Annotated in this window: 78 protein-coding genes and 1 pseudogene (1 of these 79 cut by a window edge); 31 read left to right on the forward strand and 48 right to left on the reverse strand. The window is 51.5% G+C overall.

Features of this window, described 5'->3' with window-relative positions:
• Positions 1-284: pseudogene (locus KXR87_RS12890) on the reverse strand (flagellin FliC); the annotation flags it as partial.
• 241 nt (positions 285-525) lie between these two features.
• Between KXR87_RS12890 and fliD the strand changes: the two are divergent.
• The 4 genes from fliD (at position 526) to amyA (ending at position 4,312) form a co-directional block, all read left to right on the forward strand.
• Positions 526-1,938 (forward strand): flagellar filament capping protein FliD, encoded by a 1,413-nt coding sequence (fliD, locus tag KXR87_RS12895; RefSeq protein WP_437432642.1) that lies wholly within the window; start codon positions 526-528, stop codon positions 1,936-1,938.
• A 20-nt stretch (positions 1,939-1,958) separates the two neighbouring features.
• Positions 1,959-2,369 carry a flagellar export chaperone FliS gene (gene fliS, locus KXR87_RS12900; protein WP_437432643.1) on the forward strand — a complete coding sequence of 137 codons (411 nt, stop codon included), beginning with the start codon at positions 1,959-1,961 and terminating at the stop codon, positions 2,367-2,369.
• Positions 2,369-2,728, forward strand: coding sequence for a flagella biosynthesis regulatory protein FliT (fliT, locus tag KXR87_RS12905; RefSeq protein ID WP_437432644.1), 360 nt, complete (start codon positions 2,369-2,371; stop codon positions 2,726-2,728). Before fliS ends, fliT begins: the two co-directional genes overlap by 1 nt.
• A 99-nt stretch (positions 2,729-2,827) precedes the next feature.
• Entirely contained in the window at positions 2,828-4,312 is a 1,485-nt protein-coding gene (gene amyA, locus KXR87_RS12910; RefSeq protein WP_437432645.1) for an alpha-amylase, read from the forward strand.
• A gap of 51 nt (positions 4,313-4,363) precedes the next feature.
• On the opposite strand, the gene yedD is transcribed toward amyA, so the two are convergent.
• Positions 4,364-4,777 carry a lipoprotein YedD gene (yedD, locus tag KXR87_RS12915; RefSeq protein ID WP_437432759.1) on the reverse strand — a complete coding sequence of 138 codons (414 nt, stop codon included), beginning with the start codon at positions 4,775-4,777 and terminating at the stop codon, positions 4,364-4,366.
• Positions 4,778-4,979: 202 nt separating this feature from the next.
• Between yedD and yedE the strand changes: the two genes are divergently transcribed.
• Both yedE and yedF read left to right on the forward strand, forming a co-directional pair.
• Complete coding sequence (yedE, locus tag KXR87_RS12920) at positions 4,980-6,185, forward strand: selenium metabolism membrane protein YedE/FdhT (RefSeq protein WP_437432646.1); 1,206 nt, start codon at positions 4,980-4,982, stop codon at positions 6,183-6,185.
• Positions 6,182-6,412, forward strand: a complete 231-nt coding sequence (gene yedF, locus KXR87_RS12925) for a sulfurtransferase-like selenium metabolism protein YedF (RefSeq protein ID WP_437432647.1) — start codon at positions 6,182-6,184, stop codon at positions 6,410-6,412. The genes yedE and yedF overlap by 4 nt, the downstream gene beginning before the upstream one ends.
• A gap of 199 nt (positions 6,413-6,611) precedes the next feature.
• Here yedF and KXR87_RS12930 read toward each other — a convergent pair whose 3' ends face one another.
• The 3 genes from KXR87_RS12930 to KXR87_RS12940 all read right to left on the reverse strand — a co-directional run bounded on the left by KXR87_RS12930 (position 6,612) and on the right by KXR87_RS12940 (position 10,735).
• Positions 6,612-6,998, reverse strand: coding sequence for a HumD family translesion DNA polymerase (locus tag KXR87_RS12930; protein ID WP_437432648.1), 387 nt, complete (start codon positions 6,996-6,998; stop codon positions 6,612-6,614).
• 123 nt (positions 6,999-7,121) lie between these two features.
• Complete coding sequence (locus tag KXR87_RS12935) at positions 7,122-8,177, reverse strand: hypothetical protein (protein ID WP_437432649.1); 1,056 nt, start codon at positions 8,175-8,177, stop codon at positions 7,122-7,124.
• Between the two features lie 191 nt (positions 8,178-8,368).
• Positions 8,369-10,735 (reverse strand): phage tailspike protein, encoded by a 2,367-nt coding sequence (locus KXR87_RS12940; RefSeq protein ID WP_437432650.1) that lies wholly within the window; start codon positions 10,733-10,735, stop codon positions 8,369-8,371.
• A gap of 148 nt (positions 10,736-10,883) precedes the next feature.
• Between KXR87_RS12940 and KXR87_RS12945 the strand changes: the two genes are divergently transcribed.
• Complete coding sequence (locus KXR87_RS12945; protein WP_437432651.1) at positions 10,884-11,066, forward strand: hypothetical protein; 183 nt, start codon at positions 10,884-10,886, stop codon at positions 11,064-11,066.
• 17 nt (positions 11,067-11,083) lie between these two features.
• On the opposite strand, the gene KXR87_RS12950 is transcribed toward KXR87_RS12945, so the two are convergent.
• From KXR87_RS12950 to KXR87_RS13155, 42 genes are all read right to left on the reverse strand, one after another.
• Positions 11,084-12,910 (reverse strand): DNA transfer protein, encoded by a 1,827-nt coding sequence (locus KXR87_RS12950; RefSeq protein ID WP_437432760.1) that lies wholly within the window; start codon positions 12,908-12,910, stop codon positions 11,084-11,086.
• On the reverse strand, positions 12,910-14,262 hold the full coding sequence (locus KXR87_RS12955) for a phage DNA ejection protein (RefSeq protein WP_437432652.1): 1,353 nt from the start codon (positions 14,260-14,262) through the stop codon (positions 12,910-12,912). The genes KXR87_RS12950 and KXR87_RS12955 overlap by 1 nt, the downstream gene beginning before the upstream one ends.
• A 9-nt stretch (positions 14,263-14,271) precedes the next feature.
• On the reverse strand, positions 14,272-14,919 hold the full coding sequence (locus KXR87_RS12960) for a DNA transfer protein (protein ID WP_437432653.1): 648 nt from the start codon (positions 14,917-14,919) through the stop codon (positions 14,272-14,274).
• A complete protein-coding gene (locus KXR87_RS12965; protein WP_437432654.1) occupies positions 14,903-15,286 on the reverse strand; it encodes a hypothetical protein in 384 nt (127 codons plus the stop codon). Before KXR87_RS12965 ends, KXR87_RS12960 begins: the two co-directional genes overlap by 17 nt.
• Positions 15,287-15,295: 9 nt before the next feature.
• Positions 15,296-16,078, reverse strand: a complete 783-nt coding sequence (locus KXR87_RS12970; protein ID WP_437432761.1) for a phage tail protein — start codon at positions 16,076-16,078, stop codon at positions 15,296-15,298.
• Positions 16,078-17,496 (reverse strand): packaged DNA stabilization protein, encoded by a 1,419-nt coding sequence (locus KXR87_RS12975; protein ID WP_437432655.1) that lies wholly within the window; start codon positions 17,494-17,496, stop codon positions 16,078-16,080. The genes KXR87_RS12970 and KXR87_RS12975 overlap by 1 nt, the downstream gene beginning before the upstream one ends.
• 8 nt (positions 17,497-17,504) lie before the next feature.
• Positions 17,505-17,984 (reverse strand): packaged DNA stabilization gp4 family protein, encoded by a 480-nt coding sequence (locus KXR87_RS12980; RefSeq protein WP_437432656.1) that lies wholly within the window; start codon positions 17,982-17,984, stop codon positions 17,505-17,507.
• On the reverse strand, positions 17,962-18,132 hold the full coding sequence (locus KXR87_RS12985; protein WP_437432657.1) for a hypothetical protein: 171 nt from the start codon (positions 18,130-18,132) through the stop codon (positions 17,962-17,964). Before KXR87_RS12985 ends, KXR87_RS12980 begins: the two co-directional genes overlap by 23 nt.
• A gap of 49 nt (positions 18,133-18,181) precedes the next feature.
• Positions 18,182-19,459: a P22 phage major capsid protein family protein gene (locus KXR87_RS12990; RefSeq protein ID WP_437432658.1), complete on the reverse strand. Its 1,278-nt coding sequence runs from the start codon at positions 19,457-19,459 to the stop codon at positions 18,182-18,184.
• Positions 19,460-19,469: 10 nt separating this feature from the next.
• The gene (locus KXR87_RS12995; protein ID WP_437432659.1) at positions 19,470-20,351 is read right to left on the reverse strand and encodes a phage capsid protein; all 882 of its coding nucleotides are present in this window, start codon (positions 20,349-20,351) and stop codon (positions 19,470-19,472) included.
• Between the two features lie 13 nt (positions 20,352-20,364).
• Positions 20,365-22,524: a portal protein gene (locus KXR87_RS13000; protein ID WP_437432660.1), complete on the reverse strand. Its 2,160-nt coding sequence runs from the start codon at positions 22,522-22,524 to the stop codon at positions 20,365-20,367.
• A 2-nt stretch (positions 22,525-22,526) separates the two neighbouring features.
• On the reverse strand, positions 22,527-23,942 hold the full coding sequence (locus tag KXR87_RS13005; protein WP_437432661.1) for a PBSX family phage terminase large subunit: 1,416 nt from the start codon (positions 23,940-23,942) through the stop codon (positions 22,527-22,529).
• Positions 23,939-24,361 carry a ubiquitin carboxyl-hydrolase gene (locus tag KXR87_RS13010; RefSeq protein ID WP_437432662.1) on the reverse strand — a complete coding sequence of 141 codons (423 nt, stop codon included), beginning with the start codon at positions 24,359-24,361 and terminating at the stop codon, positions 23,939-23,941. The genes KXR87_RS13005 and KXR87_RS13010 overlap by 4 nt, the downstream gene beginning before the upstream one ends.
• 6 nt (positions 24,362-24,367) lie before the next feature.
• A complete protein-coding gene (locus KXR87_RS13015; RefSeq protein WP_437432663.1) occupies positions 24,368-24,700 on the reverse strand; it encodes a DUF1737 domain-containing protein in 333 nt (110 codons plus the stop codon).
• Positions 24,700-25,089 (reverse strand): hypothetical protein, encoded by a 390-nt coding sequence (locus KXR87_RS13020; protein WP_437432664.1) that lies wholly within the window; start codon positions 25,087-25,089, stop codon positions 24,700-24,702. Before KXR87_RS13020 ends, KXR87_RS13015 begins: the two co-directional genes overlap by 1 nt.
• A gap of 61 nt (positions 25,090-25,150) precedes the next feature.
• Positions 25,151-25,411, reverse strand: a complete 261-nt coding sequence (locus KXR87_RS13025) for a hypothetical protein (RefSeq protein ID WP_437432665.1) — start codon at positions 25,409-25,411, stop codon at positions 25,151-25,153.
• Positions 25,412-25,429: 18 nt separating this feature from the next.
• Positions 25,430-25,615: a hypothetical protein gene (locus tag KXR87_RS13030; RefSeq protein WP_437432666.1), complete on the reverse strand. Its 186-nt coding sequence runs from the start codon at positions 25,613-25,615 to the stop codon at positions 25,430-25,432.
• Positions 25,616-25,765: 150 nt separating this feature from the next.
• Positions 25,766-26,035, reverse strand: a complete 270-nt coding sequence (locus KXR87_RS13035; protein WP_437432667.1) for a hypothetical protein — start codon at positions 26,033-26,035, stop codon at positions 25,766-25,768.
• Complete coding sequence (locus KXR87_RS13040) at positions 26,032-26,283, reverse strand: hypothetical protein (protein WP_437432668.1); 252 nt, start codon at positions 26,281-26,283, stop codon at positions 26,032-26,034. The genes KXR87_RS13035 and KXR87_RS13040 overlap by 4 nt, the downstream gene beginning before the upstream one ends.
• Positions 26,283-26,750 (reverse strand): lysozyme, encoded by a 468-nt coding sequence (locus tag KXR87_RS13045; protein WP_437432669.1) that lies wholly within the window; start codon positions 26,748-26,750, stop codon positions 26,283-26,285. The genes KXR87_RS13040 and KXR87_RS13045 overlap by 1 nt, the downstream gene beginning before the upstream one ends.
• The gene (locus KXR87_RS13050; protein WP_437432670.1) at positions 26,747-26,992 is read right to left on the reverse strand and encodes a hypothetical protein; all 246 of its coding nucleotides are present in this window, start codon (positions 26,990-26,992) and stop codon (positions 26,747-26,749) included. Before KXR87_RS13050 ends, KXR87_RS13045 begins: the two co-directional genes overlap by 4 nt.
• On the reverse strand, positions 26,989-27,402 hold the full coding sequence (locus KXR87_RS13055) for a hypothetical protein (RefSeq protein WP_437432671.1): 414 nt from the start codon (positions 27,400-27,402) through the stop codon (positions 26,989-26,991). Before KXR87_RS13055 ends, KXR87_RS13050 begins: the two co-directional genes overlap by 4 nt.
• Positions 27,403-27,807: 405 nt before the next feature.
• The gene (locus tag KXR87_RS13060; protein WP_437432672.1) at positions 27,808-28,431 is read right to left on the reverse strand and encodes an antitermination protein Q; all 624 of its coding nucleotides are present in this window, start codon (positions 28,429-28,431) and stop codon (positions 27,808-27,810) included.
• Positions 28,428-28,589 (reverse strand): hypothetical protein, encoded by a 162-nt coding sequence (locus KXR87_RS13065; RefSeq protein ID WP_437432673.1) that lies wholly within the window; start codon positions 28,587-28,589, stop codon positions 28,428-28,430. Before KXR87_RS13065 ends, KXR87_RS13060 begins: the two co-directional genes overlap by 4 nt.
• A 126-nt stretch (positions 28,590-28,715) precedes the next feature.
• Positions 28,716-29,390: a metallophosphoesterase gene (locus KXR87_RS13070; RefSeq protein ID WP_437432674.1), complete on the reverse strand. Its 675-nt coding sequence runs from the start codon at positions 29,388-29,390 to the stop codon at positions 28,716-28,718.
• Positions 29,387-29,974, reverse strand: coding sequence for a recombination protein NinG (locus tag KXR87_RS13075; protein WP_437432675.1), 588 nt, complete (start codon positions 29,972-29,974; stop codon positions 29,387-29,389). Before KXR87_RS13075 ends, KXR87_RS13070 begins: the two co-directional genes overlap by 4 nt.
• Entirely contained in the window at positions 29,974-30,267 is a 294-nt protein-coding gene (locus KXR87_RS13080) for a hypothetical protein (RefSeq protein WP_437432676.1), read from the reverse strand. Before KXR87_RS13080 ends, KXR87_RS13075 begins: the two co-directional genes overlap by 1 nt.
• On the reverse strand, positions 30,260-30,430 hold the full coding sequence (locus KXR87_RS13085; protein WP_437432677.1) for a NinE family protein: 171 nt from the start codon (positions 30,428-30,430) through the stop codon (positions 30,260-30,262). The genes KXR87_RS13080 and KXR87_RS13085 overlap by 8 nt, the downstream gene beginning before the upstream one ends.
• Positions 30,427-30,798, reverse strand: a complete 372-nt coding sequence (locus KXR87_RS13090; RefSeq protein WP_437432678.1) for a phage protein NinX family protein — start codon at positions 30,796-30,798, stop codon at positions 30,427-30,429. The genes KXR87_RS13085 and KXR87_RS13090 overlap by 4 nt, the downstream gene beginning before the upstream one ends.
• A gap of 7 nt (positions 30,799-30,805) precedes the next feature.
• Entirely contained in the window at positions 30,806-31,255 is a 450-nt protein-coding gene (locus KXR87_RS13095; protein WP_437432679.1) for a DUF1367 family protein, read from the reverse strand.
• Positions 31,256-31,266: 11 nt separating this feature from the next.
• On the reverse strand, positions 31,267-31,461 hold the full coding sequence (locus tag KXR87_RS13100) for a hypothetical protein (RefSeq protein ID WP_437432680.1): 195 nt from the start codon (positions 31,459-31,461) through the stop codon (positions 31,267-31,269).
• Position 31,462: 1 nt separating this feature from the next.
• Positions 31,463-31,684: a hypothetical protein gene (locus tag KXR87_RS13105; protein WP_437432681.1), complete on the reverse strand. Its 222-nt coding sequence runs from the start codon at positions 31,682-31,684 to the stop codon at positions 31,463-31,465.
• A 30-nt stretch (positions 31,685-31,714) separates the two neighbouring features.
• Positions 31,715-31,894 carry a hypothetical protein gene (locus tag KXR87_RS13110; protein WP_437432682.1) on the reverse strand — a complete coding sequence of 60 codons (180 nt, stop codon included), beginning with the start codon at positions 31,892-31,894 and terminating at the stop codon, positions 31,715-31,717.
• Positions 31,894-32,190 (reverse strand): hypothetical protein, encoded by a 297-nt coding sequence (locus tag KXR87_RS13115; RefSeq protein ID WP_437432683.1) that lies wholly within the window; start codon positions 32,188-32,190, stop codon positions 31,894-31,896. Before KXR87_RS13115 ends, KXR87_RS13110 begins: the two co-directional genes overlap by 1 nt.
• Positions 32,190-32,402 carry a hypothetical protein gene (locus tag KXR87_RS13120; protein ID WP_437432684.1) on the reverse strand — a complete coding sequence of 71 codons (213 nt, stop codon included), beginning with the start codon at positions 32,400-32,402 and terminating at the stop codon, positions 32,190-32,192. The genes KXR87_RS13115 and KXR87_RS13120 overlap by 1 nt, the downstream gene beginning before the upstream one ends.
• On the reverse strand, positions 32,399-32,722 hold the full coding sequence (locus KXR87_RS13125; RefSeq protein WP_437432685.1) for a hypothetical protein: 324 nt from the start codon (positions 32,720-32,722) through the stop codon (positions 32,399-32,401). Before KXR87_RS13125 ends, KXR87_RS13120 begins: the two co-directional genes overlap by 4 nt.
• 20 nt (positions 32,723-32,742) lie before the next feature.
• A complete protein-coding gene (locus tag KXR87_RS13130) occupies positions 32,743-33,084 on the reverse strand; it encodes a hypothetical protein (protein WP_437432686.1) in 342 nt (113 codons plus the stop codon).
• A complete protein-coding gene (locus tag KXR87_RS13135; RefSeq protein WP_437432687.1) occupies positions 33,081-34,454 on the reverse strand; it encodes a replicative DNA helicase in 1,374 nt (457 codons plus the stop codon). The genes KXR87_RS13130 and KXR87_RS13135 overlap by 4 nt, the downstream gene beginning before the upstream one ends.
• Entirely contained in the window at positions 34,451-35,287 is an 837-nt protein-coding gene (locus KXR87_RS13140) for a replication protein (protein ID WP_437432688.1), read from the reverse strand. Before KXR87_RS13140 ends, KXR87_RS13135 begins: the two co-directional genes overlap by 4 nt.
• Positions 35,274-35,438 carry a hypothetical protein gene (locus tag KXR87_RS13145; protein WP_437432689.1) on the reverse strand — a complete coding sequence of 55 codons (165 nt, stop codon included), beginning with the start codon at positions 35,436-35,438 and terminating at the stop codon, positions 35,274-35,276. The genes KXR87_RS13140 and KXR87_RS13145 overlap by 14 nt, the downstream gene beginning before the upstream one ends.
• 22 nt (positions 35,439-35,460) lie before the next feature.
• Entirely contained in the window at positions 35,461-35,760 is a 300-nt protein-coding gene (locus KXR87_RS13150) for a CII family transcriptional regulator (protein ID WP_437432690.1), read from the reverse strand.
• A 122-nt stretch (positions 35,761-35,882) separates the two neighbouring features.
• Complete coding sequence (locus KXR87_RS13155; protein WP_437432691.1) at positions 35,883-36,155, reverse strand: transcriptional regulator; 273 nt, start codon at positions 36,153-36,155, stop codon at positions 35,883-35,885.
• 117 nt (positions 36,156-36,272) lie between these two features.
• Between KXR87_RS13155 and KXR87_RS13160 the strand changes: the two genes are divergently transcribed.
• The 20 genes from KXR87_RS13160 (at position 36,273) to KXR87_RS13255 (ending at position 46,686) form a co-directional block, all read left to right on the forward strand.
• The gene (locus KXR87_RS13160; RefSeq protein WP_437432692.1) at positions 36,273-36,992 is read left to right on the forward strand and encodes a LexA family transcriptional regulator; all 720 of its coding nucleotides are present in this window, start codon (positions 36,273-36,275) and stop codon (positions 36,990-36,992) included.
• 419 nt (positions 36,993-37,411) lie between these two features.
• Positions 37,412-37,738 carry an antitermination protein N gene (locus KXR87_RS13165; protein ID WP_437432693.1) on the forward strand — a complete coding sequence of 109 codons (327 nt, stop codon included), beginning with the start codon at positions 37,412-37,414 and terminating at the stop codon, positions 37,736-37,738.
• A 261-nt stretch (positions 37,739-37,999) separates the two neighbouring features.
• On the forward strand, positions 38,000-38,191 hold the full coding sequence (locus tag KXR87_RS13170; protein ID WP_437432694.1) for an antirestriction Ral family protein: 192 nt from the start codon (positions 38,000-38,002) through the stop codon (positions 38,189-38,191).
• A 38-nt stretch (positions 38,192-38,229) separates the two neighbouring features.
• Positions 38,230-38,424: a hypothetical protein gene (locus KXR87_RS13175; protein ID WP_437432695.1), complete on the forward strand. Its 195-nt coding sequence runs from the start codon at positions 38,230-38,232 to the stop codon at positions 38,422-38,424.
• 156 nt (positions 38,425-38,580) lie between these two features.
• Positions 38,581-38,778, forward strand: a complete 198-nt coding sequence (locus tag KXR87_RS13180) for a hypothetical protein (protein ID WP_437432696.1) — start codon at positions 38,581-38,583, stop codon at positions 38,776-38,778.
• Between the two features lie 147 nt (positions 38,779-38,925).
• Complete coding sequence (locus tag KXR87_RS13185) at positions 38,926-39,135, forward strand: cell division protein FtsZ (RefSeq protein ID WP_437432697.1); 210 nt, start codon at positions 38,926-38,928, stop codon at positions 39,133-39,135.
• Positions 39,136-39,207: 72 nt separating this feature from the next.
• The gene (locus tag KXR87_RS13190; RefSeq protein WP_437432698.1) at positions 39,208-39,504 is read left to right on the forward strand and encodes a host-nuclease inhibitor Gam family protein; all 297 of its coding nucleotides are present in this window, start codon (positions 39,208-39,210) and stop codon (positions 39,502-39,504) included.
• Entirely contained in the window at positions 39,504-40,403 is a 900-nt protein-coding gene (locus KXR87_RS13195; RefSeq protein WP_437432699.1) for a recombinase RecT, read from the forward strand. The genes KXR87_RS13190 and KXR87_RS13195 overlap by 1 nt, the downstream gene beginning before the upstream one ends.
• Entirely contained in the window at positions 40,396-40,878 is a 483-nt protein-coding gene (locus KXR87_RS13200; RefSeq protein WP_437432700.1) for a siphovirus Gp157 family protein, read from the forward strand. The genes KXR87_RS13195 and KXR87_RS13200 overlap by 8 nt, the downstream gene beginning before the upstream one ends.
• An 8-nt stretch (positions 40,879-40,886) precedes the next feature.
• The gene (locus tag KXR87_RS13205; RefSeq protein ID WP_437432701.1) at positions 40,887-41,315 is read left to right on the forward strand and encodes a regulator; all 429 of its coding nucleotides are present in this window, start codon (positions 40,887-40,889) and stop codon (positions 41,313-41,315) included.
• Complete coding sequence (locus KXR87_RS13210) at positions 41,312-41,536, forward strand: TraR/DksA family transcriptional regulator (RefSeq protein WP_437432702.1); 225 nt, start codon at positions 41,312-41,314, stop codon at positions 41,534-41,536. Before KXR87_RS13205 ends, KXR87_RS13210 begins: the two co-directional genes overlap by 4 nt.
• Positions 41,533-42,063: a hypothetical protein gene (locus tag KXR87_RS13215; protein ID WP_437432703.1), complete on the forward strand. Its 531-nt coding sequence runs from the start codon at positions 41,533-41,535 to the stop codon at positions 42,061-42,063. The genes KXR87_RS13210 and KXR87_RS13215 overlap by 4 nt, the downstream gene beginning before the upstream one ends.
• 180 nt (positions 42,064-42,243) lie before the next feature.
• Positions 42,244-42,705: a hypothetical protein gene (locus KXR87_RS13220; RefSeq protein ID WP_437432704.1), complete on the forward strand. Its 462-nt coding sequence runs from the start codon at positions 42,244-42,246 to the stop codon at positions 42,703-42,705.
• Positions 42,706-42,707: 2 nt separating this feature from the next.
• Positions 42,708-42,965 (forward strand): hypothetical protein, encoded by a 258-nt coding sequence (locus KXR87_RS13225; RefSeq protein ID WP_437432705.1) that lies wholly within the window; start codon positions 42,708-42,710, stop codon positions 42,963-42,965.
• Positions 42,962-43,708 carry a DUF551 domain-containing protein gene (locus KXR87_RS13230; RefSeq protein WP_437432706.1) on the forward strand — a complete coding sequence of 249 codons (747 nt, stop codon included), beginning with the start codon at positions 42,962-42,964 and terminating at the stop codon, positions 43,706-43,708. The genes KXR87_RS13225 and KXR87_RS13230 overlap by 4 nt, the downstream gene beginning before the upstream one ends.
• Position 43,709: 1 nt before the next feature.
• The gene (locus tag KXR87_RS13235; RefSeq protein WP_437432707.1) at positions 43,710-43,904 is read left to right on the forward strand and encodes a hypothetical protein; all 195 of its coding nucleotides are present in this window, start codon (positions 43,710-43,712) and stop codon (positions 43,902-43,904) included.
• A gap of 60 nt (positions 43,905-43,964) precedes the next feature.
• On the forward strand, positions 43,965-44,534 hold the full coding sequence (locus KXR87_RS13240) for a hypothetical protein (protein WP_437432708.1): 570 nt from the start codon (positions 43,965-43,967) through the stop codon (positions 44,532-44,534).
• Between the two features lie 52 nt (positions 44,535-44,586).
• Complete coding sequence (locus KXR87_RS13245) at positions 44,587-45,087, forward strand: HNH endonuclease (protein WP_437432709.1); 501 nt, start codon at positions 44,587-44,589, stop codon at positions 45,085-45,087.
• Positions 45,088-45,105: 18 nt separating this feature from the next.
• Complete coding sequence (locus tag KXR87_RS13250; RefSeq protein ID WP_437432710.1) at positions 45,106-45,348, forward strand: excisionase family protein; 243 nt, start codon at positions 45,106-45,108, stop codon at positions 45,346-45,348.
• Between the two features lie 48 nt (positions 45,349-45,396).
• Positions 45,397-46,686, forward strand: coding sequence for a tyrosine-type recombinase/integrase (locus KXR87_RS13255; RefSeq protein ID WP_437432711.1), 1,290 nt, complete (start codon positions 45,397-45,399; stop codon positions 46,684-46,686).
• 29 nt (positions 46,687-46,715) lie between these two features.
• Here KXR87_RS13255 and fliE read toward each other — a convergent pair whose 3' ends face one another.
• Positions 46,716-47,036 carry a flagellar hook-basal body complex protein FliE gene (gene fliE, locus KXR87_RS13260; protein ID WP_437432712.1) on the reverse strand — a complete coding sequence of 107 codons (321 nt, stop codon included), beginning with the start codon at positions 47,034-47,036 and terminating at the stop codon, positions 46,716-46,718.
• A 227-nt stretch (positions 47,037-47,263) separates the two neighbouring features.
• Here fliE and fliF point away from each other — a divergent pair, with 227 nt between their 5' ends.
• The 4 genes in view from fliF to fliI are tightly spaced (each overlapping or abutting the next) and all read left to right on the forward strand, a layout consistent with a single transcriptional unit that may run on beyond the window.
• Positions 47,264-48,952: a flagellar basal-body MS-ring/collar protein FliF gene (fliF, locus tag KXR87_RS13265; protein WP_437432713.1), complete on the forward strand. Its 1,689-nt coding sequence runs from the start codon at positions 47,264-47,266 to the stop codon at positions 48,950-48,952.
• Positions 48,942-49,949 carry a flagellar motor switch protein FliG gene (gene fliG, locus KXR87_RS13270; RefSeq protein ID WP_437432714.1) on the forward strand — a complete coding sequence of 336 codons (1,008 nt, stop codon included), beginning with the start codon at positions 48,942-48,944 and terminating at the stop codon, positions 49,947-49,949. Before fliF ends, fliG begins: the two co-directional genes overlap by 11 nt.
• The gene (gene fliH, locus KXR87_RS13275) at positions 49,942-50,649 is read left to right on the forward strand and encodes a flagellar assembly protein FliH (protein ID WP_437432715.1); all 708 of its coding nucleotides are present in this window, start codon (positions 49,942-49,944) and stop codon (positions 50,647-50,649) included. The genes fliG and fliH overlap by 8 nt, the downstream gene beginning before the upstream one ends.
• Positions 50,649-51,928: the 5' portion of a flagellar protein export ATPase FliI gene (gene fliI, locus KXR87_RS13280; protein WP_437432716.1), read on the forward strand. 91 nt of this gene lie beyond the right edge of the window; the window shows 1,280 of its 1,371 coding nt (coding positions 1-1,280); its start codon is at positions 50,649-50,651; its stop codon lies off the right edge, out of view. The genes fliH and fliI overlap by 1 nt, the downstream gene beginning before the upstream one ends.

Below are 51,928 nucleotides of genomic sequence, written 5' to 3' on the forward strand. Positions count from 1 at the left end.
GTCAGGTCACGAACACGCTGCAGGTTGTTGTTGATTTCGGACAGCGCGCCTTCAGCGGTCTGCGCCAGGGAGATACCATCGTTAGCGTTACGTGCAGCAACGGTCAGACCATTAATGTTAGACGTAAAGCGGTTAGCGATAGCCTGACCCGCTGCGTCGTCTTTTGCACTGTTGATACGAAGGCCGGAAGACAGGCGTTCAATCGAAGTACCCAGAGAAGACTGCGATTTTGACAGATTGTTCTGAGTCGTCAGCGACAGGGTGTTAGTATTAATAACAGCCATGATGGAATTCCTTTAAAAAGTTATCATATTCAGGCATCTGCCTACGGCTTTCTTACCGTTGTTACTCATTATCGACAATCTTAAGATAACCTTTAGAAAAAAATTCTTTTTTTTAAAAGCACAAACTGCCCCGTATTCTCGTGCTTTATTTGCCCATTGTTTTTTAAAAAAGGCTCTAATCTTTTCTCATTCGCTGCCGATAATCCATCCAGTGATTGTCTCAGATGAAAGGATGTTATTTATGGCAACAATTAGTTCGCTCGGCGCTGGCACCAGCATGAGTTCAAGCCTCAGCTCCTTATATGATAACCTGGAGACTTCTGAACAGACGAGACTGACGCCTATTACCAAGCAGCAGACCTCCTATAAAGCAAAGCTGACTGCCTGGGGTGTTGTTCAGACCTCTTTGAATAAGCTGCAGACGGCTTCTGACGCGCTGAAGAATACTTCCGCTATTGCGTCCGCGAAAGTGACCAGCACCAACACCGCCTTTACCGCCACGCTGGCGAACAGTGCAACGGCAGGAACCTATTCCGTAGAGGTTTCAGCGCTGGCTTCCGCGCAGTCTTTACTCAGCCCGAAAGTGACCAGTAAAGATACCGATCTGGGCGACAGCAATCTGTCATCGCACACGATTACCATCAAGCAGCCTGGGCAGAAAGATCCATTTACGGTGTCACTGGCCAGCGATAAAACCAGCCTTGCCGATATTCGTGATGCGATCAACGCCAAACAGGGCAGCGTGACCGCCAGTATCATCAAAGCCGATGATAACAGCTATTACCTTTCACTGACTTCCAAAGAGAGTGGCACCGCGAATGCGATGACCATTACTACGGATGACCCCTCTCTGGAACAGTACATCAGTTACGATGCCACGGGTGCCGGTCCGAGTAGCATGGCCCAACAGGTGCCTGCTGCCGATGCGAAACTGAAAGTTAACGGCATCGACATCACCCGTAGCAGTAATACCATTACGGATGCGCCAGAAGGCGTTACGCTGACGCTGACCAAGACCAACGTCGGTACCCCGGAAACCTTGACGGTCGCAAAAGACAATACCGCAATGACCAAGGCCATCCAGGACTTCGTGGATGCCTATAACTCGCTGCAAACGACGATCGGCAATCAGACCAAATATACGGCTGTTGAGCAGGGTACGACCAGCCAGAACAGCTCCAACGGTGACCTGCTCGGTGATGGCACGTTGCGTAATATTCAGACGCGCGTGCGCTCCATGCTGTCGACCAACCAGAGCGGCGGCTCGCTGACTGCGTTGTCTCAGTTGGGGATAACCCAGGACGTCAACGGCAAGCTGACCGTCGACAGTACGAAGCTTGAAAAAGCACTGAACGAAAAATCTGCTGACGTGATTACCTTCCTGTCAGGCGATGGTTCGAAAACCGGTTTTGCTACCCAGACCAGTGCGTTACTGAAAGACATCCTGGGCACGGATGGTTCCTTACAGAACGCCACAAACGGGATTAACAAGACCCTGAAAAAGCTGGGCGAAGATTACGACCGGGTCAACACGCAGATCACCGCGACGATGGCACGTTACAAAGCACAGTTTACGTCGTTAAGTTCGTTGATCTCTTCGCTTGACTCGACCGCAAGCTATTTGACACAACAGTTTAATGCACTGAGTTCTTAAGTTACTGATTGAGGTTTGACATGTATACGAAATCGGGGATCCAGGCCTATGCATCGGTCGGCATCGAAAGTGCCGTCCTCAGCGCCAGCCCACATCAACTTGTGGTTCTCCTTTTTGATGGCGCATTAAGCGCGATGAAAAAAGCAGCCATCTTGATTGAGCTGGGAGACATTCCCGGTAAAGGCAAGGCGCTGTCACATGCCATCAACATCATCAGCAATGGTTTGCGCGCGGGCCTTAACCACGAAGCCAGTGGTGAGCTCGCGGCGAACCTTGATAGTCTTTATGACTACATGACACGGCGTCTTTTACAGGCCAATTTGCACAATGACCTCACCGCCATTGAAGAAGTCGCAGCGTTGCTTACCAACATTGCGGACGCCTGGAAAGAGATTGGTCCACATAATCCAAATGCGCGGGACACATACTAATGGAAGCAAATTTCGGGTTGCTCCACCACTATCAACAACTGCTTATGACCAGTTGTTCAATGCTCAACCTGGCGAGAGAGGCTCGCTGGGATGACCTGATTCAACATGAACTGGCTTATGTAACAGCAGTAGAAAAGCTCACACAATTTCAGGGTGCAAGTGATGTTGCACCCCATGTGCAGGCACAAATTCGCCCTCTTCTGAAGCAGATCCTTGAGAATGAAGTGGAGCTGAAGACGCTATTGCACCAGCGCATGGAAGAATTACGGAATCTGGTTGGACAAACATCCCGACAACATAACCTGAATTCAGCATATGGACGTCTCTCTGGCAATATCTTGTTCCCGAGCGAGCTCTAATCTCGCTTCGATGATGCGGGTGAATTTTTAAAAGTTTCACCCGCGTCATTTCTCCCGTTTCAACCATACTTCGTGTGTCCTCAATCAGGAGCACGGAAGATGAAAAATCCCACTCTTTTACAAGCGTTTCACTGGTATTACCCCGACGGCGGAAAACTCTGGCCGGAAATCCTTGATCGTGCCCCAGGCCTGAACGACATCGGTATTAATATGGTGTGGCTACCTCCCGCCTCTAAAGGTGCCAGCGGCGGCTATTCGGTGGGCTATGACAGTTACGATCTCTTCGATCTGGGTGAGTTTGATCAGAAAGGCACCATCGCGACCAAATATGGGGATAAAGATCAGCTTCTGCAGGCGATTAAGGCGCTGCACGATAATGGGATTGCTGTCCTGATGGATGTGGTGGTGAACCATAAAATGGGCGCCGATGAAAAGGAGGCGATTCGGGTAAAGCGGGTCAATGAGCAGGACCGCACGCAGATTAGTGATGAGATCATCGCCTGTGAGGGGTGGACCCGATACACCTTCCCTGGCCGTAAGGGGCAATATTCACGGTTTATCTGGGATTTTAAATGCTTCAGCGGCATCGATCATATCGAAAATCCTGATGAAGACGGCGTGTTTAAAATCGTCAACGACTACAGTGTGGATGGCTGGAACGATCAGGTTGATGATGAAATGGGGAATTTTGATTATCTGATGGGCGAGAATATTGATTTTCGTAATCGCGCCGTCTCAGAGGAGATTAAATACTGGGCGCGATGGATGCTGGAGCAAACCCACTGCGATGGGTTTCGACTCGATGCCGTAAAGCATATACCCGCCTGGTTTTATAAAGAGTGGATTGACCACGTCCAGGAGGTGGCACCAAAACCGCTGTTTATCGTCGCGGAATACTGGTCGCATGAGGTGGAGAAATTGCAGCACTATATCGGACAGGTCGATGGGAATACGATGCTGTTTGATGCCCCCTTACACCTGAAATTTCATGAAGCCTCCCTGTTAGGGCGCGAGTATGACATGCGCCAGATTTTCACCGGTACGCTGGTCGAGGCCGATCCTTTTCATGCTGTCACTCTCGTTGCCAACCACGACACCCAACCGCTGCAGGCTCTTGAAGCGCCTGTGGAGGCCTGGTTCAAACCGTTGGCTTACGCACTCATTTTACTGCGTGAAAACGGTGTGCCGTCGGTGTTTTACCCGGACCTGTTCGGCGCAAGCTATGAGGACACGGGAGGCGATGGCAAGACTCACCACGTCGATATGCCAATTGTTGATAAGCTTTACGAACTCATCCAGGCGCGGCAACGCTTCGCCCACGGAGTCCAGACTTTGTGGTTTGATCATCCTAACTGCATCGCTTTTTGCCGCAGTGGTACCGAGGAGTCGCCAGGCTGCGTAGTGGTAATGTCCAACGGCGACGAGGGGCAGAAGACGCTCGTATTGGGTGATAACTACGGCAATAAAACCTGGCGGGATTTTTTGGGGAATCGGGACGAGACGGTGACCACAAATGCACAGGGGGAAGGCGTGTTTACTTGCCAGGGCGGCAGCGTAAGCGTGTGGGTGATTGACGAAGAGTAGCGATTTAACGCTGAGTGAACAGCTTCACTCAGCGTTTACCATCAAGCTGAATCAGGGTTTCAACCCTACCGCTTTTTTCTTTGTCAGTGCATCAGCACATTCAGGGGTAGGTTTTTCAACACGCTTTAATGTCATCCCGTCATAATCGAGGCGATCGCCCGACCGCGTGATGCGATAGCTATCAAGCTGTTGAGTAATATTATCAAGCACCCCACCGCGTACGGAAAGCCTCCCCGGGACAGCGATAACGCGTTGCCACTGCCGGCAATCCAGTGTATCCCCTTCCGGGGTAATAATCAGGCTGGCAATCGCATCCGGGCTGACCAGTTCGCTTTGCGGCCCGTCAGATTGCCAGTTTCCTGCCAACCCGGCGGGTGCCGGATGTTTAACCACTTCATCATAATGTTCAATCTGAGCGCATCCGCTCAACACCAGTAATGCGCCAATAACCCAACGTTTTTTCATCATTTTTCCTGTCTCCAGAACCACAAAGAGTGTGGCATCAAATACTGGCTGTCACCAGTCTTTCGTAAGCCCCTCTTCCACTCTTCGCAGTGATTCTTTGATGTATACCGGGGTTAAACGCAAAGGGTACGTGTATTATCCCACCCCTCACGCGGTCTATAGACTGCATAAATAGATCCTTCTGAGTTCAGAGGCTAACGTTATGACCTGGCAACATATTAAGCAGACCTTTTTGGTCAAATTCTGGTCCCCTTTTCCTGCGGTGATAGCCGCCGGTATCTTGTCAACCTACTACTTCGGCATCACCGGAACCTTCTGGGCAGTAACCGGCGAATTCACCCGGTGGGGTGGTCAGCTGCTGCAACTGGCCGGCGTCCACACCGAGGAGTGGGGATATTTCAAACTCATCCATCTTGAAGGCACCCCGCTCACCCGTATCGACGGCATGATGATCATCGGCATGTTCGGAGGGTGCTTTGCCGCCGCATTGTGGGCTAACAACGTGAAGCTGCGCTTTCCTCACAGCCGCAAGCGTGTTGCTCAGGCCATTGCCGGCGGTATTATCGCCGGATTTGGTGCGCGACTGGCGATGGGTTGTAACCTGGCGGCATTCTTTACGGGCATTCCACAGTTCTCACTTCACGCCTGGTTTTTTGCCATAGCCACCGCGATCGGCTCCTGGTTTGGTGCCCGTTTCACCTTACTGCCTTTCTTTCGCATTCCGGTGAAAATGCAGAAAGTCTCGGCGGCGTCACCGCTGACGCAGAATGCTGATCAGGCCCGCCGCCGCTTCCGGTTAGGGATGCTGATATTTGCGGGCATGCTGGGCTGGGCGCTGCTCACAGCGATGAACCAACCCAAACTGGGACTCGCTATGCTGTTTGGTGTGGGCTTTGGTCTGCTCATTGAGCGGGCGCAGATTTGCTTTACCTCTGCCTTTCGCGACATGTGGGTAACAGGACGCACGGTAATGGCAAAAGCCATTATCTTTGGCATGGCGGCAAGCGCCATCGGGATCTTCAGCTATATCCAGCTTGGCGTAGAGGCCAGGATCATGTGGGCTGGCCCGAACGCAGTACTGGGGGGATTACTCTTCGGCTTCGGAATTGTGCTGGCAGGTGGTTGTGAAACCGGCTGGATGTACCGTGCGGTAGAAGGTCAGGTCCATTTCTGGTGGGTCGGCCTTGGCAACGTCATAGGGTCGACCCTCCTGGCCTACTACTGGGACGGGCTCTCGCCGGTACTGGCTACCAACTGGGATAAAATCAATCTGCTCAAGACCTTTGGCCCTTCTGGCGGCCTGCTGATGACTTACGTGATGCTGGCCATCGCGCTGCTGCTGGTGATGGGCTGGGAGAGACATTTCTTTCGTCGTGCAACACCCGTTGCCGTTAAGGAGACAGCATGAGTATTGTACCTGATTATCGTCTGGATATGACTGGCGAACCCTGCCCCTACCCGGCTGTTGCGACTCTCGAAGCCATGCCGCAGCTAAAAAAAGGGGAGATACTGGAAGTGGTAAGCGACTGCCCGCAGTCCATTAATAACATTCCGGTTGATGCCAGCAACCACGGTTACAAAGTGCTGGATATTCAGCAGGATGGACCGACAATCCGCTATCTGATTCAACGTTAAATAAAAAAAAACGGCCCTGTTCAGGGCCGTCTTCAGGAACACTCACACCTGCATGTTCATCATATGAAAGTGCAATTTTCATAAACAGTAAAATTCGCCCAAGAGCGCACTAAACATCATGCGTTTACCGTTATGAGAATTGAGTGGTTCCTTAAATCGCCATAAATCGGCAGATAAAAATGTCCCACCCATGCCCCATTCACATCACTGGGCAGTCGTCGAACTCTCCGGACCTCGCATCGTTGATGATATAGGTGATCACACCGAATACGGGAGACTCCACACCGTATCCCTCAGAGTCCGGTAATTTCTCACGCTGTCCATTGTGCACATTTACCAGGTGCGGGACCGGATGCCTTCGGTATCGTTTAATTCTCAGCTCCCCATCGACACTGCAAATGAGCAGTGACCCGTCGCAGGGGGTGAGCGACGAGTCGATGACAAGCAAAGCGCCACTTATTATTCCTTCTCTGTAGCACGTCTCGCTGGCCCGCATGAAATAGGTTGCTGCTGGCTTTGTAATCAGCCGGTTGTCGAGAGAAATCCTTCCTTCTTCAAAATCTGCTGCCGGGCTGGGGAATCCCATAAATCACCCCTCGTTATTACTGTATATACATACAGTATCGACAAATCGGGGTGAATCACAAGGTTTATTTGCGGGGTGGTTTTTTGGAGCCTACGGATGCCGGCCCCATGTTGATATATGCTGTCAGTGTGGTGTATGTTTGCTTTCTAAATCTTTGATTAGCCCTTTTGCTCTCACATTATGATGGTCTATCAAGAGAATGGCATTTGCGTGCGCTTTAGCTGATTCGTAATCGCCAAGAGATTGCTTTATTTTGGATATTTCAAACAATGCCCTTACATGCTTTTCATCAATCTTGATGCATTCAGCGTAATGGTTGAGAGCTTTTTCTGTATTGCCTATTCCTTGAGATATTTGCGCAATATGGAAGTGGGCATGAGCAAGTAGGGGGTTTAGAGATATAGCTTTTTCTTGGTGTTGCAATGCCAGTGTTTTTTGCCCTGTCATTAGCAATGCTACGCCATATTTATGATGGCTAAGGGCGTGACTTGGTGCCATAGACACCGCGATCTTTAATTTCTCTATTGCCTCTTCTGGTTTTTTGTCAAGCATAAGAGTATGCCCATGAAAAAGAAATGCCCCATGTTCTTTTAATGTGCTGACGCCAGACTCACATTCGATTTCAAAGTGGCCGCTTTGCTCGTACCTCTTGATGATATTTGTAAGGTTATAGTTTTGACCAAGGTATGTGGAAACCGCATGTGGAGCGTTTCTAACTGAAACAAGTTGTACGTTGCTCATCCCACGGATTAGGGATGCCTGAAATATATCATTCACATCATCATCGCCATACACATGTGTCACCTGCAGCCCTGATGACGCAACAAGAGCCCGAATGTCTGCATACCAAAGATTTCTTGGCTTCCCCGCCAGGACTTTGCTTTTTGTCTCTCTACCATACAAGAGGAACTCCCCTCCAAATGATAGGCACCTGAAACGTATCTCTGGCATGCGAGGGGCGATTATGCTCCCATAGAGCATCGCCGCATAGGCGCCCATTGATGGGCCAATAAGTACGACCTCCTTCGGAGCTATTTCCTTTATCATTGACATAAGATGGCTGGATGAGGATAAAACGTCACCTCCCATACCCGGAATTCCATGAACATACCATCCATTGTTTTCATCGTTAATGAAGATTTTAACTCCGTCCATTCTGTTCATGATTTTCCAGAACATGAATGTGCCCTTGGGGATATATACAGACGAAAAGATGATATACAGACGTTCTGAGTTGTCAGAGGGCACTACGCAACAGTATGGATTTTCGTTGTTTATAATAGACACTTGCCACCTAAGAGATATTTTTGCCAGCAAATGTCGTTTATTTTGCATTAAATATTAATTGCATGGCAATCCTTTGCCTTATTTTATTTCCCTTCGATGACTGAAATCCTTTTTTCTAAATCTTCCATGCGCTGCCAGCACTGCTGCAGGGCTCTGACAATTGGAGGGATGAACTCGTCGTACCCCAGAGAATAGACATCTTCACCACCGTTTACTGCATGATGTTGCAGGCCTCCGAACTCAACTCCTAAAGAATCGCAAACTTTCTGCACTTCCTGAGCAATGAACCAGTGGTGGAAGCGCTTGCCCTTGTGCGTGCCGTCAGGTTCGCGAGAAGTAGAACCGGAGGTAAATTTTTCTTCCCGGTCTTCCATGACAGTCACAAGCTCGCCATCAATTTCCTTATCCACCGGAACCTGAACAATCCTGGTTTCCTCGACAGGGGTGATATAGTTGTCTCGTAAATCCCATTTGCCATCAACAGGACGCAATCCAAGAATGAAGTCAATCCCAAGCTCTGTATCACGTACTTCTGTCTTATCGCGGGCGTCTGAGCGGTTCTGGACAGTGCCGTAAACGTAGGTGGTAGTGGCTGAGTTGCCTAATTGCACCTGATTATCACCAGATACCCTTGCATCATTACCGACAGTAGTCGTGTTCGTCAGGTTTGTTGTGCTCGCCCCTGCCTGGGTTAATCGCCCAGAGTTATGGCCCAGCGCCGTATTTAGAGTGCCAATAGTGTTCGTAATCAGACTGCCGTTACCAACGCTCACGTTACTGTTACCTGCCGTGGTAGCGCTCTGAGAATTAACGCCTATTGATACGTTATTGTCTCCCGTTGCAGATTTCAGGGATGAGTGCCCTACCGCTACCGAGAATGAACCAAGCGTGGCTGCCGATGTTCCTGATTCAAAGCCGATAAAAACAGACCGCTCAACCATCGTTGATGCATATGCTGCTCCCGCGCCAATAACCACCGACTCCTTACCAGCAAGGTTATTGCTCATGCAGTTCATGCCAACCGCTACGTTGTCGTGCCCGGTGCCGGTTCCTGCGGTAGTTAGTGCACCAATAGAGTTACCCGCACGATATCCAATATGCGTGTTGTTAGAACCAATATTGGCATCACCAGCAAATGTACCAATGTGTACACTGTTACTCTGGGAAGCGCTCCCGCTATTCCCATGTGCTCGATAGCCTATAGAGACACAATACTGGTCGCTCATGGCCTCAGCGCCAGCTGATGCGCCAAATGAGCAGTTAAAGTTTCCGTCCTGTAGCTTGCCGCCAGCTGACGCACCAAAAAGTGAATTGTAATAACCTGTATCTATCCATTCACCGGCGATGGAGCCAACAATGGTATTTGCGTCACCGGAGGCACGATAACCGGCCTGGAATCCAATTGTTGTGTTGTTATTCCCTGTTTTGTTTGACATCTGAGCGCGAGAGCCGAAAGCGGTATTGTTAGCCCCTGCCGTAAGGTCTATTAGTGCTCTCGCCCCAAATGATGTGTTGTTGTAGCCAGATGGTGATGTCAACGGGTCAGGAAGTGTAGGCACCACTTTACATCCGCCGCCACTATTTCCAAACGCATTGTATGACCGAATCATCTCAGGTTGAGGGCCAAGATTCAGTGTGCCATTTGTTATGTTTATCTTCACCTGCACGGTATTAGCAGTGCCAGCTGCCTGAATTGTCCGTGCATCAACCCATGTATAAGTCTGGACTACTCCATCAAACGTCAGGCTTACTGCTGACTGGTTTGGATAATCATAAAGGAGTGTATATCTCTCCGGGACCGACATAGAACCAGACGACCCGCCACGGCGCCACCACTCAGCATTATCAAATAAAAGAGTTCCCGGGCCGTAGTATCTGGCAGTCTGGCTTAAAGCCATCGGAGTGGTAATTCTGTATGTCCCTTCTGGAACATAAATAATGCCATTCGTTCCGGATGCTAATTCCGCAGCATTAAATGCTGCAGTGTCATTGGTTGTTCCATCCCCTTTGGCGCCATGATACTTGACGTTTACTGGTAGCGATTTGAATAAAGTCGTTGAGCCATGCCCTATTGCGGCAGTGCCCCCTGGTCCAGCCAGCCTTTTCTCCAACTGGTCAGGGTCATACTTCGCCACGTCCTCAAAATAGAACTGCTGCGCACCGTATGCGTCTTGGATCAGCATCGAGTAGTTCTGCACCGTGACGAACTTGCGAATCTGGCCTCCCAGCACCGGGAATCCTCCGGCGTTGATTACGATAGGCTGAGGAACCTGTACGAGCGAACCATCCTCGTTCTCAACGTAAACCGGTATCTGATTAGCCGGGTTGGTCGGGTCGGTATCAGGGATGCCGATGAAGATTTTTCCGTTTGCGTTTGCTTTAAAAGAGCGGGCCAGCGTAAAGAGTTGCGCGGGCATTCCTACCACTAAATTTGCAGTTAAATCTGGCATTTATTTTTTACTCCGGCGCGAGTAGTTCCCACTGCATAGCAGTGGTGTGTTATAGAAGGGAAATTAAGTTGTTAGTAAGTACAAAGCCAAGGGTTATGCCGAGGCGTCGATGTTTGGTGTACAGTGATAAAAAACTAAGGAGATGATTATGAAAAGATTGATCGTCAGTGCTTCAAAGGCCGTTGCTTTTATTTCATGCGCGTATGCTCTTGGAGCAAGTAATGAATACCTTTTTCCTTCAGAAGGTCTGCAGGTAACGTTTGGGTTGACCGCAATCCTTATTGTTATTGCATGGTCTGAAATAAAGGATTTAATCCGTAGTAAAAAATAACCATCCCTGGAGGTAAATCATTCCGTTATCTGAGGTGCTATCAGCGGTCTCGCAGCAATTGCCGCCTGATTGAGAGCTCGCTCATAAGCAGGAGTACCAGCCTTGGTGTTAGCCAATCTGAGCATCGCATTCCTTACCTGCTTGCTTTCGTAAAACCTCGCTACCGCACCGTAACTTAATCCTGCTGCCGTACCTACCCCGCCCGTTCCAACGATGTCAGTGGCCACGCCTGCCGGGACTGCTACCTGAAAAAGCTCCTGACCGGTTGGCGTAACAGTACCGGCCCTTGCCGCACGTCGAGTCTGATCCAGATATGTCGTAAGCCCTTTCAGGTATTGCCGCTCATCACCTTTGAACAAAATACCCGTTTGAGATGACAGGCGATTAATTTCATTCAGGAACCTGTCAGGGCTTCCGCCAGACTTCTCATACGCCTTGCCAATTACTGATGCTCTGGCAGCGCTACGCCCCCTACCGTCAAGGGAGTTATAAAGTTGGCGAACCTCGCTTGGCTTGCTACTGAAAAGCAGGTTGTTCACCACCTCCGGCGTCAGATCACCTTTCTGAAGGACGTTCTTCAGCCTGGTGTTATTTACCAGCTGAGCCTCATTGGCATAAACGGCATTGGCTTGTCGATACCTGCTGGCAACCTGGGGGCCAAGGCTGTCTGTTACGGCCTTATTTACGTCATTAGTCAGGGCAGAATAAACCCGGTTAACAGCGGCCTGAGACTGGTTAGGCCATTCAATGCGATCACCTTTAACGTCCTGCCTGAATTGCGTCCTTAAATCTCTCAACAGCCCAAAATCAGCGCCTTTATTTAACTCATCCCTGTACGTCTGCAGCTTAGAGATGGTCTGCGTATCAGCAGCGCCTCCAAGCCTGGACAGGCGGCTTATTTCTGTATCAATGGCTGATATGGCCTGAGTTGGTGTAATGCTCCCTGCAGAAGACATTGCATCGTTAACCTGACTAAGGCGATCACCCGCCGCCTGCTTAACACGGCTGGTTTGCCGCCGAAGACTCTGCACAATCTCATCAGGAGCTGGCGCGTCGAATTGCTGGGAATATCGCTGAACAAGCTCATTCCTTACTTCCTGCTGCCCTCTTCGCAAACCTCCAGTGCCGGTAGCTGGAATTTTCTCTCCCAGCGCCTGCGCGGAACGTCCGGTGAATGTCCCTGGAGGAAGAACGTCAGATGTAAGTAGCGGTGCATCTGCCTGTTCTGCAAATCTGATGGCCTGTTGAGCATCTGGCGCAATATCACCCTTAATGGCGGTGATTCCGCGCCCAACCCCCTTTGCAACACCAGAAAGAATCCCCTGAGTACCGAGGTTGATCGCAGCGTTTTTTGCAACGTTCTCGGCAAAATCCCCCTGCTGATTTGCAGCCTCTGCTACAGAGCCGAGCGCCATATTTCCGGCAACACCTGCGCCTGGAATTAGATACCCGCCGATGGCCTCACCTGTCTGCGCATACGGGTCTGTTGGGCGATCTACTGGACGATAGACATCATCCAGCACCCGCGGGCCGCCAAGCCCCTGGCTGATTGCATTAATCAGGCTGGCTCCACCCTGGAGAACGTCAAACGGGATGTTAACCAGCCCTCGACCGGCCTGCTCTGCTATCTGTCCCGCACTTTGCCCTCCGGTGAGCCAGTCGCCTGCCTGCTGTACAAGTGATGTCTCTGGTTGCTGCGCTGGCGGGCTTGCTACCGGCACTGATTGAGCCTGCTCTTGTGGCGTTGCTTGACCAGCAAAGTACTCATCAATCGCATTACCAATGTCTTCGTTACTGGTCCCGTCAGGAAAATTGAAGGTTTTACCGTTAGCTGTAACTTCCATCATTTCACCGTGAATTGGATACCTGATTTCGATGTATGCACACCGGTTGTCTGCTGCGCCGGTTGAGGAGCGGCTGACTGACGGCCTGAGCCAACATTGACGTTGTATTGCTGGTTGTAGTTGTCAGTGTATGACTTGATATCGTTTACTGATTGCTGAACAGCCTCCGGGCTGGAGAAATCGACCTGAGGCATGCCCTGAAAGTACATTTTTGCCTCTGCAACGGTGTTGATCCCCGACGCGCCCATATCCCTTGCCGCTGCTATGCCCTGATTCTGCATTTTCCCCTGGATTCTCTGCGCGGCATTGTAGATTTGCCTCTGCTCTTTGCTGCCAATTCGGCTTCTGACATCAGCGCCGAGCGCTGGCTTACCAGTGCCACCCGTTACGCCAGTCAGGAAATCAAGGCTCTCTGGGTTGGCCTGGCTAATCATGTCGATGTCTTTCTTCATCGCATAGTTTTGAGCATTGGCGCCAGAGGATGCGGTAGCTGCTATCGCAGACGGCGGCACTCTGATAGTGTTTCCTGCGTTATCAGTGGCCTCATAGAAAGCGTTTTGACCTGCCCCATGAAGCTTCCCTTTGATGCTTACTGTTCTGCCGTCAGATAACTGCACCTGCCTGTTGTCGGCACCTTCAGTTTTAATACCAGCGACCTGAGCAAACAGAGCGGCGGCTTCTGGGTCGGTTTTCAGCAGGCGAGAATAAGCGTTGAAGTTTTTCATATCGCTCGTCTCGCCGCTGGAAGCAAGCCGGGCGTTCTGAGCAGATATATTCTGTCCACGAATAGTTGCTGCGTTTTGCATGTCATTATTGCGGATTTGCTCTGCCAGTTTCGCCCGGTCATTCTGCCTCTGGGCACGGTCGTTTTCGACTCCGTAATAATCCTTGGCTCCAAGAGCACTAAGCCCAACCGCATCGACGGTATGCGCCAGGGACTGCGGGTCCTGCTGGAACTGCTGCACAATTTCCTCAGGCGATGAGCCAACGGTTCCCAGAACACCTGCGTTCTTTAATGCGGCGCTCTGCACCGCTTGGGGATTGCCTGTAGCCATAGCGATGCGCAAATCACGCGCTGCACTTCCGAGCGCCATCTGGTGCTGCTCATTCTGGAATCCAATACCGGCTTTGAGTAGCTCCATTTGCCCTGGGTATTTTGCTGCGAGGGCGGTCATTTTCTGCGGATCACCAAAAGATGCCTGCCACTCAGTCTGAAACTGAGCCTGCTGCTCTGCTGCTCTCTGGGCCTGCTCAACCGCCATTGCCCGCTGCTGTATTTCGTCCTGCAACCCCTTCAGCTGAAGCCCCTGAGCAAAGCCGTTGCCGGATGAGTAATCTATAGGTGCGATCATAATTCCACCTTAAAATAAGCCAGTAAGGAAGCTACCCAAACTATTGCCCAATGTTTTTGCAGTGCTTGTTCCCGCAAGATAGCCAAGTCCACTTGTAAGAGCATTACCATTAGCCAGGCTGGCACCGGCGTTAGCCGCACCAACCTGAGCCAGATTATTTTGTACCGAGTTGGAGTAGTTGCCTGCAGCTGCATTAGTTGCTCCGCCTGAGCTGAGTCCGACATTAGTCAGGCCGAGAAGCTGCTGATACATGTTATTTTGCTGGTCGGTCATCATTGACAGGTAATTTTGCCCAAGTTGAGGGGCGATGGATGAAAGCATGTTCCCGGTGGCGGTAGACCCAAGCCCACCGGTCGCTTCGGCAGCATTCAATCCCTGATATCTGGCCTGGTTCGACAACATCTGGTACTCAGGGCTGGACAGGTATGATAACAGTGAAGCATTGCGGTCTATTGGCTGGCCTGCCAGTCCCTGCAACCCCGTAAGCGCTGCTTGTCCGGCACCCAAAAACGGTGCGAGTGTCTTTTTCTGGTCGTTGTAAATCTGCAAAGCCGTTGCGTTTGACTGATTGGCTGCGCTTTTCTGCGCACTTGCCGCCTGATTAGCACCAGTGATAGACCCGACTATGCTACCGACGCCTTTAGCTATCCCGCTCATCTGCGTACCTCTTCATTAAAATTAATTCTCCGCTCGTATCGTCGACATACTCAACAACACCGCGCCAGGTTTCGATAAAGCCAAATTTGCGAGCCAGATTGCACACCTGCTTGTGCTCAATGCGGATTGGTGCATGAACCTCACGGTTTCCGATGAGTGCCAACACCTCTCTCACCGCATCCCGGCATCGGTATCTCTCTCCGGGTTTCATTGCCATGTGCAGGTCAACGTGGGAGCCGAAATCCATGCAAACGAAGATGCCCACGCCATTCCAGAGAAGGTGATCGCCCTCGACGACAGGGAATGACGGGACGCCCCATAGACGCATCAATTCCTGCCCGGTAAGAGGATCGATTTGTGTGAGCATGGGGAATCCTTAATTCATCAGGCCGTGGGTGCGCAGCATGTCCTCAAGGGCTTTGATGCGCTGGCGGGCCTGAATCAGTCCGTTAGCTATAGTGGTCACTTCCGCCTGGGTGTAAGCAGCGCTGACGGTGTACGCCTGGCTGGCGTTGAACGCACCGAGCAATGCAGTACCAGTTGCCGCCGTCCACCCGGTAGCGCGAGCGCCGATCACTTTGGTACCGCCGACTGAGTAAGACGTGGTTACGTTCAGTGGCGATGCGAGAGACTGGACACTTGTTGCCGATTTCGAGACGTAATCGCCATGCAGCGCGGTAATATTGCTTTCAGCCGTGCCGATACGCGTCGTTAGCGAAGATACGTCGCTTTGGAGTGTCGTTATGTTGCCTTCCGCAGTAGTAAGACGGCTACCCTGGCTTGCAATATCAGATTCGTTCTGCGTAATGCGTATTTCATGGTTAGCGAGTTCTGCCTCATTGGCTGCAATCCTGCTTTCGTGGTCAACAAGCGTTTCCTCGGCAGCAGAGATACGCGTCTCGTGGTTCTGAAGCGTCGCCTCTGCCGTATCAAGGCGCTGCTCATGGTCATCAAGCACGACATCCTGCTCATCGTTCCTGACCTGAGCATCATATGCACCCTGCCCGGCTTCATTCGCTTTCCCTGCGACGTTGGTGAAGTCCAACGACTGATTAAGGATGTACATCTGGTAAGCCGGAGACAGACCGGAAGGGAGGGAGGCCGCCGAGAGCCCAATAGCGCTTATTTTTATCGGCGTATTCAGAGAGTTATCAGCCATCATTCAACCCTAACCTGACATCCAGACAACGTAACCGGTGAGCTGGTCACTATGCGGATTTTGAACGCTATATTCTTGCGTACTCTCCCGATTCGACTCCAGATAGCTCGCTGGTCGTAACGGAACGGCGCATTCCAGGGTATCAGCTGCTCTCGACCGTGGTTGATGCCGTCAGTCGTTGCAGAGATAAACATCCGCTCCGCCATCTGCGCGACGCCGGTAGATGATTCCAGTTCGAGGTCGAACAGCCTGGCGTTGTCCGCCTTGAATAGGGGTGTGTACAGGACGTGCTCCTGCTGATTCCCGTACTGGCTGGAGATATCAAACCTGAGCCGCCCGATAAACCCCTGACCCCTGTCGCCGCAGGTGATCACGTTATCTTCGTAGATGAAGTCGACGGCACGATACGCTCCGTTATCCAGGCCAGACCGCAATACCGACCACTGAGGTCCGTTCTGACTGGCTGCGGCGTCATAGACGAGAGTCTGGTCAGTGAGGTTGATGATAAGCAACTCATGCCCATCAATCCTCAATGAGCCCATAGTCGTCAGGGCCAGGTCATCAGCAGAATAGCTGCGAATTATTTTCTCTATTGACGGAGTGGCAATGCTCTTTACTTGCCCAGACTCCAGCAGATATACCGAGGGTGCGCCGGTCGCAGGGTTGCTGATAATCGCGAAGGCATCCAGGTAGTTGCACTTGCAGAACGTTCCGGCGATGCCCTTCTGCACCAGATACGCCGGGTTATTGACGTATAGCGCCGCACCGGAAGTTGTCGCGCCTGTCAGCGTGAAAAATTCAGTGGTTGATGTGCCGAAACAGACAACAAAATCACGCCACACGCCCATGCCGATTATCCCGTCCGGCTGGGATTCCGCCCGGTACTCTGCGCTGTTACGGTCTGGATGAGACTCGTCTTCGATGTCGGAAATAAAGAATGAATCAGTGCCATCCTTCGACCAGATATAGCGACCACGAACACGCACAATATCTCTGGCGCTTCCCAGCTCATATTGCGTATAGGTGCTGGATACAGGCCAGTTGGAGATTGTCTTCGTCGTTCCGTCATACCGGTATAAAACGACCTGACCGTTTACGATAACAGCCTGGCTGTTCCGTGAGTGAGCCATTGCCGCTCGACCCCTGCCGCCAACGCTGCCAACCTGAGACAGTCCTCGGTACAATTTGCTACCGCAGACGCGGTAAACGGTGCTCTGCGCGGTGTTGTACTCAGCGCCACGTGATGGCCCGTCAACATCTGCCATTTTCTCAATGCCCGGGAATGAGCGCAGATAACCCGCAGCATTCAGTACCTCTTTAGGTGTGGCCAGCAGATTTACCGGCAGATAGTCGATGTAGTCGGCGCTCAGGTAGTCTTTGCCGACCCCTTTCATTAACGGTAATTGTTGAACCGACATTTTGTCACCTATGGATTGAGGATGTCTCCGTCCGCCTGCTGCTGGTCATCCGGGTAATAGCGCTCACCTGTCAGGGTGTCGTATTTGTTGCCCTGCCCAACGGGGAAGTCTCCGCGTCGTAGCATCGAAGGCACGACAAGGGTGTCAGTCAGCAGTGCGTCATAAGCTCGTGAGGCGTTAGTTTCAATGCGTGGCGATGGTTCAATGCTGTAATCCGACATCATTCGAAGCAGGAGTTGATAACCTACAGCGTGTTTGTATTTTCTCGGCAGGCCAGAGTCATCATCTGGCAGGGGTTCTGAGTCATCAGAAGAAAAAATGTAGCCAACGTTGCCCGGGTTAATTAGCCATTCCGACATCATGTCTTCCAGATCGTGAACCCCGTCTTCCAGTGACTGAGGTTCAACGTCTGTTAGTGTTGCGTCTGAGGCAATGGCAAATTTACGCAGGGCGAATTTTACTATTTCACCCTTTGTGAGACTCGCCATTATCTGCCGCCTTGCGCCCGCGCGTTTTGGATTTGACGTCATCAGCCGATTTAACAAACCCCAGCTTTTCGTACTCCGGGAAGTCTGTAGCGACAATTACGGCCTGGACATAACCGGCATCATTGTCTGCAGGAAGGAAAACGCTCATGCGATCCATTTGAACCTCCAAAAAAGAAAGGGGCCGAAGCCCCTGTTGATTACGGATTACCGAAGAACTGACCGCCCATGTGCGGGTTGTAGCACACATAAGCAGGCAGCAGGTCGAAACGCATTTTCTGCACGTTGGCGTCACCGTCAGCATATTTGTGAACGCGGATAGAGAAGCCTTCGTAAGTTGCGACGGCGGAGTCGATGCTGTTCAGTTTCGGCAGCGGGACCGTTCCAAGACCAACAAAATATTTGTTGTAGAACAGGTTCGGCTTCATCGTCTGCCCTGCGGTGCCAATCACCGTCACGGCGTCGCCGGAGGTCACGGCGCGGCTGACTGAGTTGTACTGCGGGTTGGTGGTGTCGTAAATCGGCACACCTGACAGCGTCACGGTTACGGCGCCACCGGCAGTAGAGTTAGCATCTGCCAGAACGGTCGCGGTGAAGCTTATCGCCGTAGAGCCGTTATAAAGAACCTGCTTGGTCTGCTGCTGCAGCCAGTAGGTGTTTGTGAACTTAAGCTGATCGCCAGCTTTCAGGAAGCCAGTGACCGAAGCCGTTGCGCCAGCCAGAGTTACCTGGAACTGATAGGTGTCTTTCACCGCATCGTAGGTCACGGTTGGGGTGCTGGAGACAGTAAGCGTACCCCCGAATGCGCCTTGGGTACGTGACGCCAGGCCGTTCGACATCAGCGCACGGATGCCGCCGAAGTTAGAGGCGATCTGCGCCTGCTCCCATGCAGTACGGACCAACTGGTCAGATGCATGCAGACCTGACTGAGCATCTGCAAGACGCTGCGCCGACCACGGGTCCATTACCGCATAGTTTTCACCTTCTTCCACGCCCAGGTCTTTCAGGAATGACGCGGTTTGAGCAACGTCAGACCATTTGTTGATCGGGGTGTTAGGGCTACCCAGCGACAATGCGCCGTTGTTCATCATGAACTTGGCGAGTTCCGTTTCGAGGTCGGTAACGATGCGCTGGCGAACAGGGGCGAGGATTTCATCCAGTTGGTTGAGCTTGATAGCCTCTTCCAACTGTCCGTATTCCACCGCCACGGTGATGTAGTTGCCAACTTTACCGGTCGCTTTACCTGAAACCAGGTTGTTTTTAGCCTGACCTGAGATGTCACCGGTTGGAGTACGCACGGATGCGAACTGGTGCGGCCGTTTGAAGCTTACGCTGTCGCCAGTGCTGGAGTTGATTTCACCTGCCAGCAACTGACGGTCTACGGTTTTTGCCAGCACCAGGTCAGACATGAAGCCCGGCAGGAATTTTTTGAGTACGATTTGACTGACGTTGCTGTCGAGTTTGTTGGTAGTAGCCATTTAGCTTTTCCTATTCGATGATTGCGCCGGGGCAGAATTTGTTGAACTCGTCTTGTTTCGCATCAGCACCGCCACCGCGAACTTCCGGCTCTGGTTTGATGGCTCTCTTCGGTTTAGGCGCAAGGCTCACTTGCTTGCTAATCTGGCCTAAGAGGAATGCTGCGCGAATTGGGTCTGTCTCAGCGGCTACACGCTGGCGTAGTTGTTGGCTCTTGCCCAGCCCGTAGGCAATAAGCTCTGAGCCTTCATCAGCGCAGTGGATCAGGATATCCTTGTGCAGGTCAGGCACCTCGGTACGCACGATTTCCTCCATCTCCTGGTAATCTTTCACCGGGAGCTTGGCGGCTCGCTGCTTATGGGCCTCAATGCGCTGCTGAAAACGCTGCTGGATTTCCTGCTTCTGACGCTCTTGCTGCTGTTTACTCTGCTCGGCACGGCCCTTCTTCTCATGCCAGTCAGTCAGTGCTGTCTCAAACGCCTCTTCATCGTAATCACACGACTCAAGAGTCGGCTTCGGCGGGAGTGCGTCTGATTGTGGCGGTTGCTGCTGTTCAGGTGGCTTGGATTGAATCTGCTCAAGCTGTCGGCGCAGTTCCCGTATCTCTTTATCTTTCTCGCGGTTGTTTTTGCGTAAATCTTTCACCCAATGAGGGGCAGGCTGACCATCAACGTGATCGTCATCCTCTTCCGTCAGAGGGATTTCCTCGTCACCGACATGCAGGGAGTACTCTTCCGGCTGCTCTTCGGCCTGTCCACTTTCGGCCTCCACTTCCTCTTCCGATTCCTGGACTTTCTCCTCAGGTTTCGATTGTTCAGTGGTTACTTCTTCGGCTGATTCCTGTTTTTCAGACAGGTCAATAACCTGACCGTCGATGATCAGTTCGCTTTCCATTGATTACTCCTGATTAACTCGGCAGTGAGTCTGCCGGTGACTGTGATGCTGTTGGGGTGTGACGCAGAATCAGATCTGCGTTATCGCGAGAGTTTTGTTGCTGCTGTTGATACCAGTCATTAAGCACCTTCAGAGCATCTTGCACTGACTTGGCATCAGTGGCTTTGGCATCGACCAGCGTCTTAACGACTTGGGCCTGGCTAAGTTGCGCATCCTGCTGGGCAGAGAACGCCTTGATCTGCACCTGCGCAGTTTCGTTCTGAGCCTTCTGAGCCTCGGCCTGAGCCGCGACCATCTGAGCCTGAGCGAGAACCATGTTCGGATCTGGCTGGCTCTGCGCTGCCATCTGAGCCTGCTGAACAATCTGCTGCTCTTTCTGGTTGCGCGGCTTAACAGCGCCAGACGTAAGCAGCTGCTTGCGGTTGAACTCTTTGAAGTCATCCATCCCCTCGCCGTCGAGGTTGTCAAGAATGATTCCCTGAATTATCGGGCGCATAGGGTCATTAGGCAGCATTGTGTTGAGAACGTTGGTAAGGGCTGAAACTGTTGCATCTCGGCGGGCGGTATAGCTCGGGCCAACGTCAACCGTGACATCGTAACGACCGGCTGAGAGGTCATTCAGAGCGACAACATTCCCCGTCTGCCTGTCGACTACCTGAGCATTCATCAGCGCGATGTCATCGGTGCCGTCATCATTAACCACCCTGACTTCACGATCAGAACCGTAAACCTCACGGGCCATAGACAGCCATACTTCACCTGCACGTTTCAGGCTCTTCGCCATGTTGTCCAGGTAGATGAATGACGCCATATCAGAGCGGTTCATCAGGTTGTTGACGGTCTCCTGAGCGATGTTGCTGGGCATCTGTTGCATTGCCTGGCTGCCACCGGTCACTTCCTGAATATCAGCACTTGTCTGCTGTAGTAGCGCAGCTAAGGCCTGATTCATCACGGCTGGTTGCGTATAGCCTGCCGGGGTAGCTCCAGCAATAATGTTACCTGCTTTGTCCTTCACCTCACGCAATGGCAGGAACGCCGGTCTTTTCTTATTGCGAGCCTCCCAGTGCTTTTCGAGACCTCTAATCTGCTCCATTCCAACAATCGGGATTTGCCCAGGGTCTTGGGCCGCAGTATCAGCAAGCATGGAAACCTGTAGGTTGTAGAGCCTCTGCGGGTCCATAGCCTTGGCAATATGGCCCTCTACTCGTTCGATATCGTCAATGAACCAGCGTTTGCCATAAACCGGAATCAATGGGATATGCTCGCCAGGTATGCGGCGCGGCTTCTCAAGGAAGTTCTCACCATCAACCACGGAGACGTAAACACGGCGACGTTTAACAGAACGCCGAGCCACCTCAATGAACCCTGCATCAGCCAGTTCATCAAGAATTTCTTCAATCTGGTCGCTGTCGTAAGTGGCTATCTCTTTGGTGAGCGGATGCTGATAGCTGATTACGTCAACGGATTCCTTGCGCACCTCGTAATACTTCGCGACGTACACCACTTCAGGCCTGAACCACTCATACTCCCAACTGGTATTAGTGGTGACATCGAGTGATGCAGGAGGCTTCTTCCCATACTCTGCCTCATATTTTTCAGGGGACAGAGAGAACATGCAAAAGGCCCACATTGCATCTGATTTTGAGTACTTCTTAGCGTCTGGCTCAAACCAAACGGACCTGCTGGGGTCGTATACCGGCTCTATTCCAATCCTCTGCCGATCATCCATTGGGTCGTTTTCGTTAACCAGCATGGTTGTTAGCCTGAAGCATCCAAAACCACCTGTTGCCGCATCATCGAATGCGTTATCGCAAGCCTCTCCGCCGTCCGTTTCTTCATAGTCTGCGCGGAAAAGGCCATTCAGCTTATTGGCTAACTCTTCGCTGGCCTCGCGGTCACCGGGGCGGAACTTGACGGTGATGCGGTTATTCCGGTACTCGGAAATGATGCGGTTAAGCTCAGTGGCTACCTTGTTGATCTCAAACTTCGGGTACTTCTCAAACTGGTCATCAAGCTTTGTCCCGGCTGCCGTCGCTCCTTCCCACTGGCCACCGGGGACGCGGGCAAAGCGAGTCGCTTCGATACACTTCTCGCGCACGTCCTGCTGCGGCGAATAGGCGCGGTCGAACCTGAGCATGATGCGCTCATGTGTTTTCTCTAATTTCTCTGCCATGTTTACCAACCGGAGGATGAGGGAACGTAGATTTCCGTTTCTTCTGGCGCCATAGCCGGACAATGCATGCACATCATCAGGGAGTCTGCCAGGTTAGGTGATGGGATGCCGAGCTTCTGCTTCATGTCGACTTTGGTCATCAGCTCAAGCTTGCCGTTACCGTTGAATTTGCGCTGAATCTGCGTGAGTTCAGCGAATGCCTTCTCCAGCATCTTCTCGCCAATAGCTTCTTTGTCGAAACTGAGCATGCCGTCAGGGTCTGCATACTCGCCATGCACAACGGCGCGGTACGTCAGATAAAGCCTGTCAGCCAGGGTGTAGTAGAACTGCGCCCGCTTATTGCGGAACACGTCGCCAATGGTGCGGATGTTGTCACCCTGCACCACTTCATCTGCCCATGCTCCAGACTGATATGGCGCATCTTCATCGAACGGGGACTCGCTGCCTTTGAACATGGTCGCAGTGATTTTCTTACCTGAGAACGAGTCAGTAATTTGACGACGCAGCCCGGCCCCGAGACCGTCACCATCCCAGAGGAAGTGATCGGCACCGTCTTTAATCGCTAATCCGGTAGCCCAATCAGCACCATCGTTAACGTCCACCGTCTCTGGAGGCTCGGCAATACGCTTGACAACCGAACCGTGACGCATGGCATAACCTTTGGCATCCGGCCCGGTATCTGACGGGTCATGAGAAGCAACGACAGCCCCTCTCGCTTTCCATCCCAGCTTCTTGTGCGCGTCTGTGGCCGCTTCCAGCCATTCACGCTTGATGATTGCCATGTCGCTTGCACTTACCGGCTCACCGAGCCAGATGTGACGATACAGAGTGGGATTGCGCCGCTTGCACTCCTCCATCTCCAGCCGGAGAACTTCGGGGAAATGCGGATTGTCGGTGTAGTTCACCGTCAGCAGGCAGATATCATCTGGATGGTCGACAACAAAGCGCTGATAGGTATCGTCGAGGATGTTCTTCGGGTTGAAGCTTACCCAGATTTCAGAGCTCGGCTTTCGAATGGTCGGTATCAGAATGTCCCACGACTCTTTCGTTACAGCTTCGGCCTCTTCCACCCAGCAGATGTCTATCCCCTCAAGAGATTTAATCTTGGTCGGGTTGTTCTTGATGCCGTAGAACATGAACTCGGCGCCGGTACCCAGGTGCCTGACCATCGAGCGCTGGATTTCGAACTCTGCCGCATATCCTTCACGCTCAATGGTGTCCTCAAGCAAGCGGATCACCGAATCACTGATACTGTTCTGCAGCTCACGAGCGCACAGGATGCGCACTGGCTGACGCCTTGCCGCTTCAACGAGTAGCCGGGCAATGGCCCACGACTTACCGCTACCTCGACCGCCCTTGGCGACTTTATAGCGATGCGCCTCGATGAACGGTTGGAAGATAGGGTTTATCGTTGTCATTTGCCGAATAGCGTACTCATTGGTGAGGTTTCAATCTGGATAGCGCCGCCGTCTTTGCCGACCAGCTCGTTAGTAACCTTGTCGCCATACTTGCGGGGATTCATTCGAGCCAGCGCCCATTTCCGGGTATCGACTCGCAGCCTAGCCTTTGCAACCTCAGCAGAATCAGGGATGACGTCATCAGCGATGTCGAACATATCTTCAAATATCGCATCTGCCCTGGCCTCGGTAGCTTTTGCGTACTTGTCGCGAAACTCTTCATGGACCGCAAGCCAGCGAAACACCGTCGACTTGTCAGGCATCTCCTGTTTCTTGCATACCTTCAGTAAGCTCTCACCGGAGGCAATCAGAGCACATATATCGTCTGCCACCTCCGAGGTATATTCAGAGGGGCGACCAGTTTTATTTTCAGTCGCCATATTTTATTAAGCCTTAGTGAATGCTTGTGCGTACTCGATGGTGCGGCCTGGTCCCATCTGGATAACACTCATGTCACCCAATGGCAGGAAGCCTGCGGTAATCTTCGCATTGCATTTAGTTGTGAAGTCGGCACGGTCAAAGCTGACCACGATGTCGTAATCAGATACCGCTGTACCGCCAGTCGCTACCACCTGAAAGTATTCCATTTTTGATGTCGTAGCTTTCACGCCGACGAGGCTACCTGATGGATATCGCAAGGCGGCAATGTGTTTTTTAACTTCTGTCACGATCGAAGAGACAGAGCCGGCAGTTGCTGTCTGTATTTGGGTGATTGCCATTATTTGGCTCCTTCTTCTGTAGGTTCATTGATGAATGGGAGGAAGTGGCTAAACATCCTGTCGAGCAGATAGCAGTAAGTCTCACTTGATAAGTCAGCATCAGTTGGTACGCCCACATCCCGGCAAACGTAAAACGCCACATGGCCACATTCGTGCACCAGGGTTGCCGCGTCATCATTGAATACGCCGAGTAGATAAAGCACCTGGCCCTCTTCCTTATTCTCAAATGTCTGAGTGCACCCAGCTTTGAAGTCATGCGACTCAGGAGCATTGCCGAGATATTCAACCGCGGCATTCCATTCTTCTTTTGAGCGGACTAGGTATGTGATGGCATTACCAAACAGAGGAATCTTGAACCATGGCAACTTAGGCCATTTCTTCTTTGCCATGTTTGTTTGGCCTTTAACGGTAAGACATTATCAAGCGCCAGGGTGTGACGCTTTGTAATGGCTACTTGATAATCGAATATCCAGACTCGAATGCCTCTGCAGGGCTATACGATTCATAACCACCCTCGTACTGCACGTAGTAACCGCCAGCCTGAGGGAGGTGCTTTTCGATGTACCAAGACTCAACATCAAAATCACCGAACCCATCCTCTTCAGGGGTAATAACTCCAGTCCCATCAGTCATGACTTTGATGGCTTTAATTTTCAGCGCCCATACTTTCTTGTGACATTGATAACGTGGCATTTCACATGAATTTGACATTTTGTCTCCGGGTTTAATTTACTGGTCTTTCTTCATCATCTCTTTCATGCGGTCCATTGCTTCGTTTACTGAGCGCATGCTTTCACGCCTCATCGCGTCCAGCTCAGCTTTGTGAGCCTGGTGCATTTTCCACATCCGCAGAACGCCAATCAGAAACCCGATGGCAACGCCTGAGAGGATGTTGTAAATCGAATACATGCTCATTTCGGTTCCTTGCCGCAGTTCAGCTTCCAGGCTTTGTTATGCGTGAGAATTGCACGCTTAGTCCTGTCATCCATTGTGAGGATGTCTGACTCAGTAACGAGGATTGGCTTTACCCAGGCGCAGGCAGTGTCTACCACTACCGGACCTGCTTTATTTGTTGAGCCATTCATTGCGCAACTCATCGTCAACAGCGCGATCAGACATGCGGGAAACATTGTCCTGAACATTTGCGGCCTCTTTGGTTGTTTCGGTCTGGCGCTTTGTTGCGGCATTCGTTTGTTCGATAATCTGCTTAGTCTTCTGCTCGTCAGCGACCCTTTCTGCTTTCGCCTTACCCTTTGAATGACCAATACCGAATGCGCCGGCTACAAGGGCAATCAGAACGCCTATGCCGGAGACAATCATCTGCAGTGTGCTCATGGCTTATCTCCTGTAATACCAGCGTCTAATTTTTGCTCGGTGATGTCTTTATCCACGGCTATCTTTTTGGCTCCAATGTAGCCAGCAGTAGCAAACCCAAAATAAAGACCAAACGTCACATCGGATAATTCACCCTTGTAGGCCTGCCAGATGATGACGCCTGAGCAAACAAGGAAGCCGAGAGCTGCCTGGGTACGGCTGAATGATATGCCGCCAGATGAGCCGCGCAGCATGCTGAATATGTCCATCAAATCAGCCCCTGATATGCGTCATAGGTGCCGGTCCGCATTACTTCTGAATGCCGCTTTGCGCGGTTGGGCGTTTGCTTTGCCCATCTGCTGTTAAGCATTCCGCTTGCAGCAGCGCCGAAGTCGCCACTGGCAATCATCTTCAGAGTGTTGATGAATCCGGCAAGACCATCCGGGCCCATCTGGTACGCCATACTGATAAGTACGTCAGCACGGGCGTCGTTGCACATAGCCAGGGCCGCTTTAATGCCAGGCCTTTTATTCATCTCAACGATGGTGTTTTCAACGAACAGCTGCTTCCATACATCCCCGACTTTACGAGGGACCGTGAAGGTGTAGTTTTTCAGCGACGCACCCTGGGGGCCAATCTTTATACCTCCTGCAACAGTCGGGTAGCCGAGGGTGTCAAGGTATGGCCTCTCTTTGTACCCTTCCTCAAAGTTGAGAATCGCGTTAACCTGCGTCATTTTTTCTCTTCCTCGGTTTTTATCTGGCTGGGTAACTGGTCAACCTTATGACTCAGGGCGTTTATTGCTTTATCCCTGGCCTCGGTTCGCTGAAGACTCTCGGCGCGGAACATGAAATATCCCGATGTCACGCCACCAAGAAATATTCCAAATGCTGATACGGCCACCACAAGAAGCAGCTGCCAGTGCGTGTACCAGGGCCTGCGCTCTTTTTCTGGTATCTGGTTATTCGTGCCGGTCATCTGGTACCTCCGATAGCCGCACGCATGTGCAGTATTTCTGTCTGCAAATCTTTGTTGGATTGGGTTAGCCCTCTGACCTGCTCAGTAAGGCGCTCATTCTGCTCCTTCAGGCCATTCAGTTGCTCCTGAATCACCTGAAGCTTGCCGTTTGCAAACGTCAATTCTTCAAAATACTTCCGTATCTGGTCATCGCGCTCTGTTATCGCCGTTCTCAGCTGCTGATTTTCTCTTTCCAGGCGATCGAGGCTTCTTTCCTGCCTGTCTAGCATGTCTATTTGCTGAGTATCGTTGGCGTTTTTTGCCCGGTTACTGACCCAGAACCTGGAGAACGCCATAATCCCTGCGGCGGCTGATGCAAGTGAACTTCCAGCGCCAATCAGAAACTCTTTAGTTAGAAATTCAAATGCCATCGCCGGACTCCGGCTGCTGTGAGAAATAACCCGCATGCAGGGAATCCTTAGCGCATACAGGCGAAATAAAAAACCCGGCGACAGGCCGGGAATATGAGGGGGTCGAGCATGATGGCCTACAGGCCGAAGAAACCCACTGGCTGGGATTTTATGTATGGCGGAAGACGCGTATTTGATGCGCATTCACCACAATGGGAAGCCATCCCTCCCGGGCACTTAGTGTCAAGCCTAAGCAGGGCATGAAGGATGACTTTCCGTTGTTTGCAAAACGCAAAAAGCCCCGAGCTATTAACTCAGGGCTTCTATGAATGACAGCGATCCATCATTAGTGTCAAATTTACCCAATGTTATTCAATATGTCAACATCTTGCGCTTAAAATGGTGCCATCCGTGGCGATGATGTGCCTATCGTGTGATTCTGGCCAAAACAGAATCGGCAGAAGCTTCTTCCTTGTGACATTGAGCCACCAGTGCGTCGTACAGCGGCTTTATCGTCCTTGACCATGTAGGTTGTGTCAGGTCATGGATATATACGCTTACAGCGCGATACGCAGCGCTTGCAGGCATCCGACTGTAGCCAACTCCCTTACATCTTCCGCACTCTTTTTCGACCAGTCTCCCCCATAGCTCTGTTTTACCCTGGTCGACCGCTCTGCCAGTCCCGTGACAGTCTTTGCATCTTGCTCCGGGAGTCGCCGCACTTCGGCAATAGTCCGCATACGCGAATGTTGCGAGCACTTGCAGCACCTTTGCCCTAACATTTCCTTCAAGTTTTGAGACGCCGCGGTATTTCCCCGATACCTTGCTGGCGAATTGCATGAGATAGTTGATCGCCTTTTGCTTATCGGTCTGGCTGAGTTCATGTTTCCCGCAGAATGCAGCCATTCCGAAACCTGCTTGTGATTGAGCCATCCCCATAGCTGTCATCACATCAGTGCCGTTCAGATTGTCAGACGCCGTAGCCCGTGGTGAGTCGCTCATCATTGGGCTTTTTGGTGAGTGATATTTGGCGACGGATTCCAGTCTCATCGTGACATCTCCCAAATGAAATAAGGCCAAGCAAGGCCGGCACCTAAAGACACCAGAGCAATACCATTTTTGGATCCAAGGCTTTTGAGTCTTGTGTGCGACCACTCAGCAGTCATGCCTGCCATGAATGCATAAAAAATCAAAAGCGCGGTTATCATGCTGTCACCTCTTTGGGTTTGGTTCGCTGCGTGCGGGAAAAAAGTCTGGTGAGTAATGGGTCTTGCTTTCGGTGACGGGGTGGACTGTTTGCTCTGATTACTGACTCTCTCTCGTAGGTGTTGAAGTTAAGCCGGTTCATACCCCTCTCCCTGCAATTGCCTGATGGTCAGGTTTCCGCAGAACACTGCGCCAGTGTCGATGTAAAGCTGATTGGCGTAACGGAGTGGAATTCTCGCTGGGGTGTGTCCAAAAACGAACAGGTCAGCGCCTTTAATTTCTTTTAGCACTCCATCCATAGAGTCACTGATACGCTCGCGATTCCAGATAACGCTTTCGGCATCGACTTGAGCACCAAACTGATAAGCATCCCGCGGGTAATCAGCATGGCAGATGACTATCGTGCGCTCGCCGGATGTGAGTTCGATAATCAGTGGTAGTTTGGCAATGAAATGCAGAAGCGCTTTCGCCTGCCGCTCTTTGTCGTAGTCCTGATGGAAGAACCAGCCGCCGCCATTAGCCAGCCAGTGATTGACGTTCCCATGCTCTGATAACCCATCCAGCATCATTTGCTCATGGTTTCCACGCACCGCCTTGAACCAGGGGAATGTTGTGAGTTCCATGCATTCGACGTTTTCAGATCCCCGGTCTATCAGGTCTCCAACCGAAATGAGCAGGTCCTGCTTCGTATCGAACTTGAGAGCATCAAGCTGATTCATCAAATTTGTGTAGCAGCCATGCAGGTCGCCTACAACATAGATATTTCGGTACTTACTGCTATCTATCTTTTCGTAGATATTCATGCTGCATCCTTCTTCAGTCCCCGTAATTTCGCTCTGTATCGAATCCTGATGCCTTCAAGTTCCTCACGGGTGTATCGGTGTGGGTTGTTGTTATTTTCAAGCGCCAGGACGCGCTCAGGACCGATTTTGGCTATCAGGTTGATGCGGTACTGAGTGATAGCGCCGGAGTGATGGACATTGCAGGATGCACACTGGCTATGTACGTTGTCCTCATTGAACCGGAGTTGCGACGCCGCAGCGGTAGTCCGGTAATGGCCGGCATGGTAGCTGACCGCCTTTGTGCTGCCGCAACTGATGCACACATCGCCGTCACGGGCACGGATGTAGTCGTTAAAAACACGCTGGGTCATCTGCACCCAATGGCTTAGTGGTTTCACCGCCGCTTTCCGCTCATTCCATTCCGCTCTTTCCCTGGCTTCCTCCTTTGCCTTTCTACGCGCAGCATCACGCTCATCAACACGGCGGTTGAATTCGAGTGCGCATTTGTAGTTGTGGCAGACTTTCTGGAGAGAACTTCGGGGGATGTATTCGGTGGAGCAGATGGGGCAGACTTTGGGTTTTGGTGGCTTACGCTGGCTAGCCATTATGGTTCGCTCCAGTAATTTTCAATTGCAACTCCCATTCTTTGCATCCACTCGGCAAGCTTAAGAGCTGCCTCTCTTTCTGATGCACATCGCGGAAAGTCTTTCATTTCCATTGACGCAACAAACGCCGGGTATCTGAGGTCGCCTTTAATAACCAATTCCTGATTTAAAATTGAACCTCTGCGGCCGTTAAACCGGGCAGTTCTTGATACGTGCTGAGTGAAGTACCGAGACTCAGTGGTATTTTCATCTCGGTTTTTGCTGAATGAGACCAGTTCTGAATAGTCACCCATGCTTCCTCCTCGCCGCTCTCCGCAGCCAGATGATGTCGTTGAGATGTGCGGTATATGAAAACGTTGGTATGTCGGATGGTTTTACTGCTTGCTTGCGTTTCTTGCGGTGGGTGACGCGGTAGATACAGTTCTCGCATATTCGCTCTATAGGGCTTCGTCTCATGATTCAGCCTTAGCTTCCTGCATCATCAGGAAGACAATCATGGCGGCGCGGAGTGGGTTTGATTGGTGCTGAATCCCGTGCTTTTGGTCTGGTGAAATAGCGTCAATCCATTCGTGATACTCACCTTCGTATTGAGGGTCAGTACCGTCAAACATGATGCTGATTCGCTTACCGACAATAATCGGCCATGCGTCGGCGGGGTTGTTGCAGTAGTCTGGGATGTCTATTTGATTCCATCCGTCACCGGTTGGTCCGCAATCGTAAAAGCATGTGCTATCTACACTCAGGCACATGTGCTTAATGTCTGGACTAAATACCTCCAGCACCTCGCAGTTAATCTCAAAATCACTCAGTTTCGAATAATCCATACTCACCTCAGAAAAATGATTGAAGCCGGTTGAGGATGTTTTGATCCGCTGTTCCGGCGAATACGTGTTTTATGGCGGCGTTAATCAGCGCACCGTACAGCTCCTCGAATTCATCTTGTTTCATGTTGGCGTAGGCAATACTCTTCGCCTCAGCCCGCACCTCACCGCGAATGTTCACAACCGTGTCGTAGTACCCGGCGAGTATCGTCAGGTCTTTGCGGAAGCGGTTGAATTGCGTTCGCTCATCGGCGTTGCCCATGCCGGACTTTTCTGCGTTCCAGAATTCGAAGCAGAAGCCGAAGAAGGCCATTACCTTGCGATGAAATTGGGGATTACGGGTTAACTTGATTTCGGCGGTGTACATCTCGCCGTTTTTGAATCGCTGGAGTCGCTCGAGGTCGCTGTCATGTGCTGGAGAAAATACGCCGCCCGGGTGTTTAACCAGGTCGAATTGCAAGTTTCACCTCGCTATTGCATGGCGGATTTTAACTGAGCTTCGATTACCTGCCGCAACTGCTGGGCCTGGTAGAGAGCCGTCTCTGAATGCTTGCTGCCGTCCGTTCCAATGGCGAGAATCTGCTGCCCCATGTTCACCGTGTTTATCAGGGCATCGTATAGGGCGCGATACTGTTTCCTTGTTAAAGTTACCGTTTTCTCTGACATCTCACTCCCCTTTAATGCGGAGGCCAACAGCGCGATGCGCCATGATTTCTGTTATTAATGCCGACAGAGCTACAGCCTGAACTGGAGTCTGATAATCACCTTGCTTACCAAATATTTCATCGAGACAAAGGAAAAATTCACTGGCGTAAATGCTCTCAGGGTCTTCGATAGCGCAATCTGCATTGAACTTGATCCTTTCCAGTTGAGAATCTGTAAGCTCCATATCCCCTCCAGTGCCAGCGTAGGCTGACGATTATTGATTATCCAGCCATTCCTGATAAGCCTTCCTGGCGCTTTCCTTGCGGTACCCCATATCGAACAACCACCCCCAGTCAGCCCACTTTGCCACGACGCTTTGCGCTTCTGGCTTTATTGAATAGTTGCGCACGATTATTTTCGCCATTTCATTCCTGAACTGACTTTTTTCGCTCATCACGCATCCCCCTCCTCCCCCATGAATTTTCCATCCTCATATGCAGTAGCAAGCTCATGACATACCCTTAAGCATGATTTTTTAGTGCCGACATAAAGTTTTCTTTCCCCGCTTCCGCAAATTACTTTATGGATAAAGCCATTTCTTTCAACGCGATACCTATTTTCTGATTGACTGATGTTGGATTTTTGCAAAATAATGTCCGCCGCCTGGTCGAGAAGTTCAGGGGTTTTCACTTCTCCTTTGCCCCTCAAGAAACAAGCCCTCCCTCTTAACATCCGAATGAGTTCTTTCATCACTGGCTCTCCATCAGCTCGTCAGGAATGTCTACCTCATCACTCAACTGGTGCGCGGCTTTAAAGCCACTCCAGGCCATTATCATGTACTGTCGTTGGCGCATGGCCGGAGTTTCTGTATCTTTAAGGTCCTGCCTCCATGCTGTCTCAAACCACGCAGAGAAAACCTTTTTCAGCTGCTCTTCGCTCAGCTCTGCTGTTTTAATCTTCATGATTTATCCCCGAGGGCTTTGGCAATGGCTGCTTGTGCGAGGAACATTGGATGTGATTCATCAACCCAATTGTGACCGTACTGGGCAGCGTGCATGTCCTCAACGTATTCACGGAGCTGTCGCAATGCTTCCAACAATTCCGGCGCGGCGGCTATGAGGTTAGCATTTGCCTGGTGATGCCCAGGCTTGCCATCGAATTCCACCCACGCAACAGGAATAATCATCCCGTATGACTGGTCATCATCTTTGCATACCGGGCCAATGCTTCTGTCAGAAGTTGAAGCAATCCAAGGGCCAGGTGTACCTTTAAATCCACTCATCTCTCTATCCCTCTCAGTAATTAAATGGCCCTACCGTAAAAAGCCAGCACCCGCTTCATGTACGGGCTGTTGCGGCAGTCAGCAATAACATCGCTGGTTTTCTCAGTGACAAATTCAACCTTCACCTTGCCTTTCCTGCATCTTTCGCTGCGCTCTGGTTTGGATTGAGCGAACCACTCGTTGTAAGCGGCATAGTCCCTGAAATAACCAACGCTCGGCATGCTGAATATCTCGCCTGATTCGAGGAGCTCATAAACTATGCGAGAGACTTTGCACTGGCTCAGATGAAACTGACTGGCGATATCTTTGCGGCTGGTTTTTGGTCTGGCGTGGATAAACATTTTGACGTCAAGCCTGTTCATACGTCTGCTCCTCTGGAGTATTTCTTCCCACGGGCGGGGTCGGCTGATTTCGTGCATATCCCTCTCGCCTCGTCCTGGTCGCATGGCAGGAAATGCCCGTTATGGAAGCGTTGATAGACAGTTCCGAGAGAGCCGAATCGGTTTTTAGTGACGATTATTTCAGCGTACCTGGCTGCCGGGCTGTTCTCGTCATACACCGCCTCTCGGTAGAGCATGATGATTGAGTCGGCGTCCTGCTCGATTGAGCCGGAGTCACGCAGGTCTGCGTTGGTTGGGCGTTTGTTTGGGCGCTTCTCCACGTCACGAGACAACTGGCTTAGTGAGATGACAGGTGTTTTCAGGTCCTTCGCCAGTGCCTTCAGGCTGCCGGAAATATGGGCTATCGCCAGGTCGTTGCGGTCGGCTTTAGGCTTCTCAATCAGGCCAAGGTAATCGACCATGATTAGCGAAAGGTTTGGGTGTTCCTGTTTCTGCCGTTCTGCCACTGCGCGGATCTGCTCGACAGTCAGCTTCGACGCATCTACCAGCCACACATCCAGGTCCTGCAGGTGTGAAATGCCGTTCGATACCCTTCCCCACGCCTCGTCATCCATGCGGGCCGGGTTGCGCAGGACGCTCACCGACATGTTGCCGGCACCGGCGATGCTACGCTCTGCAATCTGTAGCTTGCTCATCTCCATGCTGAAAATCAGCACTCCACGCTTCGTTTTGCTCCCTGGTATCTGCCGGTTAGCCACGCCTTCCGCGATTTTTAGCGCCAGTTCCGTCTTACCCATGCCGGGCCGGGCGGCAATAATCACAAGGTCCTCTGCGTTCATCCCACCGGTGATGGCGTCCAGGTCATCAATCCCGGTCTTCATCGTGTCGGATTCTTCGCCGTTGGTGAGGCGCTTCTCAAGCGTATCGGTGTAGTCAGACAACAGGTCGCCCAGACGTACCGGCTGAATCTGCTGTTTAGGCTTCCTGATGGCCCCCAGGCGCTTTGAAAGCTCGTCCATTGCCTGAGTTGACTGGTCAAGCGTTCCGTTGCTTATGGTGCCTCTCAGCTCGTCCATCAGCTGCAAAACCAGTCGGCGCTGGTATGCATCCGTCACCATCCCGGCGTAACCCTTCAGGTTTGCCGCGCTCGGACATGCCCTGGCGGTTTCCATGATGTCAGCGAAATGCCCGTCACCGCATTCCTCGGCAACCATCAGTCCATCAATCAGGTTTCGTACAGCAGCTTGCTTCTGGATGACCCGGAATGCCGTCTGGTACAGCGGGATTGAAAATGCCTCAGGCGGCACCGTCGCCAGAACTTCACTGGCTGCCGGAGTAAGTCCTCCCATCAGCAGGCCGCCGATTACGCTGGCCTCGATATCCTGTCTCATAGCGCCCCCTTGTCAGCGAATTTAGCCTCACGGACGCCTAGCAGGGTTTTATCCCGAAGAAGGTAATCAATATCCGCCGCCCATCCAGTGTCGTTCTGTCCGAAGTAAAACGGCTTGGCCTGGGAGACAAAAGCTTTCACGTAAGCTCTCCAACCTTCGACGTTTGGCGTTTTGAGCTGAGGGATTAGTTTCTTAAGTCGGCGCTTGCGGGTGTCGTTCAGCGCTACGGCGTGAGGTAGTAATTCGCCGACCTCTTCGTTGTAGGCCTGAAGAAATGACTGATAGTCAGTACGATCTGCCTTTCGCTTTTCAGGTTTAAGAACCTGCGCGACTTCCCCCTCTGGGGGTAAGGGGGTATTTGTCTTTATTGTCTTTTGAATATTGTCTTTTGTGTTTAGCTGAGTTGGCAAATGGGTATTAGCTGACTTAGCTAATGTTCCATTAGCCGAGTTGGCTAATGGTTCGCTAACATGGCTAATGTTCTTTCCTTCCCACATAGAAACATGCTTGTTAATACCTACTCGCTGACCGCTGCCAATGAGGAATCCTCTTTCCATAAGCTGGCGTTTAGCAACGCATACATGCGTGTGATGTATTCCAGTCATGGCTGCTATTTGCGTGTTGGTAAGGCGATCCATTGCTTTGTTGAATCCGTAGGTCTTGCGCATGATAGCGAGCATTACCTTCAACTGCCTGGCTGTTAAATCAGCCATCAGGATGTTGTCTGTAAGCTCGTTGGCAACGCGCATGAAACCGTCTTCAGTGTCAGCCACGCGATGCTCCACGACCTCCTGCTGAGGTCTGTAGTCTGCTAATCTCTCAACGACGCCCATCTTTCTTCACCCCTGCTTTCGCCAGTCTGAATACGCCAATAAACCGCTCCGCAAACGGTCGGTTATTAGCAGCTGCGACAACCAGTCCATCGGGTAAATCAGGGTGTCGAATCTCTTCGTTTTCCTGGTGCTTCCGTTTGCGTTTTGACATATAATTACCTCTGTAAATTGCTTTAAAAATCCATGTCTATCTGGTCATTACGCTCGGTTGCCCCCGGGCGTTTTGTTTTTGTAAGCAGTGCCGCCACTTCCTTGGCTAGTCTCGCCATATCCTCATCGACCACGCCCCACTCCAGCACCGCCAGGAGCATTGCCATCTTCGGCAACATCTGCTCTTTCCAGCGTGAAATCTGCGATTTATCGACGCCTACCGCTTTGGCTACATTCGTGGTGCCACGGATTGAAATCTGATTCATGAGCCAGGACTGAATGCGCCTGGCCTCCAGTTTGTTGCGTGATGTTGTGTCATCCATTTGTGATACTTCCCTTAGGTTGAATGCATGAAAAGGCCGTGCGCATACAGGCGCAAGCCATGTTGATTTGTTTGTTTGAAGCGCCCTTTTTCAGGGCTGAGATGTGATAAGAGCGGTGTTGCTTAAGCTGCTTTGCTACCAGAAGCTTTTCTTACGGGTGGAAAAGCAATCGCTTCTTTGGTTACAGGTTTTGGAAAGCGGAAATTCAAAGTTGCGTTGGCAATGTCACTTGCCTTTTTAGCTGAAGCTCCGCGATATCCATAAGCCAGCTGGTCCAGATTCCCAGGAGTGGTATTTGCAAGCGCTGCCAGCTTTTCCCAATCTTTCCTGGAGGCCTGTTTTCTCCAGCGCAGCAGGTCATTCATTTGTTCAAACTGCTTTACGTTGGTTTCCATAGGTGCTCCATCTGCTAATGCACAAAAGGGATATTAGCGCCATGCTAAATTTAAATCAAGGGAGAGTTTAGCTTTATGCATATTTATCGCCGTGCTAAAAAGTGGGATGATTTATGCATGGATATAAAAGACATCAGGCGGAGCAATCTCCGCTACCAACAGAACGCTGCGATCCGTAGCGGGATATCAAAAGCAGACTTCGCAGAAAAGGTCGGCACCTCTGCATCTACGATAAGCCAGATACTTGGCGATAAGGCCGTCAGAAATTTAGGTGATGACCTCGCTCGTAAAATTGAGAGCAATTTAAACCTTCCGCATGGATGGCTTGATCAAACTCACCCAGAGGTTGAGGAAAGCGGTCTAAAAGATGAAGCAAAAATAATAGGCGGAATTGAGCCTTGGGATAGCGACACATCACTGGATGATGATGAAGTTGAGATTCCGTTCCTGAAAGAAGTACAGTTGGCAGCAGGAGCTGGAAGCGCGTTTAGAGAAGACCATAATGGATATAAGTTGAGATTTGCAAAATCAACACTTCGAAAATTAAACATACATTACAGCAATGCCGTTTGTGTAGAAGTAATAGGGAATAGCATGGAGCCAGTGCTCCCCAACGGAGCAACAGTGGGGGTTGATACTGGCTGTAAAGAAGTAAAAGACGGGAAAATGTACGCGATAGATTACGGCGATTTGCTTAGAGTAAAATTGTTATACGCAATGCCCGGAGGAATGCTAAGAATCAGAAGTTACAACAGCGACGAGCACCCGGAAGAAATTAGACCATCTTCAGACATTCGTGTCATAGGTAGAGTTTTCTGGTCTTCAGTTACGTACTAACCACAAATCAGCACCATAATCCAACCCGCTTCGGCGGGTTTTTTATTTTCATAAAACCCTCACTCCTTCCTCGCTAAATTATTTCCCATTTAAAAACATTCATTTAGCAAAATATGCTAAATTTTTAGCATAAGCATCTTGCGCAGAATTTAGCATGGTGCTAATTTTATCCCATCAGCAGGACGCACTACTCACCAGGACGGTGATGCTCATTAAAATCTGGCGCTGAAAAAGCGCAAACATTCAAAGCAGCAAGCTTTGGGGTGTGACGATATTGGCCGCAGGTGACCAAAGAAGGATAAGGCTTGGACAAAGCAAACTCCATCAGCGGAATGACCGACGAAGGGTCACGACTGATCACCGTGATATCTATCGAAAGACTGCCGTCACACCACCAAAGCTAACTGACAGGAGGATGTATGAACTCACAATCACGTCGCCGCGACCGCCGCGCAGATAAACAGGCTGAGTGGAAAGCTGCAAACCCCTTGTTGGTTGGGGTGAGCGCAAAGCCTGATAACCGCCCTCTTCTCTCTCTTTCTCGCAAGCCTAAATCACGCGTAGAAAGCGCTGTAAGCCCGATTGATTTAAACGAGCTGGCTCAGTATCGGGAGCAGTTAGAAAACCGCGCTGCGGTAGTTGAGCGCAAGAATCATCTCACCTGGTACAGCAAGCCGCGCACTGAAATGGGCGTGACCTGCACCGGCCGTCAGAAAACGAAAGGCAAATCCATCGCATTAATCTGAGGTGGCATATGAAGAACAGAATCAAGTGCCCGGTATGCGGTCGGGATTTCGACCCGAGAACGCCGGTATGCCACATCAGCAGATATCACCAGGCCTCTAAGAATTGCGAGCTGGAGAAGATACGCGATGCACGTCGGCAGCATTTCAACCAGCTCCCCAGGGGCTGACGGTAAACAAACAGAGAGGTGGGTATGGAAGACGAAATTGAAGAGTTTGATGAGCATCCACAGGATGACATGAGCCAGTACCAGGACTATCCGTATGAGTACGATTACTGATTCTGATGCTTACAAATGGTGCAGCCAGTTCAATAAATGCAAAGGCTGCAAACTTGATTCTGAATGCGCTGTCGGGCCAATGGATAAAGACCCATACATTAAAGATGGAGTGATTATCGACCCGTGGGCCATACGGACAACAGAAATGATTAAACGAGAATTGGCTGCCAAATAGGCGGCCTTTTTTATCGGGTAACTACAGAGGGTAAGGCGATGAAAAGCAGTCTATTAACAAGTGATATTGAAAAAGATAAGGCCAATGAGATTAGCGAAATCATTTTTCAGGCACTGCAGGAAATCGATCCCGCAGAGTTTAAAGATGATGACTCTGGCGGCCAGGAGCGGGCGTCAGGGCTAGCTGATCAAATATCTGAACGCTTAGTGCTTAAAGGTGTATCTGTCGACTAACCCGCTCCGGCGGGTTTTTTATTACCTCATACCCAGGCTCATTTACGAGTGAGCCACGTTATGAAAGCGGCTATCCACCGCGGAAAAAATACAGCAAGCGCCCCTGGCGCGAGGTCTTTAAACGTTCAGCGGCCCGGCTTAAGGGCGGATATGATTATGAGCAAAGCACGGCCAACACCACGCCTGACTGAGCCAGAAATGGCTAAGCTGGCAGTTAAGACGGTTCAGGAATTTGTTAATGCCTGCCACTGCCAAAACGAAGATGACGTCCTGCTGGCGTTAAGTTTCTGGCTGAATGTTGGCATTGATGCCGGTGAGCTTGTTCAGCATGGGCAAAAGGTGGTCCTGCAATGATGACAGTTACTCACAAAGGCCTTCAGTACACCGTTACAAGGACAACAGAACACGAATGGAAGCTCACTCTGGTAGACAATCCACGCTGGTCAAAAACGATGAGCCGTGACCAGTTAATATTGGCTGGAATATGGGAGCAGATGGAAAATGATGTCTCATTACGGAATGACACCGCTAATTCGACAGTGCATTAAGCCTGGAATGTTCGCGCTGGTAAATGGACGGACCTACCGGGTATCAGCTGTTATTCATGAAAAGAAAAGCGTTTATCTTCACACTGCCGCAGAAATAATCCGCGTTGAGCATTGCGTACTTGATGTCCTCATAGACGGTTTCGGCAACCCCATTATTCACTAACCCCATCCCCCATTAATTCACTGGCAGCAATTACGCGGCGGCTATCGTGTACACGTTATTCAGGAGTTCAGCATGAACGCTTATTACGCCCTGGACCGGATTGAGGAACAGTCATGGATTGTTGCCCAGCACCAGATTGAATGCACGGAACGCATCAATGAGCTGGCAGATGACCTTGAGAAAGCGCTCAAGCAGAGATTCCTGGAAGACATGTGCCTTTCAGAGCTACAGCGCCTCGGGGCCAGTAAACAGGCAATTTCACGCGCTTTTGATGATGATGTTGATTTTCAGGAGCGAGCAGCAGCTTTTTTAAGACTGATGTCGGAGGTAATAGCCCAGCACCAGATTGATATTGAAGGAGAGCAGTGATGAGTGGTTTCAACATCGTCGAGTTTGTTCAGCGGCAGGAGCCGCTTTTTGTCGGAGCAGCGACAGGACAGGAAGTCACATGGGCTAAGGAAAGTCAGTTTGCCATCCAGCTTTTTCAGAAAAACGACTTCCTCGCAAAGACAGCTATCAGCAACCCTACCAGTGCGCAGAACGCGATCATAAACGTCGCAGCCATCGGCATCACGTTAAACCCGGCAAGCAAACTGGCGTACCTGGTCCCGCGCGATGGCATGGTTTGTCTCGATATCAGCTATATGGGCCTTCTACACCTGGCGCAGTCAACCGGGTCTATAAAGTGGGGTCAGTGCAAACTGGTTTACTCAAAAGACACCTACGAATCAAACGGACTCGATAGCGCACCAACGCACAAATATAACGCTTTCGGTGAGCGCGGCGAGATTGTAGGTGGCTACTGCACGGTTAAAACTCCTGACGGTGACTATCTCACGGAAGAGATGAGCCTGGCAGAGATTAAAGCAACGGAAGCCACAAGCAAGGCCAAGAATGGGCCGTGGAAGAACTTTTGGGAAGAGATGGCCCGTAAGACCATCGTTAAGCGAGCATCGAAGTACTGGCCCCGCGCAGAGCGTCTGGATAACGCTATTCACGTCATCAATGAGGATGAGGGGGTATTTCAGGAGCCGGTAATGCCGCATAAGTCAGAGGAAGATATCAGGGAAGACGAGCGCCGCCTTCAGCAGGAAATTATGGATAAAGTGCAGGCGCTTTGTGACGACATGGCCCAGGCGGAGACAATGGATGACCTGAAGCGAATCTTTGCGGATGCTTATAAGCGCACTGCTGGCATGAAGCTGCAGCAGAATGTCCAGGCCATTTATGCAGAGTGTAAGAAAAAGCTGGAGGTGAGCAGTGAGTAAGCTTTATGAAATCGCCAATAGCTACGCAAAGCTGATGGACTCTGACTTTGATGCTGATGAGATTGCAGACACTCTTGAAGGAATGGAGGGTGAGCTGTCCGATAAGATTGAGCAGTTGCTGGCTATCTGCAAAAACGAGTCGACGTATGCGGAGCGCCTCAGGGATGAGGCAAAGAACCTGACTGAGCGAGCTGTATGCATTGAGAACAAGGTTGCTAATATACGCGCCTACATCGCCACATCGCTCGAAACAGCTGGTAAGAAATCAATCCGAGCTGGTATTCACCAGGTGACAGTCCGGGCGCCGTCACGTTCTGTAGAAATTACTGACAGCGCACTCCTCCCTCATGAATACGTCGAATACGACACGGTTATTAAAGCGAATAAGCTCGCCATCAAGCATCAGATTGAGGCTGGAATTGACGTGCCTGGCGCGGCCCTGAAGGTAGGTAAACCATCTCTGATTATTAAGTAGGAGAGAATATGAAGAAATGCCCCTTCTACCGCCGCCCGGGTAAGAAAGGGAAATTCACCGGACTCAAGGAGCGAGTCATCTGGATGATTCAGACACGCGGCGCACCAGTCACCGGCGCTGAAATCGCAGAAAAGTTTGGCATCACCCTCATAGAATTCAACCGCACCGCCAACACGTTAACCCGCGGTGACGGACAGATAGTAAAAGTTATCGCCTCCCCCACATGGAAGACAGAGACAGGGATTGTCGACCGACACTTCAGCATTGAAAGCCAGCCAAAACTCCTCTCCCCCTCAGGAAAGGAAAAGACTTTCACCCGCAAAGGCAAAGACCAGGCCGCCAGAAATCAGCAGAAAGAATGCATAGCCCGCGCCGCTCGCCGGGCTCGGCTGATTGCTGCCGGTCTTTATATTGACGAATTTGAGGATGTCCTATGACCGCTGAGATTATTGACCAGGCCAGCGCACTCGAAGAATTGATGCGCGAGAACGCCATTAAAGCACACCGCATTAATCACGCTGCTGTATCTGCCATCTACTGCGAGGAATGCGACGAGCCTATCCAGGAAGGACGGCGCATTGCGGTGCCGGGCTGTAAGACATGCGCGGATTGCCAGCAAATCATCGAACTCAAAAATAAGCAGCGGGGGATGCTATGAAACAGGTAACGATGGAAAGCGTTAAAGAGCGTATTGCGCGGATTGAAAGTGGCGCTGCGGCAATAAAACCAGGCGGCATGGAATTAAGTCTTCAGCATGAATTTGAGCTTGCCTGTCTGCGCGAGCTGGTAGCAGTGACTGAGCAGCGCGACGCGGTGGTGGCGGAAAGTTTGGTGCTGAATGCTGCGGCAAAAAAAGTAATCAAGATGAACCGTCAGCACGCAAAAGACCAGCACGGGAATCCAGACATTGCTGAATCATGGGCCTGCGTAAAGGTTTTGCGCGAAGCTCGGAAAACCCCCGCCACCGACGCCGCAATCGCAGCCCTGCGAGCAGAAGGGGTGGAGATGGCTATCGAAACCGCTAAGCCATTTATTGCCAGCGAATACCAGTATTCAGATTTTGAAGCATGCGTATCTGCGTCTTTTAAGTATCCAGAAAGTGACCTGTTTGGGAAAGTTGAAATGGTCGAATGGCTTGAAGATTTCGCCCGCCAGCTTCGCGAGAGCAAAGGAGCGCAGTCATGATTACCGGCACCAGTAATTTCGACGAAGTACCAGAGGTTCAATGCAACATATGCGGTGGTTATTACAAGGCTGACGAACCCGAGCAGCATGAGTGCGAATTACCTGAAATCGAGTGTGAAATTTGCGGGTTTAAAAGTACGTCGCCTGACGGCGCGCACTATTGCTGCGAGGACAATAGCAATGATTAGCAACGAACAGATTCAGGCACTCAAAGCGGCTGCTGAGGCTGTCAAAGAAACGGCACACATCGCCCGATACACGAAAGCTATGGTAGCGCGGCAGGACTTCAAGGAAGCAGCAACGCCGGAAGCAATTCTATCCCTTCTGGCAGAGCGTGAGGCGGATAAGGCGCTGATTGCGGAACTTAGGTCTGATGTAGAAGACGCAGAGCATCGCAGAGATATGACACTGAAAAACTCCGACGCTTTATTTACTCGCATCATCGAACTGGAGTCCCGCAAGCTCATCGTTAAGTTGCCAAATGATGAGGATGGACAGCCGTATGGGTTCTCCAAATGGGCTAACCATAAATTACCCTCCGAAACGGGAACCATGACCATTTCGCGTTGCGAAGATTCATGGCGAGAGGCGTTTAACGTATTCGCTGCCGCCGCTGGCATCACTTTAGTCGTGGAGGAGTGAAGATGGGAATTAAGCAGATATGGGATGGTAAAGACCTTCCTCCGGTAGGGTGCCACGTGCTGATTGAGCTGGCATCATACGGCATCCATGAATATGAAGTTACGGGTTATGAAGTGCGCAAGTCGGTCATTGAAGAAGAAAGACGCAAGGGAATTTTTGTCGTTTGCATTAACGTCAAATTCCCTGGCAGCAACTCTACCAATCAGCGTTTTCTTGATGAGGTTTTCCCACTTGATTACCGTGAGGAAGTTAAGAAATGACCACACAATTATCGAAAGAGCGGCTGGCGCATATCGCCAACTTTCACCGTGCCATGACGCTACCTCCGTCGCATGAAGAAATCGAAGCAATGGCCCGCGCACTCCTGGCGGCATACGAGCAAGAGCCGGTGGCGTACAGGATTGGTGGCTATTACTTAATGCACGCTGCTGACCCAAAGGTTGACAACTATAGCTCAGCCGAACCGCTCTACACCCACCCAGCGCCATCAATCCCGGCAGCGGTGCCGGAAGTGCGCAACTTCAACTTTGACGACTTCATGTTTGGCGTTCGGCGCAATCCTCCATTCCGTGGTGAAACGCTGGCAGACAATCTGAAAGATGACGCGGTAGCGCTGATTGAAGAGGCATTCCGCGCCGCCATGCTCCAGGCTACACCACGAAGTGATGAGCGCTTGATGGAAGTGCCAACGGATAGCGAGATGCTTCTGGAGATTGAGGGAATCATAGCGCGTGATGACTGGATTCCGGTAAGCGAGCGTTTGCCAGATGCTGGCGAGGTGGTGCTGGTTTATACGCCACCTCAGCCAGGCGAATATCCTGGCGGAAATAGAATTGAATTTGACTATATCGACCCCGATAGCGACGACCCGACATACTGGTTTGCGCACGGAGAAAATTACGAGCACTTTTGCATGGTGGCTTGCGATGGCATGACGGGGCCAACTGAACACGCACCGTACACCCACTGGCAACCTTTGCCAGCACCGCCGAAGGGGGTGTGATGTGGAAAAACAAACAATTGTGATCCGCGCAAACAGTAAAGAGATGGCTGAAAAGCTGTATCGCGGAGTTTGGGCTGTATGCCCTGATGCTGACATTCAACTCCATTGGCCTGGTATGAATGTAGCTTACGGGCGCCAGGCTTCATCATTCAAGGGTTCTGCGACGATGATGGGATCGGCATGCCCAGTAAATTAAAACAGCGCCGCTACAAGACAGCCTCGCCAATGCGGGGCTTATTTATTTCTGGAGGATGTGATGACACTTTTAGAATTGCTGGTACAGGAATTGCCCAAGCGTGGCGGATGGCCGGATGGATATGATGTGGCCTCTATCAATCATTACGGCTGTGTTTGTTTCTACATCACTAGCCTCAACGGAAACGCTACCGGATATGTGACTGACATACACACATCGGAGAATGGTCGCATGACTCGCGAGCAATACGAAGCAGCACTGGCCGCAGCGAAGAAACCTGTATGGAAAGGTGAGGATTTACCGCCGGTTGGGACTGAGTGTGAAACCTTACATTGCTTCGTCGGCTCGGAATGGAAAAGAGTAATCATAAAGTGGAGTGATGAAAATCAATTTCTGTATGAATGGGTTAGACAGGGGCATCCAGTTCATCACATGTTAGCTTATGTAGGTCAGCATAAATTCCGCCCTATCCGCTCAGAAGCCGATAAGAAGCGCGATGAATCCACCAAAGTAATTGCTGACTCATTATTCAAGGATGGTGACTTTGACTACAAAGAATCATTGCGGTTAGCAGGGTTTGTATACGGTGACATAGCAGCCGGCAAAATCCCCGGCGTCCGCATCGAATAACCATCGCATCAACACTGACCGCCTACGGGCGGTTTTTTATTGGAGAAAATTCATGTCTGTTAGCAGAAAGGAAAACGCATCTTACGAAGAGGTCGCATCTTCCTTTGAATACGACCCATCGACCGGTCTTTTCTACAGAAAGAAGAGCCGGGGCTCATATAGGGGTTGCTGGACAAAGGGTTCAAAACATAACGCTGGATATAGATTTTTCATCATAAATGGCAAGAGACATTTGGCGCATAGGATTGCATTTTTGCTCTACTACGGATGTTACCCATCTGGAGTTATCGACCACATAAATGGAATTAAAGATGACAACAGGATAGAGAATCTTCGCGACGTTAGCCAAGCGGAGAACATGAAGAATCAAAAGATAGTCCTTGAAAGGAAGAGTAAGTTTTCTGGATGTTTTTTATCTTCAAGAAAAAACAAATGGAGGGCTGAGGCAAGAATAAATAGTAAGAGATTTGGCCTTGGAACGTTCGAAACAAAAGAAGAGGCACATGAGGCTTACATGCTCTTTATGAAAACAAAATTCACCTCGACGAATTAATTTTCCCGGAGATAACCAATGAATGACGTGTCTTTAGTTGTCCCCAATGAATGGGTGACAGAGCAAAAGCTGACTGAGCTAACCGGATTGCGCCCGGGTACGATAGAGGCGGCACGTAAAAAATCATGGCTTGTCGGCAGGGAGTATCTTCACATCGCCCCGGATGGCGAGCCCAAGCCAAACAGCGAATGCATGTACAACCGCAAGGCTATTGATCAATGGGTCGAGAGCTTCAGAAAAAAACAGCCAGGTGCGCGTTGATGATGAACCGTTTATTCTTAACACGCTCTTGGGCGTCAGGAGGGTTGTATGAGTAAGTCATACCCAACAGGCGTTGAAAACCACGGCGGATCACTTCGCATATGGTTCATTTATGAAGGACGGAGGGTAAGAGAGAATCTGGGAGTAGCCGACACCCCAAAGAACAGAAAGATGGCTGGAGAACTCCGGGCGTCGATAAGCTTCGAAATTAAAACCGGCAGATTCAATTATGCGGCGCAATTTCCCAACTCCCCTAACCTGTCCAGGTTCGGCGTTGCAGAAAGGCAGATTACGGTTTCAGAGCTTTCGGCACGGTGGCTGGAGCTGAAGAAGGTAGAAATATGCTCCAATGCTCACGGTCGATACCGCTCAGTGATGAGGAACATGCTACCGAGGCTGGGTCCATCTCGCATGGTTTCATCGTTCACCAAGGAAGACATGATGAACATACGCCGGGAACTGTTGACCGGATATCAGATACTGAAGAAGGGTCATACCACGCCGGTAAAAGGTCGCTCAGTGCCTACTGTAAACAATTACATGGGCGTGGTGTATGGGCTGTTTCAGTTTGCGATTGATGGTGGGTATATAAAGGAAAGCCCGTTCAATGGCATGGCACCGCTCAAGAAGTCACGGCCTGAACCTGACCCGCTGACAACTGATGAGTTTACCCGGCTGATTGATGCTTTCAGGCATCAGCAGGTGAAAAACATGTGGTCACTTGCGGTTTATACCGGATTGCGGCACGGTGAGCTTGTTTCTCTTGCATGGGAAGACATCGACCTGGTGCAGGGAACCATTACGGTTTCGCGCAACCACACTCTCACGAATGAGTTTACGTTTCCCAAAACTGAGGCCGGGACGGACAGGAAGGTTTATCTGGTAGACGCTGCAATACGGGTGCTGAGAAACCAGGCTGAGATGACAAGGCTTGGGGCTACGCAGGAGGTAGAGGTGAAAACGAGGGAGTACGGACGGTCGGTAATGCATCAATGCACATTTGTCTTTAATCCGAAGATTAGTGCGTTAAACGGTCGCTCTGGGAATCACTACTCGGTTAGCTCAATAAACCAGGTATGGAGGGAGGCCTTAAAAAGGGCTGGACTGAGGCACCGCAATGCTTATCAGTCCAGGCACACCTATGCATGCTGGTCGTTGTCTGCGGGAGCTAACCCGAACTTTATAGCAAACCAAATGGGGCATGCGGATGCTCAGATGGTTTACAAAGTTTATGGCAGATGGATGGCTGATAACAATCTGGATCAGATCGCAATTCTTAACCAGAAATTATCAAGTTTTGCCCCACCCATGCCCCATGCAGTTGGATCGAACCAGTAAACGCATTTAAATACAGTAACTTAACTCTATTAAACTTGCATGTTCATCACTTCCTGATACGCAGACACCAACTTGTTGCGCACCTGGATGCCCATTTGCAGCGAAATGGATGATTTTTGCAGATCGGTCATCACGTCATTTAACGCAACGCCCGGCTCACCGAGGGTGAATTTTTCAGCCTGAGTGCGCGCAGCGTTTTGCGTGTCGCTGATCCGATCCAGCGCGGCATGCAATTGCCCGGCAAAACTGACGTTTTGCACGCTGTCGGCGTTGTCAACGCTTTGATTTTTCGCGATTCCTGCCGTCGCCTGCAGCTGACTGACAACGCTTTCAATACCCTGTACTGCCATGGATTTTCCCCGGATGGTTTGATACCTGGACAAGACTACCAGTTTGTCAATGCGATAATGGCGGTAAATAACGATAAAAAACCAGGTTATTTGAAGCATAGAAAATTCCGAATCATCAAATAATGGCACTGCCATGTTAATGGTCAAATGTCGAGTTTGCCGACCCGGGAGTCTGTTTTGCTTCACTACTCAAATAACAACATCCACCCTGAGTTAAGAGGTGCACAATGAGTGCGACTTCAGCGACTGCACCACAGAATAAATCTCTGGAGTGGATGAACCGCTTACGTGCCAACCCCAAAATTCCATTAATGGTAGCGGGCGCTGCCGCCGTTGCCATCGTTGTGGCGATGGTGCTATGGGCAAAAAGCCCGGATTACCGCACGCTGTATAGCAACCTGTCCGACCAGGACGGGGGGGCTATCGTCACCCAACTGACCCAGATGAATATCCCCTACCGCTTCGCTGAGAACGGCGGTGCGTTAGAAGTGCCTGCCGATAAAGTGCATGAACTGCGTCTGCGCCTTGCGCAGCAGGGATTACCAAAAGGTGGAGCGGTAGGGTTTGAGCTGCTCGACCAGGAAAAATTTGGTATCAGCCAGTTCAGCGAACAGGTGAACTACCAGCGTGCACTGGAAGGTGAACTGGCACGGACCATTGAAACCCTCGGTCCGGTGAAAGGCGCGCGCGTCCACCTCGCTATGCCTAAGCCGTCGCTGTTCGTGCGCGAACAAAAATCCCCGTCTGCCTCCGTCACGGTCAATCTCGAACCGGGTCGTGCGATGGATGAAGGCCAGATTAGCGCCGTGGTTCATCTCGTCTCCAGCGCGGTGGCGGGTCTGCCACCGGGCAATGTCACCGTTGTCGATCAGGCAGGTCGCCTGCTGACCCAGTCGAACACGGCAGGCCGCGATCTCAATGACGCCCAGCTTAAATATGCTGCGGATGTCGAAGGACGCGTTCAGCGCCGCATTGAATCCATCCTGGGTCCGATTGTGGGCAACGGTAATATTCATGCGCAGGTCACAGCGCAAATCGATTTCGACAACAAAGAACAGACCGAAGAGCAGTATCAGCCAAACGGCGATGCCTCTCGGGCGGTGCTGCGTTCGCGCCAGACCAATGAAAGCGAACAGATTGGTGGACAGTATCCGGGCGGCGTTCCGGGTGCCCTCTCTAACCAGCCTGCACCGCCCAATACGGCACCTATTACGACGCCACCGGCTAATCAGCAACAGAATGGGCAGCAGAATGGTCAGCAGCAGACGACATCAACCACCAATGCTGCCGGGCCACGCAATACCACGCGTAATGAAACGGCTAACTATGAAGTCGATCGCACCATTCGTCACACTAAGATGAATGTCGGCGACATTCAGCGCCTCTCCGTTGCCGTGGTGGTGAACTATCGCACCCTGGCAGATGGCAAGACCGAAGCGCTGACGGCCGATCAGATTAAGCAGATTGAAAATCTGACCCGTGAAGCGATGGGCTATTCAGAAAAACGTGGCGATACCCTGAACGTGGTTAACTCACCGTTCAACACCACCGAGGATGTGGGTGGTCAGCTACCGTTCTGGCAACAGCAGGCGTTTATCGATCAGATGCTGGCTGCGGGCCGTTGGCTGCTGGTGCTTATCGTTGCCTGGTTGTTGTGGCGTAAAGCAGTACGTCCACAGCTGGTTCGTCGTCAGGAAGAGGCGAAAGCGATTCAGGAAGAGCAACGTGCACGTGCTGAAATTGAAGAGTCCGTTGAAGTACGCCTGAGTAAAGATGAGCAGCTCCAGCAACGCCGCAGCAATCAGCGCATGTCGGCGGAAGTCATGAGCCAGCGCATTCGTGAAATGTCTGATAACGATCCGCGCGTTGTGGCGCTGGTCATTCGCCAGTGGATGAGTACCGAAAATGAGCAATAATGCAGCCCCTCTTAGCGGGACGGATAAAAGCGTCATCCTGTTGATGACCATCGGCGAGGACCGCGCGGCAGAGGTGTTCAAACACCTCTCGCAACGGGAAGTACAGCATCTCAGTACCGCCATGGCCAGCGTCAAGCAGATTTCCAACAAGCAATTGATGGATGTTCTGCAGGAGTTTGAGAGCGAGGCAGAACAGTTTGCCGCACTCAATATCAACGCCAACGACTACCTGCGCTCCGTGCTGGTTAAAGCGCTCGGCGAAGAGCGTGCGGCCAGCCTGCTGGAAGATATTCTCGAAACCCGCGACACCACCAGCGGGATCGAGACGCTCAACTTTATGGAGCCGCAGAGTGCCGCCGATGTTATTCGCGACGAGCACCCGCAGATTATCGCCACCATTCTCGTCCACCTCAAACGTGGTCAGGCGGCCGACATTCTTGCCCTGTTTGATGAGCGTCTGCGTCATGACGTAATGCTGCGTATCGCCACCTTCGGCGGCGTTCAGCCTGCGGCACTGGCTGAACTGACCGAAGTGCTGAACAACCTGCTCGACGGTCAGAACCTCAAGCGCAGCAAAATGGGCGGCGTAAGAACAGCGGCAGAAATTATCAACCTGATGAAAACGCAGCAGGAAGAGGCGGTCATTACCGCGGTGCGCGAATTCGACGGCGAGCTGGCGCAAAAAATTATCGACGAGATGTTCCTGTTCGAAAACCTGGTGGATGTGGACGATCGCAGCATTCAGCGTCTGCTCCAGGAAGTGGATTCCGAATCCCTGCTGGTTGCACTGAAAGGTGCCGAGCCACCGTTGCGCGACAAGTTCCTGCGCAACATGTCGCAGCGTGCGGCAGACATCCTGCGCGACGATCTGGCCAACCGTGGTCCGGTGCGTCTGTCTCAGGTGGAGAACGAACAGAAAGCTATCCTGCTTATTGTTCGTCGTCTGGCAGAAACCGGCGAGATGGTAATTGGCAGCGGCGAGGATACCTATGTCTAATGATTTGCCGTGGAAAATCTGGAAACCCGAGGATCTGGCTATCCCCGTGCCTGCTTTCGCCCCCGCGTTTGTCGAAGAGGGCGATGCGGTAGAAGAGCACGCTGAAGACGAACTCTCTGCGGAGGAGAAACGTCAGCAGCAGCTTGCACAGATCCAGATGCAGGCGCACGAAGCGGGTTATAACGCCGGTCTGGCGGAAGGTCGCCAGAAAGGCCAGGAACAAGGTTACCAGGAAGGTCTTGCACAGGGACTGGAAAATGGCGTCAACCAGGCGCGTCAACAGCAGGCCCCCCTGCATGCCCGTATGCAGCAACTGGTCAGCGAATTCCAGTACACGCTTGATGCGCTCGACAGCGTTATCGCCTCTCGTCTGATGCAGATGGCGCTTGAAGCCGCCCGTCAGGTGATTGGTCAGACGCCCTGCGTTGACAACACGGCACTGATTAAACAGATCCAACTGCTGCTCCAGCAGGAGCCGCTATTTAGTGGCAAACCGCAGCTGCGCGTCCATCCGGATGATTTGCAGCGGGTGGAAGAGATGCTTGGCGCAACCCTGAGCCTGCACGGCTGGCGGTTACGCGGCGATCCGACGCTTCATCCGGGCGGCTGCAAAGTCTCTGCCGATGAAGGTGACCTTGATGCGAGCGTGGCGACACGCTGGCAGGAACTGTGCCGCCTGGCAGCACCAGGAGTGGTGTAATGACCACACGTCTGAACCGTTGGCTGAATACGCTGGATACCTTTGAAGCCCGGATGGCGCAACTGCCCTCCGTGCGTCGTTATGGTCGCCTGACCCGTGCGACCGGTCTGGTGCTGGAAGCGACAGGCCTGCAGTTGCCGCTGGGTGCAACCTGCATTATTGAGCGTCATGACAAAGGTGAAATGACGGAAGTCGAAAGCGAAGTTGTCGGCTTTAACGGTCAGCGTCTCTTCCTGATGCCGCTTGAAGAGGTGGAAGGTATTTTACCTGGCGCACGCGTTTATGCCCGCAGCGCCTCTGCGGATGGTCTGCACAGCGGCAAACAACTGCCTCTCGGCCCCGCTCTGCTTGGCCGTGTGCTTGACGGTGCGGGTAAACCGCTTGATGGCCTCCCCTCCCCGGACACCACTGAAACCGGCGCGCTTATCACCCAGCCGGTAAACCCGCTCCAGCGTACGGCTATCGAACACGTGCTTGATACCGGCGTGCGCGCTATCAATGCGCTGCTGACCGTTGGCCGTGGTCAGCGTATGGGCCTGTTTGCGGGTTCCGGGGTCGGTAAAAGCGTGCTGCTCGGCATGATGGCGCGTTACACCGAAGCTGACGTAATTGTCGTCGGGCTGATTGGTGAGCGTGGACGTGAAGTAAAAGATTTCATTGAGAACATCCTGGGGGCTGAAGGCCGTGCACGTTCGGTCGTCATTGCCGCCCCTGCGGATGTCTCTCCTTTATTACGTATGCAGGGCGCGGCCTACGCTACGCGCATCGCCGAGGATTTTCGCGATCGCGGTCAGCACGTCTTGCTGATTATGGACTCCCTGACCCGTTACGCCATGGCCCAGCGTGAAATCGCGCTCGCCATCGGTGAACCGCCTGCAACCAAAGGCTATCCGCCGTCGGTATTCGCCAAACTGCCAGCCCTCGTTGAACGTGCGGGCAATGGCGTCAGCGGTGGCGGCTCGGTAACGGCGTTTTACACCGTTCTGACCGAAGGTGATGACCAGCAGGATCCGATTGCCGACTCCGCGCGCGCCATCCTTGATGGACATATCGTCTTGTCACGCCGTCTTGCCGAAGCGGGTCACTATCCGGCTATCGACATTGAGGCGTCCATCAGCCGTGCCATGACCGCGCTGATTACGGAAAAACATTACGCGCGGGTCAGAAATTTCAAGCAGTTGTTATCAAGTTTCCAGCGCAACCGCGACCTGGTAAGCGTAGGTGCCTATGCGCGCGGCAGCGATCCGATGCTGGATAAAGCCATCGCACTGTGGCCCCA

This window comes from Yokenella regensburgei (genome assembly GCF_051486985.1).
Taxonomy (GTDB): Bacteria; Pseudomonadota; Gammaproteobacteria; order Enterobacterales; family Enterobacteriaceae; genus CBFFRJ01.

Bases quoted from the DNA above. Each gene is read 5' to 3' on its own strand.
- KXR87_RS13160 (WP_437432692.1), top strand. From the start codon at position 36,273: ATGGATATAAAAGACATCAGGCGGAGCAATCTCCGCTACCAACAGAAC.
- KXR87_RS12980 (WP_437432656.1), bottom strand. From the start codon at position 17,984: ATGGCGAGTCTCACAAAGGGTGAAATAGTAAAATTCGCCCTGCGTAAA.
- KXR87_RS13230 (WP_437432706.1), top strand. From the start codon at position 42,962: ATGACCACACAATTATCGAAAGAGCGGCTGGCGCATATCGCCAACTTT.
- amyA (WP_437432645.1), top strand. From the start codon at position 2,828: ATGAAAAATCCCACTCTTTTACAAGCGTTTCACTGGTATTACCCCGAC.
- KXR87_RS13080 (WP_437432676.1), bottom strand. From the start codon at position 30,267: ATGGGTGACTATTCAGAACTGGTCTCATTCAGCAAAAACCGAGATGAA.
- KXR87_RS13015 (WP_437432663.1), bottom strand. From the start codon at position 24,700: ATGGCAATCACCCAAATACAGACAGCAACTGCCGGCTCTGTCTCTTCG.
- fliD (WP_437432642.1), top strand. From the start codon at position 526: ATGGCAACAATTAGTTCGCTCGGCGCTGGCACCAGCATGAGTTCAAGC.
- KXR87_RS13245 (WP_437432709.1), top strand. From the start codon at position 44,587: ATGTCTGTTAGCAGAAAGGAAAACGCATCTTACGAAGAGGTCGCATCT.
- KXR87_RS13005 (WP_437432661.1), bottom strand. From the start codon at position 23,942: ATGACAACGATAAACCCTATCTTCCAACCGTTCATCGAGGCGCATCGC.
- fliG (WP_437432714.1), top strand. From the start codon at position 48,942: ATGAGCAATAATGCAGCCCCTCTTAGCGGGACGGATAAAAGCGTCATC.
- KXR87_RS13240 (WP_437432708.1), top strand. From the start codon at position 43,965: ATGACACTTTTAGAATTGCTGGTACAGGAATTGCCCAAGCGTGGCGGA.
- KXR87_RS13000 (WP_437432660.1), bottom strand. From the start codon at position 22,524: ATGGCAGAGAAATTAGAGAAAACACATGAGCGCATCATGCTCAGGTTC.
- fliE (WP_437432712.1), bottom strand. From the start codon at position 47,036: ATGGCAGTACAGGGTATTGAAAGCGTTGTCAGTCAGCTGCAGGCGACG.
- KXR87_RS13145 (WP_437432689.1), bottom strand. From the start codon at position 35,438: ATGTCAAAACGCAAACGGAAGCACCAGGAAAACGAAGAGATTCGACAC.
- KXR87_RS13190 (WP_437432698.1), top strand. From the start codon at position 39,208: ATGAACGCTTATTACGCCCTGGACCGGATTGAGGAACAGTCATGGATT.
- KXR87_RS13070 (WP_437432674.1), bottom strand. From the start codon at position 29,390: ATGAATATCTACGAAAAGATAGATAGCAGTAAGTACCGAAATATCTAT.
- KXR87_RS12940 (WP_437432650.1), bottom strand. From the start codon at position 10,735: ATGCCAGATTTAACTGCAAATTTAGTGGTAGGAATGCCCGCGCAACTC.
- KXR87_RS12935 (WP_437432649.1), bottom strand. From the start codon at position 8,177: ATGTTCTGGAAAATCATGAACAGAATGGACGGAGTTAAAATCTTCATT.
- KXR87_RS13220 (WP_437432704.1), top strand. From the start codon at position 42,244: ATGATTAGCAACGAACAGATTCAGGCACTCAAAGCGGCTGCTGAGGCT.
- KXR87_RS13110 (WP_437432682.1), bottom strand. From the start codon at position 31,894: ATGAGCGAAAAAAGTCAGTTCAGGAATGAAATGGCGAAAATAATCGTG.
- KXR87_RS12970 (WP_437432761.1), bottom strand. From the start codon at position 16,078: ATGGCTGATAACTCTCTGAATACGCCGATAAAAATAAGCGCTATTGGG.
- fliT (WP_437432644.1), top strand. From the start codon at position 2,369: ATGGAAGCAAATTTCGGGTTGCTCCACCACTATCAACAACTGCTTATG.
- fliH (WP_437432715.1), top strand. From the start codon at position 49,942: ATGTCTAATGATTTGCCGTGGAAAATCTGGAAACCCGAGGATCTGGCT.
- KXR87_RS13165 (WP_437432693.1), top strand. From the start codon at position 37,412: ATGAACTCACAATCACGTCGCCGCGACCGCCGCGCAGATAAACAGGCT.
- KXR87_RS13130 (WP_437432686.1), bottom strand. From the start codon at position 33,084: ATGAACAGGCTTGACGTCAAAATGTTTATCCACGCCAGACCAAAAACC.
- KXR87_RS13180 (WP_437432696.1), top strand. From the start codon at position 38,581: ATGAGCAAAGCACGGCCAACACCACGCCTGACTGAGCCAGAAATGGCT.
- KXR87_RS13045 (WP_437432669.1), bottom strand. From the start codon at position 26,750: ATGACGCAGGTTAACGCGATTCTCAACTTTGAGGAAGGGTACAAAGAG.
- KXR87_RS13155 (WP_437432691.1), bottom strand. From the start codon at position 36,155: ATGGAAACCAACGTAAAGCAGTTTGAACAAATGAATGACCTGCTGCGC.
- KXR87_RS13025 (WP_437432665.1), bottom strand. From the start codon at position 25,411: ATGTCAAATTCATGTGAAATGCCACGTTATCAATGTCACAAGAAAGTA.
- KXR87_RS13105 (WP_437432681.1), bottom strand. From the start codon at position 31,684: ATGGAGCTTACAGATTCTCAACTGGAAAGGATCAAGTTCAATGCAGAT.
- KXR87_RS13150 (WP_437432690.1), bottom strand. From the start codon at position 35,760: ATGGATGACACAACATCACGCAACAAACTGGAGGCCAGGCGCATTCAG.
- KXR87_RS13255 (WP_437432711.1), top strand. From the start codon at position 45,397: ATGAGTAAGTCATACCCAACAGGCGTTGAAAACCACGGCGGATCACTT.
- KXR87_RS13030 (WP_437432666.1), bottom strand. From the start codon at position 25,615: ATGAGCATGTATTCGATTTACAACATCCTCTCAGGCGTTGCCATCGGG.
- KXR87_RS13055 (WP_437432671.1), bottom strand. From the start codon at position 27,402: ATGGCATTTGAATTTCTAACTAAAGAGTTTCTGATTGGCGCTGGAAGT.
- KXR87_RS12990 (WP_437432658.1), bottom strand. From the start codon at position 19,459: ATGGCTACTACCAACAAACTCGACAGCAACGTCAGTCAAATCGTACTC.
- KXR87_RS13090 (WP_437432678.1), bottom strand. From the start codon at position 30,798: ATGGATTATTCGAAACTGAGTGATTTTGAGATTAACTGCGAGGTGCTG.
- fliF (WP_437432713.1), top strand. From the start codon at position 47,264: ATGAGTGCGACTTCAGCGACTGCACCACAGAATAAATCTCTGGAGTGG.
- KXR87_RS13065 (WP_437432673.1), bottom strand. From the start codon at position 28,589: ATGATAACCGCGCTTTTGATTTTTTATGCATTCATGGCAGGCATGACT.
- KXR87_RS13185 (WP_437432697.1), top strand. From the start codon at position 38,926: ATGATGTCTCATTACGGAATGACACCGCTAATTCGACAGTGCATTAAG.
- KXR87_RS13125 (WP_437432685.1), bottom strand. From the start codon at position 32,722: ATGAGTGGATTTAAAGGTACACCTGGCCCTTGGATTGCTTCAACTTCT.
- KXR87_RS13215 (WP_437432703.1), top strand. From the start codon at position 41,533: ATGAAACAGGTAACGATGGAAAGCGTTAAAGAGCGTATTGCGCGGATT.
- KXR87_RS12945 (WP_437432651.1), top strand. From the start codon at position 10,884: ATGAAAAGATTGATCGTCAGTGCTTCAAAGGCCGTTGCTTTTATTTCA.
- KXR87_RS13040 (WP_437432668.1), bottom strand. From the start codon at position 26,283: ATGGACATATTCAGCATGCTGCGCGGCTCATCTGGCGGCATATCATTC.
- KXR87_RS12985 (WP_437432657.1), bottom strand. From the start codon at position 18,132: ATGAGCGTTTTCCTTCCTGCAGACAATGATGCCGGTTATGTCCAGGCC.
- KXR87_RS13075 (WP_437432675.1), bottom strand. From the start codon at position 29,974: ATGGCTAGCCAGCGTAAGCCACCAAAACCCAAAGTCTGCCCCATCTGC.
- KXR87_RS13035 (WP_437432667.1), bottom strand. From the start codon at position 26,035: ATGAGCACACTGCAGATGATTGTCTCCGGCATAGGCGTTCTGATTGCC.
- KXR87_RS13120 (WP_437432684.1), bottom strand. From the start codon at position 32,402: ATGAAGATTAAAACAGCAGAGCTGAGCGAAGAGCAGCTGAAAAAGGTT.
- KXR87_RS13115 (WP_437432683.1), bottom strand. From the start codon at position 32,190: ATGAAAGAACTCATTCGGATGTTAAGAGGGAGGGCTTGTTTCTTGAGG.
- yedE (WP_437432646.1), top strand. From the start codon at position 4,980: ATGACCTGGCAACATATTAAGCAGACCTTTTTGGTCAAATTCTGGTCC.
- KXR87_RS13010 (WP_437432662.1), bottom strand. From the start codon at position 24,361: ATGGCGACTGAAAATAAAACTGGTCGCCCCTCTGAATATACCTCGGAG.
- KXR87_RS13205 (WP_437432701.1), top strand. From the start codon at position 40,887: ATGAAGAAATGCCCCTTCTACCGCCGCCCGGGTAAGAAAGGGAAATTC.
- KXR87_RS12960 (WP_437432653.1), bottom strand. From the start codon at position 14,919: ATGAGCGGGATAGCTAAAGGCGTCGGTAGCATAGTCGGGTCTATCACT.
- KXR87_RS13170 (WP_437432694.1), top strand. From the start codon at position 38,000: ATGAGTACGATTACTGATTCTGATGCTTACAAATGGTGCAGCCAGTTC.
- KXR87_RS13100 (WP_437432680.1), bottom strand. From the start codon at position 31,461: ATGTCAGAGAAAACGGTAACTTTAACAAGGAAACAGTATCGCGCCCTA.
- KXR87_RS12995 (WP_437432659.1), bottom strand. From the start codon at position 20,351: ATGGAAAGCGAACTGATCATCGACGGTCAGGTTATTGACCTGTCTGAA.
- KXR87_RS13135 (WP_437432687.1), bottom strand. From the start codon at position 34,454: ATGAGACAGGATATCGAGGCCAGCGTAATCGGCGGCCTGCTGATGGGA.
- KXR87_RS13050 (WP_437432670.1), bottom strand. From the start codon at position 26,992: ATGACCGGCACGAATAACCAGATACCAGAAAAAGAGCGCAGGCCCTGG.
- fliS (WP_437432643.1), top strand. From the start codon at position 1,959: ATGTATACGAAATCGGGGATCCAGGCCTATGCATCGGTCGGCATCGAA.
- yedF (WP_437432647.1), top strand. From the start codon at position 6,182: ATGAGTATTGTACCTGATTATCGTCTGGATATGACTGGCGAACCCTGC.
- KXR87_RS12930 (WP_437432648.1), bottom strand. From the start codon at position 6,998: ATGGGATTCCCCAGCCCGGCAGCAGATTTTGAAGAAGGAAGGATTTCT.
- KXR87_RS12965 (WP_437432654.1), bottom strand. From the start codon at position 15,286: ATGCTCACACAAATCGATCCTCTTACCGGGCAGGAATTGATGCGTCTA.
- KXR87_RS13020 (WP_437432664.1), bottom strand. From the start codon at position 25,089: ATGGCAAAGAAGAAATGGCCTAAGTTGCCATGGTTCAAGATTCCTCTG.
- KXR87_RS13250 (WP_437432710.1), top strand. From the start codon at position 45,106: ATGAATGACGTGTCTTTAGTTGTCCCCAATGAATGGGTGACAGAGCAA.
- KXR87_RS12950 (WP_437432760.1), bottom strand. From the start codon at position 12,910: ATGGAAGTTACAGCTAACGGTAAAACCTTCAATTTTCCTGACGGGACC.
- KXR87_RS13060 (WP_437432672.1), bottom strand. From the start codon at position 28,431: ATGAGACTGGAATCCGTCGCCAAATATCACTCACCAAAAAGCCCAATG.
- yedD (WP_437432759.1), bottom strand. From the start codon at position 4,777: ATGAAAAAACGTTGGGTTATTGGCGCATTACTGGTGTTGAGCGGATGC.
- KXR87_RS13085 (WP_437432677.1), bottom strand. From the start codon at position 30,430: ATGAGACGAAGCCCTATAGAGCGAATATGCGAGAACTGTATCTACCGC.
- KXR87_RS12975 (WP_437432655.1), bottom strand. From the start codon at position 17,496: ATGTCGGTTCAACAATTACCGTTAATGAAAGGGGTCGGCAAAGACTAC.
- KXR87_RS13225 (WP_437432705.1), top strand. From the start codon at position 42,708: ATGGGAATTAAGCAGATATGGGATGGTAAAGACCTTCCTCCGGTAGGG.
- KXR87_RS12955 (WP_437432652.1), bottom strand. From the start codon at position 14,262: ATGATCGCACCTATAGATTACTCATCCGGCAACGGCTTTGCTCAGGGG.
- KXR87_RS13175 (WP_437432695.1), top strand. From the start codon at position 38,230: ATGAAAAGCAGTCTATTAACAAGTGATATTGAAAAAGATAAGGCCAAT.
- KXR87_RS13210 (WP_437432702.1), top strand. From the start codon at position 41,312: ATGACCGCTGAGATTATTGACCAGGCCAGCGCACTCGAAGAATTGATG.
- KXR87_RS13140 (WP_437432688.1), bottom strand. From the start codon at position 35,287: ATGGGCGTCGTTGAGAGATTAGCAGACTACAGACCTCAGCAGGAGGTC.
- KXR87_RS13195 (WP_437432699.1), top strand. From the start codon at position 39,504: ATGAGTGGTTTCAACATCGTCGAGTTTGTTCAGCGGCAGGAGCCGCTT.